This is a genomic window from Streptomyces europaeiscabiei (assembly GCF_001550375.1).
GTDB classification, from domain to species: Bacteria; Actinomycetota; Actinomycetes; order Streptomycetales; family Streptomycetaceae; genus Streptomyces; species Streptomyces europaeiscabiei.
This window is the reverse complement of record NZ_LRTR01000162.1, coordinates 1-56,545: the sequence shown is the minus strand read 5'-3', so window position 1 is coordinate 56,545 and position 56,545 is coordinate 1. Positions and strand designations below refer to the sequence as shown.

General features: G+C 68.5%; 56 protein-coding genes, 1 tRNA gene and 2 pseudogenes (1 of these 59 cut by a window edge). 49 read left to right on the top strand and 10 right to left on the bottom strand.

All coding sequences use genetic code 11. The features are described 5' to 3' along the window. Together AWZ10_RS07420 and AWZ10_RS07415 are read right to left on the bottom strand one after the other, a co-directional pair. Positions 1–688 carry the 5' portion of a class I SAM-dependent methyltransferase gene (locus AWZ10_RS07420; RefSeq protein ID WP_208618460.1) on the bottom strand. It extends 116 nt beyond the left edge of the window, so the window shows 688 of its 804 coding nt (coding positions 1–688); its start codon is at positions 686–688; the stop codon falls past the left edge of the window. A gap of 426 nt (positions 689–1,114) precedes the next feature. Then, positions 1,115–1,879 carry an IS5 family transposase gene (locus AWZ10_RS07415; RefSeq protein ID WP_060890707.1) on the bottom strand — a complete coding sequence of 255 codons (765 nt, stop codon included), beginning with the start codon at positions 1,877–1,879 and terminating at the stop codon, positions 1,115–1,117. Positions 1,880–2,294: 415 nt separating this feature from the next. Between AWZ10_RS07415 and AWZ10_RS07410 the strand changes: the two genes are divergently transcribed. Together AWZ10_RS07410 and AWZ10_RS07405 are read left to right on the top strand one after the other, a co-directional pair. Continuing rightward, positions 2,295–2,693, top strand: a complete 399-nt coding sequence (locus AWZ10_RS07410) for a hypothetical protein (protein WP_341846081.1) — start codon at positions 2,295–2,297, stop codon at positions 2,691–2,693. 406 nt (positions 2,694–3,099) lie between these two features. Further along, a pseudogene (locus AWZ10_RS07405) lies at positions 3,100–3,498 on the top strand (MFS transporter); the annotation flags it as partial. Between the two features lie 47 nt (positions 3,499–3,545). Here the strand turns inward: AWZ10_RS07405 and AWZ10_RS07400 are convergent. After that, a complete protein-coding gene (locus tag AWZ10_RS07400; RefSeq protein WP_159058228.1) occupies positions 3,546–3,848 on the bottom strand; it encodes a hypothetical protein in 303 nt (100 codons plus the stop codon). Positions 3,849–4,228: 380 nt separating this feature from the next. Here AWZ10_RS07400 and AWZ10_RS47340 point away from each other — a divergent pair, with 380 nt between their 5' ends. The 15 genes from AWZ10_RS47340 (at position 4,229) to AWZ10_RS07330 (ending at position 17,145) form a co-directional block, all read left to right on the top strand. After that, complete coding sequence (locus AWZ10_RS47340; protein ID WP_159058227.1) at positions 4,229–6,205, top strand: NACHT domain-containing protein; 1,977 nt, start codon at positions 4,229–4,231, stop codon at positions 6,203–6,205. A gap of 728 nt (positions 6,206–6,933) precedes the next feature. After that, positions 6,934–7,788: a helix-turn-helix domain-containing protein gene (locus AWZ10_RS07390; RefSeq protein WP_107417394.1), complete on the top strand. Its 855-nt coding sequence runs from the start codon at positions 6,934–6,936 to the stop codon at positions 7,786–7,788. Positions 7,789–7,887: 99 nt separating this feature from the next. Beyond that, entirely contained in the window at positions 7,888–8,283 is a 396-nt protein-coding gene (locus AWZ10_RS07385) for an ATP-binding protein (protein WP_060890702.1), read from the top strand. A gap of 175 nt (positions 8,284–8,458) precedes the next feature. Continuing rightward, complete coding sequence (locus AWZ10_RS07380; RefSeq protein ID WP_060890701.1) at positions 8,459–9,310, top strand: sigma factor-like helix-turn-helix DNA-binding protein; 852 nt, start codon at positions 8,459–8,461, stop codon at positions 9,308–9,310. Next, a complete protein-coding gene (locus AWZ10_RS07375; RefSeq protein ID WP_060890700.1) occupies positions 9,307–10,128 on the top strand; it encodes a protein phosphatase 2C domain-containing protein in 822 nt (273 codons plus the stop codon). The genes AWZ10_RS07380 and AWZ10_RS07375 overlap by 4 nt, the downstream gene beginning before the upstream one ends. Before the next feature lie 199 nt (positions 10,129–10,327). Beyond that, positions 10,328–10,675 (top strand): SCO3933 family regulatory protein, encoded by a 348-nt coding sequence (locus AWZ10_RS07370; RefSeq protein ID WP_013000714.1) that lies wholly within the window; start codon positions 10,328–10,330, stop codon positions 10,673–10,675. 89 nt (positions 10,676–10,764) lie between these two features. After that, positions 10,765–12,072 carry an FtsK/SpoIIIE domain-containing protein gene (locus AWZ10_RS07365; protein ID WP_244172424.1) on the top strand — a complete coding sequence of 436 codons (1,308 nt, stop codon included), beginning with the start codon at positions 10,765–10,767 and terminating at the stop codon, positions 12,070–12,072. An 80-nt stretch (positions 12,073–12,152) separates the two neighbouring features. Beyond that, on the top strand, positions 12,153–12,635 hold the full coding sequence (locus tag AWZ10_RS07360; protein ID WP_060890699.1) for a hypothetical protein: 483 nt from the start codon (positions 12,153–12,155) through the stop codon (positions 12,633–12,635). Positions 12,636–12,640: 5 nt separating this feature from the next. Continuing rightward, positions 12,641–13,393 (top strand): DUF2637 domain-containing protein, encoded by a 753-nt coding sequence (locus AWZ10_RS07355; protein WP_060890698.1) that lies wholly within the window; start codon positions 12,641–12,643, stop codon positions 13,391–13,393. A gap of 14 nt (positions 13,394–13,407) precedes the next feature. Continuing rightward, positions 13,408–13,587, top strand: a complete 180-nt coding sequence (locus AWZ10_RS07350; RefSeq protein ID WP_060890697.1) for a mobile element transfer protein — start codon at positions 13,408–13,410, stop codon at positions 13,585–13,587. A 20-nt stretch (positions 13,588–13,607) separates the two neighbouring features. Beyond that, positions 13,608–13,763 carry a hypothetical protein gene (locus tag AWZ10_RS50005; protein ID WP_005476066.1) on the top strand — a complete coding sequence of 52 codons (156 nt, stop codon included), beginning with the start codon at positions 13,608–13,610 and terminating at the stop codon, positions 13,761–13,763. Positions 13,764–13,783: 20 nt separating this feature from the next. Beyond that, the gene (locus AWZ10_RS07345; protein ID WP_060890696.1) at positions 13,784–14,092 is read left to right on the top strand and encodes a hypothetical protein; all 309 of its coding nucleotides are present in this window, start codon (positions 13,784–13,786) and stop codon (positions 14,090–14,092) included. Positions 14,093–14,204: 112 nt separating this feature from the next. Beyond that, a complete protein-coding gene (locus AWZ10_RS07340) occupies positions 14,205–15,572 on the top strand; it encodes a replication initiator (RefSeq protein WP_060890695.1) in 1,368 nt (455 codons plus the stop codon). Next, positions 15,572–15,742, top strand: coding sequence for a helix-turn-helix transcriptional regulator (locus tag AWZ10_RS07335; protein ID WP_005480293.1), 171 nt, complete (start codon positions 15,572–15,574; stop codon positions 15,740–15,742). Before AWZ10_RS07340 ends, AWZ10_RS07335 begins: the two co-directional genes overlap by 1 nt. Next, entirely contained in the window at positions 15,739–17,145 is a 1,407-nt protein-coding gene (locus tag AWZ10_RS07330) for a tyrosine-type recombinase/integrase (protein ID WP_060890694.1), read from the top strand. Before AWZ10_RS07335 ends, AWZ10_RS07330 begins: the two co-directional genes overlap by 4 nt. 233 nt (positions 17,146–17,378) lie before the next feature. Here the strand turns inward: AWZ10_RS07330 and AWZ10_RS07325 are convergent. Beyond that, positions 17,379–17,450 (bottom strand) — tRNA-Arg (locus AWZ10_RS07325). A gap of 80 nt (positions 17,451–17,530) precedes the next feature. Here AWZ10_RS07325 and AWZ10_RS07320 point away from each other — a divergent pair. The 26 genes from AWZ10_RS07320 (at position 17,531) to AWZ10_RS07195 (ending at position 46,735) form a co-directional block, all read left to right on the top strand. Continuing rightward, the gene (locus AWZ10_RS07320) at positions 17,531–18,127 is read left to right on the top strand and encodes a response regulator (RefSeq protein WP_244172422.1); all 597 of its coding nucleotides are present in this window, start codon (positions 17,531–17,533) and stop codon (positions 18,125–18,127) included. 399 nt (positions 18,128–18,526) lie between these two features. Then, positions 18,527–19,840, top strand: a complete 1,314-nt coding sequence (nrtL, locus tag AWZ10_RS07315) for an ArgS-related anticodon-binding protein NrtL (RefSeq protein WP_079104310.1) — start codon at positions 18,527–18,529, stop codon at positions 19,838–19,840. Positions 19,841–20,000: 160 nt separating this feature from the next. Beyond that, positions 20,001–21,392 (top strand): diaminopimelate decarboxylase, encoded by a 1,392-nt coding sequence (gene lysA / locus AWZ10_RS07310; RefSeq protein ID WP_046705592.1) that lies wholly within the window; start codon positions 20,001–20,003, stop codon positions 21,390–21,392. Between the two features lie 275 nt (positions 21,393–21,667). Further along, positions 21,668–22,966: a homoserine dehydrogenase gene (locus AWZ10_RS50000; protein ID WP_046705598.1), complete on the top strand. Its 1,299-nt coding sequence runs from the start codon at positions 21,668–21,670 to the stop codon at positions 22,964–22,966. A gap of 6 nt (positions 22,967–22,972) precedes the next feature. Then, complete coding sequence (gene thrC / locus AWZ10_RS49995; RefSeq protein WP_046705591.1) at positions 22,973–24,031, top strand: threonine synthase; 1,059 nt, start codon at positions 22,973–22,975, stop codon at positions 24,029–24,031. Between the two features lie 322 nt (positions 24,032–24,353). Next, entirely contained in the window at positions 24,354–25,307 is a 954-nt protein-coding gene (gene thrB, locus AWZ10_RS07295) for a homoserine kinase (RefSeq protein ID WP_046705590.1), read from the top strand. Positions 25,308–25,716: 409 nt separating this feature from the next. Then, positions 25,717–27,762 (top strand): transcription termination factor Rho, encoded by a 2,046-nt coding sequence (gene rho, locus AWZ10_RS07290; protein WP_208618459.1) that lies wholly within the window; start codon positions 25,717–25,719, stop codon positions 27,760–27,762. Positions 27,763–27,942: 180 nt separating this feature from the next. Next, on the top strand, positions 27,943–29,640 hold the full coding sequence (locus AWZ10_RS07285; RefSeq protein WP_173531537.1) for a trypsin-like serine protease: 1,698 nt from the start codon (positions 27,943–27,945) through the stop codon (positions 29,638–29,640). Between the two features lie 211 nt (positions 29,641–29,851). After that, a complete protein-coding gene (locus tag AWZ10_RS07280; RefSeq protein WP_046705588.1) occupies positions 29,852–30,997 on the top strand; it encodes an LCP family protein in 1,146 nt (381 codons plus the stop codon). Between the two features lie 313 nt (positions 30,998–31,310). Beyond that, entirely contained in the window at positions 31,311–31,532 is a 222-nt protein-coding gene (rpmE, locus tag AWZ10_RS07275) for a 50S ribosomal protein L31 (protein WP_046705587.1), read from the top strand. 138 nt (positions 31,533–31,670) lie between these two features. Continuing rightward, entirely contained in the window at positions 31,671–32,747 is a 1,077-nt protein-coding gene (gene prfA, locus AWZ10_RS07270) for a peptide chain release factor 1 (protein ID WP_046705586.1), read from the top strand. Between the two features lie 37 nt (positions 32,748–32,784). Continuing rightward, entirely contained in the window at positions 32,785–33,630 is an 846-nt protein-coding gene (prmC, locus tag AWZ10_RS07265) for a peptide chain release factor N(5)-glutamine methyltransferase (protein WP_037695362.1), read from the top strand. 71 nt (positions 33,631–33,701) lie between these two features. Next, on the top strand, positions 33,702–34,349 hold the full coding sequence (locus AWZ10_RS07260; protein WP_033526519.1) for an L-threonylcarbamoyladenylate synthase: 648 nt from the start codon (positions 33,702–33,704) through the stop codon (positions 34,347–34,349). Then, a complete protein-coding gene (locus AWZ10_RS07255) occupies positions 34,346–35,017 on the top strand; it encodes an arsenate reductase/protein-tyrosine-phosphatase family protein (protein ID WP_060890691.1) in 672 nt (223 codons plus the stop codon). Before AWZ10_RS07260 ends, AWZ10_RS07255 begins: the two co-directional genes overlap by 4 nt. A 101-nt stretch (positions 35,018–35,118) precedes the next feature. Next, on the top strand, positions 35,119–36,381 hold the full coding sequence (locus AWZ10_RS07250; RefSeq protein ID WP_046705584.1) for a serine hydroxymethyltransferase: 1,263 nt from the start codon (positions 35,119–35,121) through the stop codon (positions 36,379–36,381). Between the two features lie 129 nt (positions 36,382–36,510). After that, the gene (locus AWZ10_RS07245; protein WP_046705596.1) at positions 36,511–37,797 is read left to right on the top strand and encodes an MraY family glycosyltransferase; all 1,287 of its coding nucleotides are present in this window, start codon (positions 36,511–36,513) and stop codon (positions 37,795–37,797) included. A 434-nt stretch (positions 37,798–38,231) separates the two neighbouring features. After that, positions 38,232–38,669, top strand: a complete 438-nt coding sequence (locus tag AWZ10_RS07240) for a Cg1360 family ATP-synthase-associated protein (RefSeq protein ID WP_046705583.1) — start codon at positions 38,232–38,234, stop codon at positions 38,667–38,669. Positions 38,670–38,894: 225 nt separating this feature from the next. Further along, positions 38,895–39,713, top strand: coding sequence for a F0F1 ATP synthase subunit A (gene atpB, locus AWZ10_RS07235; RefSeq protein WP_482258094.1), 819 nt, complete (start codon positions 38,895–38,897; stop codon positions 39,711–39,713). A gap of 76 nt (positions 39,714–39,789) precedes the next feature. Next, entirely contained in the window at positions 39,790–40,023 is a 234-nt protein-coding gene (atpE, locus tag AWZ10_RS07230; protein ID WP_003997868.1) for an ATP synthase F0 subunit C, read from the top strand. 40 nt (positions 40,024–40,063) lie between these two features. Further along, positions 40,064–40,612: a F0F1 ATP synthase subunit B gene (locus AWZ10_RS07225; protein WP_037695387.1), complete on the top strand. Its 549-nt coding sequence runs from the start codon at positions 40,064–40,066 to the stop codon at positions 40,610–40,612. Next, positions 40,609–41,424, top strand: a complete 816-nt coding sequence (locus AWZ10_RS07220) for a F0F1 ATP synthase subunit delta (RefSeq protein WP_046705582.1) — start codon at positions 40,609–40,611, stop codon at positions 41,422–41,424. Before AWZ10_RS07225 ends, AWZ10_RS07220 begins: the two co-directional genes overlap by 4 nt. A 133-nt stretch (positions 41,425–41,557) precedes the next feature. Further along, positions 41,558–43,156 (top strand): F0F1 ATP synthase subunit alpha, encoded by a 1,599-nt coding sequence (gene atpA / locus AWZ10_RS07215; RefSeq protein WP_046705581.1) that lies wholly within the window; start codon positions 41,558–41,560, stop codon positions 43,154–43,156. Positions 43,157–43,177: 21 nt separating this feature from the next. Next, the gene (locus tag AWZ10_RS07210) at positions 43,178–44,095 is read left to right on the top strand and encodes a F0F1 ATP synthase subunit gamma (RefSeq protein WP_046705580.1); all 918 of its coding nucleotides are present in this window, start codon (positions 43,178–43,180) and stop codon (positions 44,093–44,095) included. Continuing rightward, a complete protein-coding gene (gene atpD / locus AWZ10_RS07205; protein WP_046705579.1) occupies positions 44,096–45,532 on the top strand; it encodes a F0F1 ATP synthase subunit beta in 1,437 nt (478 codons plus the stop codon). A gap of 242 nt (positions 45,533–45,774) precedes the next feature. After that, entirely contained in the window at positions 45,775–46,149 is a 375-nt protein-coding gene (locus AWZ10_RS07200) for a F0F1 ATP synthase subunit epsilon (RefSeq protein ID WP_037695399.1), read from the top strand. A gap of 133 nt (positions 46,150–46,282) precedes the next feature. Next, positions 46,283–46,735, top strand: coding sequence for a DUF2550 domain-containing protein (locus tag AWZ10_RS07195; protein ID WP_046705578.1), 453 nt, complete (start codon positions 46,283–46,285; stop codon positions 46,733–46,735). 42 nt (positions 46,736–46,777) lie between these two features. On the opposite strand, the gene AWZ10_RS07190 is transcribed toward AWZ10_RS07195, so the two are convergent. The 3 genes from AWZ10_RS07190 to AWZ10_RS07180 form a co-directional block, all read right to left on the bottom strand. Further along, complete coding sequence (locus tag AWZ10_RS07190; RefSeq protein ID WP_060890716.1) at positions 46,778–48,598, bottom strand: glycoside hydrolase family 18 chitinase; 1,821 nt, start codon at positions 48,596–48,598, stop codon at positions 46,778–46,780. A gap of 127 nt (positions 48,599–48,725) precedes the next feature. Beyond that, complete coding sequence (locus AWZ10_RS07185; RefSeq protein WP_060890690.1) at positions 48,726–49,367, bottom strand: response regulator; 642 nt, start codon at positions 49,365–49,367, stop codon at positions 48,726–48,728. Next, a complete protein-coding gene (locus AWZ10_RS07180) occupies positions 49,364–50,551 on the bottom strand; it encodes a sensor histidine kinase (RefSeq protein WP_046705576.1) in 1,188 nt (395 codons plus the stop codon). The genes AWZ10_RS07185 and AWZ10_RS07180 overlap by 4 nt, the downstream gene beginning before the upstream one ends. Positions 50,552–50,703: 152 nt before the next feature. Between AWZ10_RS07180 and AWZ10_RS07175 the strand changes: the two genes are divergently transcribed. Together AWZ10_RS07175 and AWZ10_RS07170 are read left to right on the top strand one after the other, a co-directional pair. Continuing rightward, positions 50,704–51,291, top strand: coding sequence for a hypothetical protein (locus tag AWZ10_RS07175; RefSeq protein WP_060890689.1), 588 nt, complete (start codon positions 50,704–50,706; stop codon positions 51,289–51,291). Continuing rightward, complete coding sequence (locus AWZ10_RS07170) at positions 51,288–51,530, top strand: DUF5708 family protein (RefSeq protein WP_046705574.1); 243 nt, start codon at positions 51,288–51,290, stop codon at positions 51,528–51,530. Before AWZ10_RS07175 ends, AWZ10_RS07170 begins: the two co-directional genes overlap by 4 nt. Here AWZ10_RS07170 and AWZ10_RS07165 read toward each other — a convergent pair. From AWZ10_RS07165 to AWZ10_RS07155, 3 genes are read right to left on the bottom strand one after another with little or no spacing between them, the layout of a single operon-like run. Continuing rightward, positions 51,527–52,099 (bottom strand): cob(I)yrinic acid a,c-diamide adenosyltransferase, encoded by a 573-nt coding sequence (locus AWZ10_RS07165; protein WP_060890688.1) that lies wholly within the window; start codon positions 52,097–52,099, stop codon positions 51,527–51,529. The genes AWZ10_RS07170 and AWZ10_RS07165 overlap by 4 nt on opposite strands. Before the next feature lie 13 nt (positions 52,100–52,112). Next, the gene (locus tag AWZ10_RS07160; RefSeq protein ID WP_046705572.1) at positions 52,113–52,862 is read right to left on the bottom strand and encodes an ABC transporter permease; all 750 of its coding nucleotides are present in this window, start codon (positions 52,860–52,862) and stop codon (positions 52,113–52,115) included. Positions 52,863–52,880: 18 nt separating this feature from the next. Continuing rightward, complete coding sequence (locus AWZ10_RS07155) at positions 52,881–53,663, bottom strand: ABC transporter ATP-binding protein (RefSeq protein ID WP_046705571.1); 783 nt, start codon at positions 53,661–53,663, stop codon at positions 52,881–52,883. Positions 53,664–53,764: 101 nt separating this feature from the next. On the opposite strand from AWZ10_RS07155, the gene AWZ10_RS07150 reads away from it, so the two are divergent. The 4 genes and pseudogenes from AWZ10_RS07150 to AWZ10_RS07135 all read left to right on the top strand — a co-directional run. Next, positions 53,765–54,406: a TetR/AcrR family transcriptional regulator gene (locus AWZ10_RS07150; protein WP_060890715.1), complete on the top strand. Its 642-nt coding sequence runs from the start codon at positions 53,765–53,767 to the stop codon at positions 54,404–54,406. Between the two features lie 129 nt (positions 54,407–54,535). Beyond that, positions 54,536–55,384 (top strand): 3-hydroxyacyl-CoA dehydrogenase family protein, encoded by an 849-nt coding sequence (locus AWZ10_RS07145; RefSeq protein ID WP_046705570.1) that lies wholly within the window; start codon positions 54,536–54,538, stop codon positions 55,382–55,384. A 183-nt stretch (positions 55,385–55,567) separates the two neighbouring features. After that, positions 55,568–55,891 (top strand): STAS domain-containing protein, encoded by a 324-nt coding sequence (locus AWZ10_RS07140; RefSeq protein WP_033526497.1) that lies wholly within the window; start codon positions 55,568–55,570, stop codon positions 55,889–55,891. Positions 55,892–56,225: 334 nt separating this feature from the next. Beyond that, positions 56,226–56,545 (top strand): annotated as a pseudogene (locus tag AWZ10_RS07135) (ATP-binding protein); the annotation flags it as partial.

The following is a 56,545-nucleotide window of genomic DNA, read 5'->3' as shown; positions in this document are numbered from 1 at the left end:
GCGCCACGAGGTCCTCGTACCGGTAGGGCCAGATGGACAACCGCTCCGAGCAGGCTCGCACTGCCCCATCCGGCTCGATCTGGGCGACCACGATCTCGAGGAAGTGTTCCTGCTCCCAGCGCTGCTCGATCTGCCAGTAGTAGCTGACGACCGCATCGCGGTCGTTGCGGCGGATGAGTCGATCGCGGACGTCTACCCGTGAGCCGGCGGAGCGCACGAGCTCCCAGTTGCGTGAGTGGAGCACAAGGCGTCCGCCCGGATTCAGCAGCCGCGACATCGCTTCCAGTGCGGTCAGGCGCCCGGCTGCGCCCTCGGCGTGCCCGAGCGAGTTGCCGACGCAGAACACCAGATCGAACGTGGAGTCCTCCAGGTGGTCGGGCAGCTCATCCCAGCTCGCGCGGAGGGCTCGAAGCGAGACACCCTGCTCGTCGGCGGCCTTCTCGGTCCGGCGAACCATCCCATTGCTGGCGTCTGCGGCGACCACGTCAAGGCCAAGACTCGCGAGACCGACGGCGAGCTGGCCGGTTCCACACGCGCAGTCGAGGACGCGCGCGTTGGGCGGCAGAGAGCCCACGACATCGCTGTAGTAAACCGCGGCTGCCTTGGCGGGGGTCAACCTGTCGTCCCCGATCAGCCACTCGTATACGTCGGAAAGCGCCCCATAACCAGCCACCGCGATAACCTCCATCACTCGACGCCACGCGGGCTAGACCACGCCTGCGATTCGGACCTTGCGCCTCGCACTGTGCCGGGCCGTGTCAGCGAAGCATTGAGCAGGACTCAACCACTTCCGGCCGTTGAGACTCCACCGGATTTCGTGGGAAACCGCGGCACGCCGCACCGACGCAGGTCCCCACTCCACCAGCGCCCCATCGGCCACGATGGGGACAGTGGTCGGCAAGCGCGCGTTCACTGCGGAGCGCTTTAGGCACAGCCATCCAAACTGATTGCCGAAACGCCGCGTCCGGATGAAGGACGGCCAGCGACCGCCTCTACTGCCAAGTATCCCGACGAAGTCCACCGGTTTTTCCTACTTGGGCGTCATTTCAGTTGGTGAGCCTGCGGTGGCATATAAGGGTTGCGGCGATGGCGAGGAAGTGAACTGTCTCCAACCTCAGTTTGAGCAGGTGAGGTGCAGGGTGAGGACGGCCTGAACGAGCTTGGTGATGCGGGTGGTGCTGCAACGGAGCTTGCGCAGGAGGCGCCAGGTCTTGAGGGTGGCCATGGCCGGCTCGACGAGTGCGCGGATCCTGGCGTGCGAGCGGTTGACGGTTTGCTTTCCTGCGGACAGCGTCTCCCATCGGCCCCAGTAGGGCAGCCGTATCGTGCCGCCGGCACCCCGGTAGCCCTTGTCAGCGAAGCAGGCGACGCCGGCTTCGGTCAGGGCGTCGATGATGCCGTGGGTCCGCGCGGCCTTGATGTCGTGGACCGCGCCGGGCAGCGCGGGTGAGGCCCACAGCAGCCGCCCCGCGGGATCGGTGATGACCTGCACGTTCATGCCGTGTTTCTTGTGTTTTCCGGAGTAGTAGGGGCGGTCGGCGGCGATCCGGTCGATCGGCAGCAGCGTGCCGTCCAGCATGACGTATGCCTTGGCGGAGGCGGTTTTGATCGCTTCGGCGAGAGTCGGGGCGAGGGCGGCCAGGACATCGATGGCCTCGGCGATGTACCGGTAGGCGGTGGTGGTGCCGACGCCGAACCCGGCGGCGAGCTGGGCGTAGGTATGACCGCAGCGCAGGTGCGCCAGGACGAGCAGGGCCTGGCGGCCCGCGCTCACGCGGCGCCAGCGAGTTCCACGTTCCTGACGGCGGGCCCGCAGGCGAGCGGACAGGTAGCGCAAGGACGAGGTGGACACATCGACGCCGGACGGGTAGACAAGCACGCGGAAGCTCCTGTTGGACAGGCGATCTTGGTCGTGAACCCGTCTACCAGGAGCTTCTTCACGTCCGGACACCGCCCCACCAGCGCACCTACCCACCCACCGAGCCAGGTTGGAAAAGGCTCATGCTGTAGCGCGTACGTGTAGATGGCGGGCAGTCCACGACACGGTCCAGGAGCTCAGATAGTCCTCGGCTGGCTGAGCACCGCTTTAGGAGTTCGATCCAATTCCGCTCTAGCTGTGGCCGTCGACTGGTCCGACGGCCGGACAGAGACGCTGGTGTACGCCACCGTCCGGCGTCGTTGATGTCGGCCGTGGATGTCAGAAGCCTTCTGATCCGTAGCTCTACAGAGATCGGTCGCTGACGGACATACAGGTCGCACGTCGGCCCCAGGGAGACGCTTCGGGGTGGGGCCGGTTGCTGTGGGCGCTGTATCCGGTTGCTGTACAGCAGGATCCGGGTGGGGGTGACGGCATGGAGCGGGAACTACTCGAGCGGCTGCTGGTTAGCGACGACGAGGCGTCCGTGGTCGCTCTGGCCGCACTCCGCGGCGGCGGTTCTCACATCGTCTGGGACGAGCCTACGTCTGCTGAGCCGCTCGCCCATGTCTATGCACGTCGGCTGCGGCATACACGCCGCCGGGGCATCGAGACCACGAACCTGGCCCGCACTGTTGAACTGCTCGGCCGGCATCAGCTTCCGGTTCGTCTGGGGCAGATCAGGGCTGCGGATGGCTCCTGGACATTCATGCTGTTCCTCACCGAGGACGGCAGCAGGCTGATCGCGTGCGCCGGCGTGCGGAGGACCCCCGTGTGAACCTCAGCCAACGACAGTCAGCCACGACGGCGGGTGCGCCAACCGACCACGCTGCTGCACCCCCACCGGGCTCAGCCACGCTGTCACTGCCGTCGACCAGTGCAAGGCACGATGGCCGGTCCGTGCCCACGACGCCTGAGCCCTCAGCTTGGGAAGCTAAGAGTGGTGCGGCTTGTTCTAGGTCTGACCTGCAGCGGAGGCCGTGCGTGGCCGGTTCGTTTTCCAGCTCCGCGGCCAGCCACGCCCGCCACCGGGCGGCCAGGGAACCCCTGGAGGTGTACGTCGTCAAGGCGGACGCCGACTCCTTGGGCCAAGCAGCAAGGCAGCACCTGCTGCACAGGGACGGCCGAGTCCGACACCGGCACGAAGGAACCGGTCGCTGCGGGCAACTGCTGCTAATCCGCCGATGACCGACCTCGACACCAGCGAGGTGACCGGGGCGAGGGACCGGTCACGGCCTCGCCCCGCGTTGCCCGCCCTGTGCGCCACCCAGATCACCGGCTGGGGAATCGTCTACAACGCCTTCCCCGTCCTCAACCCGCAGATCACCGCCGTCACCGGCTGGTCCACGACCGCCACGACCGCTGCCTTCTCTGGTGCGCTGCTGATCTCCGCCCTCGCAGGCATGCCCGTCGGCCGCATCCTCGACAAACGCGGCCCCTGCGCCGTGATGACCACCAGCTCAGTGCTCGGCGTCGCGGCCGTGCTGGCCATTGCGTACGCACCCAACCTGGCTGTGTTCACCGCCGCTTGGCTACTGGCGGGGCTGTCCATGGCGGCCACGCAGGCTGCACCGGGCCAAGCAGATGCCGATCCGGGCGATCGCTTGGACACCTGGAGGTCTCGAAGTCCTTACTCATCTTGAGTCTGAGTGAGGTCTCCCTTGATCTTGGCCCGTTCTACCGTCTGGTCACCGGCACCCTTCATCTTCTGCTTCAGTGACCGGCCTTCAACGTCTTTGAACACCTGACGCCGCTGCCGCGACTCTTCGTTCTGTGTGAGCCACATCTGCAACGCAGCCCCCAGAACGATCAGAACGACCACGCTGGCCAGCCAAGCCCATGACCAGTCCTGCGTCCACTTGCCTACGGCCACGTTGATCGCCGCCGAGACGACGACCGTGGCTCCGGCAGCCAGGACACGTTTGCCTGTCATTCCCATCCCCGCACCCCCAGCGCGCACTTACCATTGCGACTCAGTCTGCACTACGGGGGCCGGCCATGTGGCGCAAAGTCCGACAAAATATCACCAGGACGCACGTAGATGGTGACCTCCTACAGATCCAAGTCCTCAACGGCGGACCTGTCAGCCCCATAGAAGACGCCGCAGCCAGGCTCCGAAATGCGCATAAAGCAAGCCTTGCGCGGGAGATCGGACGGCTTCGGCTGGACCATCCGGAGCCGATCCGGGTGCGGTGGTCGCGCTCAGGGCGTCCCGTTCACACCAAACCGCAGGTCTTGGGCTCCGGCGGTGCTCTACAACACGGTGACGTGCGGGACGTACCCGACTACTTTCGCAGTCTGCTAAGGCGGCAGGTGGTGGTCATCGGCAGGCCAGGGGCCGGGAAAAGTACGCTCGCGCTTCTCCTTACCTGGGAATTACTGAACTCATGGGAACCGGGCGAACCAGTGCCCATTCTTCTGTCACTTTCCTCGTGGCGCTCGAGCGATAGCCTGTCAGATTGGGTCGTCCGTAATCTCAAGAACTTCAGATATAGTCTGCATAAGAACCGGATTCTCGGTGAAGGCGTCGAGCGGAAACTTTTTGACGAGGGACAGGTCATGCCCGTCCTGGACGGACTCGACGAAGTCCCGGAAGCTGTCAGGGGGCAAGTAGTTAACGCGATCGAAGACGCGATCGTGTCGGATAAAGGGCTCCTGATGACGTGCCGTTCAGATGAGTACGAAGCTCTGGCTCGTGAGGGCCAACGCCTCAGCAGAGCGGCAGTCGTAGAGCTTGATCCCGTATCGACCGAGTCAGCTGAACGATTCCTTCAGCAAACGCTTGAGGAATCTGACAATCGATGGGACACCGTATTCCAGTCACTGCAGGAAAACCCGTATTCGCCTTTGGCGCAGGTCCTCTCTTCGCCTCTCATGCTCTACCTGGCGCGCATCGCTTATCAATCTCGGTCAACGAACCCGGACGAACTCCTCGAACTGCCGAGGTTCGGAAAGTCCGAGGACATTGAGGACCACCTTCTCGAGAGCTACCTGGATACGGTTTACAGGGAGTCACGCAGTCGATATCGTTCCGCTCGGGCACGGCGCTATCTTGAGGTGATTGCGCGGCAGATGCAATCGGATAGGACTCATGAATTTGCATGGTGGCAGATTGATTCATGGGTCACCAGTATCTTCGTCGGCCTAGCCTATGGTGTCAGTTGCGGCTGGCTGGGCTACATGATGCTCGGACAGATCGGAATATTTTTCGGAGCATTTATGGGGTCGCTTTCCTCGGTATTGGCACATCTAATTTTCCATGATCCCTTGCGGAACATCTATGTCGCGGAGGGCTTCGCCCGTCGTCCGGAAACCCTCAAGGTGCGGTCCGTTGGTCTTGCGTTGCTGACAGCAAGTGTCAGCTTTTTCGTTATGATGGGGCTGGTCGGTGGATGGCTATGGCTTGCTTTCGATGTTGATGGGCGACGCGCGACTCTCATTGCGGCCATTTCTGGCGGCATTGTAGGTGTCGCCACGCTGGTCGGGTCAGCATGGGCTTCATATCGCATCTCCCACCTATGGTTTCTACTCCGAGGCCAGCTCCCTTTGAGGTTCACTCGATTCATTCGGTATTCTCACGATCTCGGCGTGTTACGTCGCAGCGGAGTTGCCTATCAGTTCCGTCACGAACGATTGCATGTAAAGCTGTCCGGACACCAGTGGGAGGCGAATCGGTCTGTCTATAGGAAGACCAATCATGCAGGGTTTAAAAAGATCGCCCTGCATCTTACCCCGTTCATCGCTCAAGCGGCGGTCCTCTCTTTTACTCTGCTCTACATAACCGTCGTTGCATATGGATCGAACGCTTCGGACTACTTGAAAGTCGAGGCCGGGGCAAAAGCCGAGCTTGAGTCATTCTCTTTCTGTCCGCAGCCGCAGGCCTGTCCGCCCAATAACCCAAATTTGACCTGGAATCTTCCTCCAGGTGCCGATCTGAAGTCCGACCTCACTCCCTCCTCGAATGAGGACGGAGTGGTATACACGAAGATTGGCGGCATAATCAACGTATTTAACTGCAGAGGGGCCGTGGTGGAAGTCTCCATAACTCGACGAGGTAGGATTATGGATCACTTCACGGTGAAGGGCTCGCAGAAGAGTGTCGACCTGGGTGAGAGAACCATCATATCCTCACCCATTCGGCTTGTGGGGGGGATATCCATAGCTCTGCGCAGGTTGGACAACGTTTCATGTGCCGCCCAATTTCAATGGGGGAATGAATTCATCGTCAAGGACTCCCTGGAGCTGCTCAAAACGCAATTCTTGCAGAGGTCTTCACGCCTCGGCCTGTGACCTGCGTTGATTCCCACCGCGTCGCGGGAATAGGCGCGCTCGGACCACGTCCTACCGCGCCAACCGGCGCGGGCAGATCATCGTCATCACAGATCCACTCGGGCACACCACGACCCAGCAATTGGACCGGTACGACCACCTCGTGTCCCACACCGACCTGCTCGGGCGTACCACTCGCTGGAACCGAGACGAGCACGGCAACCCGACCTCCTACGGCCGGCACCTTCTTCGCGGCCCGTCCCAGCCTCAGCCGCCGAAAGCCCGCCACGACGGCGCGCCAGCCGACTGAGCAGGTGCGCGTGTGCCTCGCTGCACCCCCACCGGCCTCAGCCACGTTGCCAGAGCCGTCGACCAGAGCAAGCCCCGACGGCTGACCCGTGAAGGGGGCTCATGACGTGCCACGTGAGCGCTCCTGAGCCTGCTGCACCAGCCGCGTCGTACCTCTCCTCCCTCCCTGGTAGCACACGCCGATTGCTCTGAGCGCGGCACGGGCGCCGGCCGGGCTGGAGCGGGGCGGAGACAGGAGCGCAGGCCCGGCCGGCGCCCGGGCCGCGCGCGGTGAGCGGAGCGAGCCGCCTTGAACCAGTAGAGAAAGTTTGAATCATGCTGGTGCTGGCCTGTGTGTCCGGTCCCGGGAGATGCTTGACACTTCGATCCCATCTGATGGTTGACGGTGGCCATGATCGACTGTTCTGTTCCGTGCTGCCCTGTGGTGTAGAACCCTGAGCATGGGGAGTGAACGGCGGGACCGGATGCGGGCACTTGGCGCGCGTCTTCGTGTACTTCGGGCAGAGGCCGGGCTGACGGGTGCTGTGCTGGCGCAGCGTGCCGGGGTGGGGCAGCCGACCGTGTCCAAGGTCGAGACGGGGCGCATGGTTCCGAGCGTTGATGTGCTCGACCGGCTCACGCGTGCCCTCGACCTCGACGAGCCGACCATTCGCGGGGTGGTTGAGCTGCTGGACGCCGTGATGGCTGCTACTGATGCTGACCCGCCCACAGACGAGGTAACTCCGGTCGCCGGTACATCCGTTGACGACGAGATCCGATCCGCGCGGCTGGTGCGTTCGTTCCAGTGCGTTGTGCTGCCCGCTCTGCTTCAGACTGCGGAGTACGCCCGGCACGTCTTCGTGAGTGCGCCGAACTCGACGCCTGATGCCGTGGGTCGGGCCGTGGCTGCTCGCATCGAGCGGCAGAGTGTGTTGTACGAGCCGGGGCGGGAGTCGGTGTTCGTGCTGACGGAAGCCGTGTTGCGCACCTGGCCGGGGTCTCCGGCGCTCATGCTGGCCCAGCTCGACCGGCTGCTGGCTGTCGAGAGCCTGAGCACGGTACGGCTCGGGGTCATCCCCTGGCGCCGGCCGGTGCCGGTACTGCCTCGCCACGGGTTCACCCTGTGCGACCAGCGGGCCGTCGTCGTCGAGACCTTCGACCGTGAGCGTGTGTCGGCTGACTCCGCCGAACTGGCCGCCTTCGCGGAGACGTTCGTTCGCTTCGAGGGAGCGGCGATCTTCGGCGACGAGGTGCGGGAACTGCTGTTGCGGGTGATGGCGGACTTCCGCAACTTGGGAGACCTCCTCACTCGATAGAGGAATAATTCCTCAAGATGCCTGGCTCATCGACTAGTCGTGGGAATACTCTGCCGTTGCGCTGTCTAGCCCCCTAGACGTAAAGTGAGGGATCTCCCAATGCGAACCAAGTGGTGCCGTGCCTTTCCCGGCTTGGCCGAGGAGGTGGGCCATGCTCGACACTTCGTTGCTGCTCTGCTGGAAGAGCGAGGACCGGTCGACGAAGCGGTCTTGGTCGTCAGTGAGCTGGCGACCAACGCTGTGCGGCACTCGTTGAGCGGCGCGGCTGGCGGCTGGTTCGTCGTGATCGTCGGCCTCGGCGGCGACAGCGACCTCGTGCGCATCGAGGTAGTCGACCTGGGTGGCGAACGCGAACCGCGATTGTGTGACGTGACGGACCAAGCGGAGGGTGGTCGCGGCCTGGCGCTGATCGCCGCGTGCGCCAAGGACTGGGGCGTGAAGACCTGGCCTGACGGGCGGACCGTGTGGGCGGACCTGGTGCGGGAGAGCGCGTGACCGAGTCTGCCTTGACGGTCGTCTCTGGTCGCCTTGTGGGCGGTGGCGGGTGAGCCCTCGGGGTGTGCCCGGTAGGCGGTCAAGCTTCTACGTGATTGGCGTAAGTACGGGACGCCGTCTCCCGCCCATTCCGTCTAGGGCCCTAGACTCCTGGTTAGTGCTAGGAGGTGAGGTCATGTCGGACGAGTTGCAGCGGATCATGGCGATTGATGATCCGTACCGGCTGTTGCGCGAGGTCACGACCAGGTTGGCCGATGCACAGCAAGAGGTGACCGAACTGGCTCGCCTCCGTCGACGGGTGGTTCAGGACCTGCACGCGCAAGGGCTGTCGTATGCGCAGATCGCTGAGAAGGCGGGCCTGAGCCGCGGGCGCATTCACCAGATCCGGCACACCGGCCCGGCGCCGGAAGGGGCCTTCCTCGGCCGGGGCTCCGTCGTCGTCGCCACTCCCCTGCGGCGTGATGACGAGCGCGGGCGGACGGTCGTGGCCATGGACGACGTCAGCTCCGGCAAGCGGCTGGAAGACCTCGCGCGGACGTACGGTCTCGACGTCACCTCGGAGCATGTGTCGGTCGGCGGTGAGATCGACCTCAACCGAGACGGCCTCGTCGTCGTCTGCGGACCACGCATGTCCCAGGAGATGTGGGACACCTACGCGCAAGATCCCGTTCTGAGCTGGGAGCGTGCGGAAGACGGGCCCTGGACGGTGGTGGACCGACGTAGCGGCACCGTGTACCGGTCGGGTCAGGACGGCGACCCGTCTCGGCCGTACGACGTCGGATACCTCGGTCGGCTGCCGCGCCCGGACGGTAACGGGTCGCTCCTCGCCATCGCCGGTATCCATACGCAAGGTTCCCTCGGCGTCGTGCAGCTGCTCGCCAACGACCTCAACACCCTGTGGGGCCAGATCGGTGACCGCCGGTTCTCCACCCTGGTCGGCGTCGAGTACGACCCGGAGACCAGCGAACCGCAGTCCGCCGAACTGCTCTGCCCGCTCTACCGGCACGACGAAGAGGCGACGGGGTGAGGTTCACCCTCGCCACGCTGCCCGCTGAACCCGACCGCGAGAACGAGGACTTCGCCGCTGCCGCTCCCGGCGCGGCTGTTGTCCTCGACGGCGCCGGCGTGGGTGGGGTCGAGACGGGCTGTACGCATGGCGTCGCCTGGTTCTCCGGAACTTTGGGCAGCCTGCTCCTGCGCAGCATCACCGCACATGCCGCTCAGCCGCTCGTTGACTGCCTGGCCGACTCGATCGGCCTCGTCCGGTCCCTGCACGAGGACAGTTGCGACCTCGCGTACCGGGCCAGCCCGACCAGTACGGTCGTTGCGGCGCGGATCGGCGGGGGAGTGCTGGAATACCTGGTCCTAGGTGACTCCTCCCTGCTGCTGGCCGACCAGGACGGCCGTACGACCGTGGTCACCGACAGGCGCCTGGATGAGGTCGGCAAGCGGCTGCGCGGGCCCGTCGACCAACTGCCCACCGGCTCACCGGAACACACCGCCGCCCTCGCCGGGTACCGGGATGCCCTGACCGGGCTCCGTAACCGGCCGGGCGGCTTCTGGATCGCCGGCCCCGATCCGCGGGCGGCCGAACACTCTCTGACGGGGGCGGTACCGCTGGAGGCGCTGGCGTCCGTGACGCTGCTGAGTGACGGCGCGACGCGACTCGTCGACCGGTTCGAACTCACCGACTGGCAAGAGGCGTTGTCCGTCCTCGACTCGTCGGGGCCGGATGAGTTGATCCGCCGTGTACGTGAAGCTGAGGCCGGCGACCCTGAGGGTCGACGTTGGCCGCGCGGGAAGGCTCGCGACGACGCGACCGCCCTTCACTGGGCGCTGGGCTGACGTAATCCGCTCACGCGAGTGGTGAGGTCGCGACTTCTCGTATACCCCCCTAGACAGTTCATGGGTTGGCGGTTACCTTAGCTGTACACCCCCCTAGACAGTTGGGAGGTGACTCCCCTTCATGCTGTCTAGGGGGGTATCCAGTTCAGATCGCGACGCTCAGCGTGAGCGGCGCACACAACCAAGTGAGGTTCAGGCAATGCGTGTTATCCCCGTAGACACCTCGGCCGCGACGCTGCTCGTCACCAAGCTGCCGGAGGTCAAGGTGAGGGACCGGCAGACCGGTGAGGTTGCCGTCGACCCGGTGACCAACCAGCGGCTCATGACGGTGGAGCTGGTGTTCATCGCGTCCGGCGGTTCGGACATGATCAAAGTGACCGTTCCCGAGCAGGGCATCGGTGACGGCCTGATCATGGGCGCCCCGGTCATTCTGTCGGGCCTGATCGCCCGGCCCTGGGAGAGTGAGTTCGGCGGGCGTGCTCGGCACGGCATCGCCTACCGGGCCGACGCCGTCATGGTCAACGCTCCGGCTCCGGTTCAGGGCTGATCGCCGTGACCGACGACTTCCGGGTTCCGTTGTCGATTCTGCTGCCGGTACTGCTCGTCCTGGGCGTGCTGCTGGCCGTGCGCCGTCGTATGCCGGTCCTGTTCTGGTGGAGCGTCGGATATCCGGTCGCCGCCCTTCGGGTGCTGGTCTCCTACCGGGACACGATGGACGCTTGCGGCCTGACGGTCCCGGCCTCGGCCGTCCGTCGGGCCACTGCCCGGATGGTCGGGCGGCAGGCTGCGCCGGTACCGCCTCGGCGGTCGTTCCCGCTGCCGACCGGGTCCGGTCTCGTGATGCGGCTGCGTATGGCGGCCGGGCAGGCTCCCGAGGACTTCATGGCCTCCGCCGACCGGCTACGGCACGCCTGGGGCGTCCATGCCGTGTACGTCCGCACCACAAAGCCGGGGCGGCTCGAACTGCGGCTGGTCGGCTGGGACGTGCTCGCCGAAGTCAGGCCCGCCCGGCGTCGGCCGGCCTCCGATCCGCTCTGCCTGCCGCTGGCACTGCGGGAGGACGGCGAGTGGCACGTACGGGACTTCCGCACCGTGCCGCATGAACTGATCCTCGGCGCCACGCAGTCCGGCAAATCCGTGTACCTGCGCAACCTGCTGTGCGGCCTGGCCCGGCAGTCCGTCGTCCTCGTCGGCATCGACTGCAAATGGGGTGTCGAACTGGCGCCGTTCGCGCCCCGGCTGTCCGCGCTCGCCGACACCTCCGACCGGGCTGACGAACTCCTCGATGTGCTGCTGGACGAGATGGAGGCACGGTTCCGGCTCATCGGACTCCGAAGCGGTGCCGGGAGCGGGGTTGGTCCGGACGCCGTGCTCACTTCGGACGTGTGGGGGTTGCCGGAATCCGTACGGCCGGTACCGATCGTGGTCGTCGTCGACGAGGTGGCGGAACTGTTCCTCGCCGCGAGCCGCGATGACGAGAAGCGGCGGGACGCCATGGTCACCAAGCTCATCCGCCTCGCCCAGCTCGGGCGTGCGGCTGGCATCTATCTGGAGGTGTGCGGGCAGCGCTTCGGCTCCGAACTCGGCAAGGGCGCCACCATGCTGCGCGCCCAGCTGACCGGCCGCGTCTGCCACCGCGTCAACGACGAAGCCTCGGCGAACATGGCACTCGCCGACATCTCCCCGGAGGCGGCGATCGCCGCCACCTCCATCCCGGCCGAGCGGCCCGGCATCGCCGTCGTCGGCGACTCCTCCGGTGGCTGGTCCCGCGTCCGCGCACCGCACCTCACCCTCGACGACGCTGCGGCCGTCTGCCGTGACACCGCCGCCCTGGTCCCGGACCTGCCCCGGTTCGACTCCTTCCGGCCCGCCCTCGCCGTCGAGTCAAGCGGACCGTCCTCCTCGGCCGCTGCCATGCCCACCGCTCGCCCGGTGACCGAGTAGCCCCTTCCTCCCACCCGGTCGGCGTGACCGTCTCGCGCCGCCTCCCTACCCCTCCCATGCCAAAAACCGGAAGGAATCCGATGTTCTGCGAGCACTGCGGTGACGTCGACGGCGATGAAACCGGCGTCGACCACGACGAACGAGACTGTCCCTGGTACGGCGCCGACGACAACCCGGTGATCGTCGATGCCACCGAGCTGGCCGACACCCTGACGACCGCCGCTGACGGCTCCCCTGCCCTGCGGGCCGCGATCGGCCTCCTGGTCGGTCACGGTATGTGGGTCAAGCGGCTGGCCGAGCGGCCCGGTCTGCTCCTCATCGACTACTCGGGTCCGTTTCCGCGGCCGTACGGGATCGACTGGCCGAAGGTCGCCCAAGCTCTGAAGTCCAGGGAACTGCCCGCTTCCGGCGGGGAGTTGCGCATCCTGGCTCTGGCTGCCTCGCTCGCCGACTCCGCTGCCCCCGTCCCGCTCGGTGACGCAGTCACCGGCCTGGACGCGACCAACCTCGACCTCGTCCTTCGGGCCGTCGCCACCGCCAACGGCCGTCCCCCGGCCCGGTGACGGCCATGGTCAAGCGCCTGCGGGTGGACGCCGTGATCATCCAGGCGGTCATTGCGGGTGCCCTGTCCTTCTCCCACCTGCACGACCTCGCGGCTGCGGCCGGACAGGGCGGCTGGAAGGCGTGGGCCTACCCCGTCAGTGTCGACCTGCTGCTGGTCGCTGCCTGGCGCCGGATGCGGCAGGCCCAGGAAGCGGGGGAGGGGGCTGGGGGACCACGTCTGTGGTTCCTGGTGGCCCTGGCCGCCTCCCTCGGCGCCAATGTCGCCACTGCCGGGCTCCTCGACCTCGACCACGTCCCCGCCTGGCTCCGCGTGATGGTCGCGGGCTGGCCGGCCGTCGCCTTCTTCGGCGGAACCCTCCTCGCCCACGCTCCCCACCACCCCCGGCAAAGGCCAGTTGCCCCGGTTCCGTCGACGACTGTTTCGCATGACGAACCGCCCGCCGTCCCGCCGGCCGTCGACGTGCCAGACCGAGACACGCTCCCCGCATCGCCCACAGTCCCTGTCTCCGACCCCACCACTGAGCCCACCACCAGCGAACCGGCCACCACCACTGCCGAACCGGTGGCCGACCACACCCCCGCTCGGGCCCCGGCACCCGTCCCCGCCGTCGCGCTCCCGCCCGCCCTCGTCGACCGCGTCCGCGCCCTGGCCGACGAACACCACTCCACCACTGGCCACCCGGCCGACCCCGACGTCGTACGCGCCCGGCTCGGCCTGCCCCCGTCCATGACCGCGTCCGTCGCCGCTCACCTCTGAAAAGGAGTCCCGCCATGCACCGCCGCTTCCGCAACGTCCGCCGTATCGGCCCCGTGAACGTCGCCTCCTACATCGAACGCGGCAAGCACCGCCACCTGGCCGCCTGTACCGCGCCCCGCTGCGACTTCTCCGCCGAGTACGACTCCTGCGCCGCCGCCGAACTCGCCGCCCGCACCCACCGCTGCTCGGCCTGACCTGACAGGAGATCAACCGCATGGACGTACCGCTCTGGCTTGCCCTGCTCTGCGTCGGGGTCCTGGGCGTCAAGCTCATCCGCCCGCCCTGGTGGCTCATCACCGTGCTCCTCCTCGGCGGCTACCTCATCGCCGACAGCCTGCTGGCCCCCGTCATCAACTCCCTCGTCAAGTAACCGAGAAAGGAGATTCGTCCATGCTCCGGCCGAAGATCCCGACCATGCCTCAGCCGACCGGCCTGGTCACCCCGCCCGTCCTCGTCGAGCCGACCGGCGCCGTCACCTCGGCGGCCCTGACCCCGCAACCGGTCCCCGCCACTCCGGCCCCGTCCCGCCCCGCAGTCCAGCTCACCCCCGGCACCGTGCTCGCCCTCGTCGGCGGCGGCACCGCCGTGGTCCTGGTCGTCGGCACCGTCCTCGTTTCCATGCTCCTCGCCGTCGCGGTCACGGCCGCCTCGGTCGCCGTGTGCGCCGTCGTCATCCGCTCCCTCCTGACCCACCGCTGACCTACCTCTGACGCGACAGCTCCACGGGCCCACCCTTACCCACACTGTCTAGCCCCCTCGACAGAAGGGGCGGGCCCGTCACACCTGAACCCCTGCAAGGAGGAACCCGCACATGCGTCCCCCGGCTCCCCTCGGAGCCATCCGTCACCTGGCCAGCCTCGCCCGACACGGCGACCTGGGTGCATACGCCCGACAGATCCAGCATCTTGGCGGCTGCGAGCGGCCCGTCCGCATGGAGGGCCACCGACTCGACGTCCATGCCTCAACTGGAGAGATCGTCCGGGAGATCGCCGACACCGACCTTCCGGCCGGACAGCTCCTCATCCGCTGCAACAACCGACGTGCCACCCGGTGCGCCGCCTGCGCTGAGGTGTACCGCAAGGACACGTTCCACCTCGTCACGGCCGGACTGAGCGGCGGCAAGGGCATCGGCCCTGCCGTCGCCCAACACCCCCGCGTCTTCGCCACCTTCACCGCCCCTTCCTTCGGCCCCGTTCACAACCGCCCCAACGGCGGCCGGTGCCGCTGCGGCGGGGCCCACCCGGAGGACGACCCCGCCCTCGGTACCCCGCTCGACCCCGACCGGTACGACTACCGCGCCGCCGTCCTGTGGAACGCACACGCCGGCGCCCTGTGGGCCCGCTTCACCACCTACCTGCGCCAGCAACTCGCCTCCCGCGCGGGCCTCACTCGCTCGGAACTCCGCGACAGCCTCAAGGTCTCGTACGCCAAGGTCGCCGAGTACCAGCAACGCGGCGCTGTCCACTTCCATGCCGTCATCCGTCTCGACGGCCCTGAGGGCGCCGAAGACACCCCACCGTCCTGGGCAACGACCGAACTCCTCACCGACACAATCCGCACGTCGGCGCGCCTTGCCGAAGCCCCCGGCCCTGTCCTGGACGCACGCCCCTACACCTTCCGCTTCGGCAAACAGCTCGACGTCCGTCCCATCCGCTCGGCCGACTTCGCGGGCACCTCGGAACTCTCCAGCCGCGCCGTCGCCTCATACATCGCGAAGTACGCGACCAAGGGCGCCGAGACCGCCGGCACCCTCGACCGCCCCATCCGCAACCCGATCACCGACCTCATCGGCTCCGGCGTCACCGACCACGCCCGACAGCTGATCCTCACCTGTTGGCACCTCGGCGCCCGCCCCGAACTCGAAGACCTGCGCCTGCGCAAGTGGGCCCACATGCTCGGCTTCCGCGGCCACTTCTCCACCAAGTCCCGCGCCTACTCCGTCACCCTCGGCGCCCTCCGCCAGGAACGCGCCGACCACAACGAAGCACTCACCCGCGAACGCGCCGCCGAAGCAGGCCATCCGCTGCCCGATCCGGACACCGTCCTCGTCCTCTCGCACTGGCGCTTCGCCGGCACTGGCCTGACCGCTGCTGAGACCTGGTTCGCGACATCGCGTACGCCCGACGCCACCCCCGACACGGAAGGAGACTCGGCGTGGATCGCCGACGAGACGAACTGATGACTGTCCCGCAGGTCCTCACCGAACTGGGTGGAATCTCTCGCCGCACCTTTTACCGCTGGCGTGAGCTGGGACAGGCTCCGGAAGCGATCAAGCTCCCGAACGGTGAACTCCGCTTCTGGCGCAGTGATTTCACCGCGTGGCTTCACGGACTTGGGGAGGCGGCGTGAAGTCGCATGACGTGAAGGTGTGGGGCATCCGCAAGCGGCCGTACAAGACGCCGTCATACGACGTGCGTTGGAAGGTCGGGGACGTCCCACCGTTCTCCGAGACCTTTCGGACCAAGGCGCTCGCTGACAACTTCCGCGCGAAGCTGCTTCGGGCTGCGCAAAAGGGCGAGGCATTCGACACGGACACCGGGCTGCCGGACTCCATGGCACCGGTCAAAGAGTCCCTCTCCTGGTACGACTTCGCGCGGGCTTACGTCGCCATGAAGTGGCCGCATGCTGCCCCGAACTCGCGTGACAGCCTGAACGAGACGATGACACTCGTCACGACTCAGCTCCTGGGCGACCGGCCCGGTCGTCCGGCAGACGAGGTGTTGCGGCGTGCCCTGCGCGGCTGGGCCTTCGTCGTCCAAGCCCCGGACGAGGAAGCGCCGCCAGTTGACATCGCCAATGCCCTCCGCTGGGTCGCCAAAGCCTCGCTGTCGCTGGCCACGCTCAAGAATGCGGCAGATATCCGCAGCGTTCTCGACTCGCTCAAGCTCACGTTGTCCGGGGCCCCGGCTGCCGCTGAGACGGTGCGGCGCAAGCGGGCCGTCCTGTTCAACGCCCTGGCCTATGCGGTCGAGCTGGGGGAGCTCCCGGAGAACCCGGTCACGCTCGTGAAGTGGAAGCTGCCGAAGGTGGCCAAGGAAGTAGACCGCCGAGTCGTGGTGAACCCGCGGCAGGCTGCTGAACTCCTTGGCGCTGTCTCGTACGTCGGTGGCTACCGTCGGGCTCGTGGGCGCCGCATGGTCGCGCTTTTCGCCTGCATGTACTTCGGTGGACTTCGGCCGGCGGAAGCGGTGGCGCTGCGTCGTCCGGACTGCACGCTGCCGGAAACCGGGTGGGGCTCGTTGATCCTGGAGAAGAGCCGTCCCACCGTCGGCAAGCGTTGGACTGGCACGGGGGAGGTGCACGACAACCGCGGGCTCAAGAACCGGCCCGCGAACGAGACCCGCATTGTTCCGATTCCGCCCCGCCTCGTCCGCATCCTGCTCGCGCACATCGAGGAGTTCGGTACGGCCAAGGACGGCCGGCTGTTCGCCAATGAGCGCGGGGGAGTGGTCGCCTCCACCACGTACTGGCGTGTCTGGGACGAGGCGCGGCACCTGGCGCTCACGCCGGAACAGGTGGCCTCGCCGCTGGCTGCCCGCCCGTACGACCTGCGGCACGCCGCTCTGTCGTCCTGGCTCAACGCTGGCGTGGACCCCACCGAGGTTGCGGAGCGTGCGGGCAACAGCGTCGAGGTGCTCTTGAGCCGCTACGCGAAGTGCCTCGACGGTCGGCAAGACGTCGCCAACCGTCGGATCGCCGAACTCCTCGGGGAGGACGACGACCAGGAGGACGGGCCCGGCAAGGGAACCTGATCCCGACACACCTCCGACACGTGCACCTGCGCCATGATGGCCCCTGGACTACGGTCCGGGGGCCTCGTCGTTTCCCTGGCCCCACCTGCGGATTCGTGCCCTGCGGCCAGTCCACACATAGTCCACAGCACCCGACATACGGCCGCTCCGAGCGGCATACGGCTGCACATACGCGAAGACCCCGGCCTCAGCGTTTCCGCTGGTGACGGGGTCTTTGGGCACCTCATGCAAGGTGCCCCCGGCAGGATTCGAACCTGCGCACACGGCTCCGGAGGCCGTTGCTCTATCCCCTGAGCTACGGGGGCGTGTCGGGCGCCTTGTTCGGCGGCGACGGGTAGAACCCTACCAGCTCTCCGAGGGAGATCATGAACGGGTTTTTGCGGGTGTGGAGGGTGAGGTTGAGCTGGGGGGAGACCGCCCGCAGGGGGTGGAAGTGGGGAAAACCCGGACGCGGCGGTGGGCGCGGACCTACTCTCGAGTTGTGCCAGGCGCGTCCGGCCGGGTGCTTGTTGTGGACGACAACAAGGTCATCCGGCAGCTGATCAGGGTCAACCTCGAGCTGGAGGGCTTCGAGGTGGTGACCGCGGCTGATGGTGCCGAGTGCCTGGACGTCGTTCATCAGGTGCGGCCCGACCTCATCACCCTCGACGTGGTCATGCCCCGCCTCGACGGCCTCCGTACCGCCGCCCGGCTCCGTGGCGACCCCCGGACGCGACGCCTTCCGCTCGCCATCATCAGCGCCTGTTCGCAGTACGAGGTCGAGGCCGGGCTCGATGTCGGTGTCGACGCGTTCCTCGCCAAGCCCTTCGATCCGACCGAACTCGTTGCCCTCGTAAGGAAGTTGATGGAACGAGGCAATGCAGGGGGCGGCGAAGTCGTGTCGTACGGGATCGAAGCCGATGGTCCCACCCCCGCAGGCGCCCCGGTTGGCGGGAGCGACCACACCGAGCGCGCGGAACGCGCTGGCCGAACCGGAAACTGACCTCGCGGACCTCGCGGACCTCGCGGACCTCGCGGACCTCGCGGACCTCGCGGACCTCGCGGACCTCGGGCGGCCCCGCCCCCCGACGCCGCTTCGCCATCCGTCCGACCGTCACCATGCAGCGCGCGAATCCCCGGCCGACCGAGCCCTCCACCACCCTCCACCACCGTCTACCTCTCGCCCCTCACCGCGGCGTCTGTCGCACCTCATCCCAGCGGCCTTCGGGCCTTCGCACCGGCGATCTCTCGCCCTCCACCCCCAGGACCCTCCGGCCCTTCCCCCTTCGTGACCTCCCGCCCCTCGCCGCGGCGTCCCGTCGCCTCCCGCCCCGTCCACATCCCGGACCCCGGGGTAAACCGGCTCGCATACCCACCCCCCTCCTCCCCTACGCTTGTCCCCGTGACCCCCGTCGAGCTCTCCCGCACCGTGCTGCGCGCGGTGCGTCGTGCTGTGGAGGAGGGGGAGCTGAGCGTGGCGGTGCCGGCACGGGCCGTGGTGACTCCGCCGGGGCCCGGAGGGAGCGGGGACTACGCGACGAACATCGCGTTGCAGCTGGCCCGGCCCGCCGGACGGCCGCCGCTGCAGGTCGCCGAGATACTGCGGTCCCACCTCAGCCGGAGCGAGGGCGTCGCCGCCGTCGAGATCACCGGCCCCGGGTTCCTCAACATCCATCTCGACCGGGCCGCCGTCACGGCGCTGGTGCGCCGGATCCAAGGAGCCGGGGGCACCCGGGACGGCCAAGGCCCCGGCCCCCTCCCGTACGGCCACAGCGACACCCTCACCGGGCAGGTCGTCCGGCTGCGGATCCCGTACGACATCCGGGCGGAAGTCGTCGCCGACGCGCTCGTACGGATCGTCGCCAGTCAGGGCGGTCGCGTAGAGGTCGATCACATGCGGCCCCAGGCCGCCGACAAGGCCAACGACCTCGACCACCCCGACAACCCCGACAACCTCGACCACGCCGTTCACCCCGGCCCGCCCCGTGAGCCCGGCGACTCCGGTCGGCCCGGCAAGGTCACCGAACCCCATCGGCCCAGCGACCCGGACGCTCGGCCCAGCGACCCGGACGCTCGGCCCAGCGACCCGGACACGGCCACCGCGCCCGACGCACCCATCGACCTCCGCCCCGTCCCCGCGCCGGAAGACCCCACCCCCCTCGGCCCCGACGCGCTCCGCTGGGCGCTCCTGCACCCGGCCGCCCACGACCGCCCCCGGATCACTGCGGACCACCTCGTACAGCGGGCCGGAAACCCCCTCTTCCGGGTCCGCTACGCCCACGCCCGAGCCCGCGCGCTCACCCGCAACGCCGCGGCACTCGGCTTCACCGGTACCCCGGGCGCCTTGGACACTGCTTCCGCCTCGGGCGACCCGGACCCCGCGGACACCCCGAGCGCCCCGGTCGCCGCGAACCGGCCCTCCGTGCGCCCCACTTCCCTCACCACCCCCGACGCCACCACCCCCCTCATCACCGCCCTCACCGCATACCCCTCCACCCTCGCCCGAGCGGCCACGCACCGCGCTCCCGATCGTCTCGCCCGGCACCTGGTCGTCATCGCCGACGCCCTGCTCGCCTTCCAGCACACGGTGCTGCCGCGCGGCGACGAGAAACCCTCGGCCGCCCACCGGGCCCGGCTGGCGCTTGCCGAAGCCGCCGGGACGGTGCTGGCCGGCGGCCTGTCCCTGCTCGGCATCGACGCACCCGAATACCTCTGAGGCGAGCCGCGGAGCTCAAGGACCAGACAGCCGACAGCGGAAGCCGACAGGCAAGCTGACAGTCAAGCCGACAGCCGACAGCCGACGCCGACAGCCAAAGCCCTCAAGCCCGAAGCTCCCACGCGCAGAGCCCAGAGAGTCCACAGAAAGCCGTACAGACATGAGCCGTTCCGCACACCCCGCCGGTCCCCGTCACGCCGACGTGCTTCCCGAGGGGCACTACGCCGCCCCGCCCGCCGACCTGAACACGCTGGACCCGAAGGTGTGGGCGCAGACCGTCACCCGCACGGACGACGGAGTCGTCAGCGTCGGGGGGATCGATGTGAAGACGCTCGCGGAGGAGTTCGGCACGCCGGCGTACTTCGTCGACGAGACCGACTTCCGGGCGCGGGCGCGCGCCTGGCGTACGGCGTTCGGGCAGGACGCCGACGTGTTCTACGCGGGGAAGGCCTTCCTGTCCCGGGCCATCGTGCGCTGGCTGCACGAGGAAGGGCTCAACCTCGACGTCTGCTCCGGCGGCGAGCTCGCGACCGCCCTGTCCGCCGGTATGCCCGCCGACCGCATCGCCTTCCACGGCAACAACAAGTCCACCGACGAGATCCACCGTGCCATCGAGGCCGGCGTCGGCCGTATCGTCCTCGACTCCTACCAGGAGATCGTGCGGGTCGCCCACATCGCGCAGTCGCTCGGCAGGCGGCAGAAGGTGCAGATCCGCGTCACCGTCGGCGTCGAGGCCCACACGCACGAGTTCATCGCCACCGCACACGAAGACCAGAAGTTCGGGATTCCGCTGGCCGGCGGGAAGGCCGCGGAGGCCGTGCGGCGGGCGCTCAAGCTCGACGGCCTCGAAGTCATCGGGATCCACTCGCACATCGGGTCACAGATCTTCGACACGTCCGGGTTCGAGGTCGCGGCCCACCGTGTCGTCGGGCTGCTCAAGGATATCCGTGACGAACACGGTGTCGAGCTGCCCGAGATCGATCTCGGCGGCGGGCTCGGCATCGCCTACACCAGCGACGACGACCCCCGCGAGCCCCACGAGATCGCCAAGGCGCTCACCGAGATCGTCAACCGGGAGTGCGAGGCCGCCAAGCTGCGCACCCCCCGTATCTCCGTCGAGCCGGGCCGCGCCATCGTCGGGCCCACCGCCTTCACGCTGTACGAGGTCGGCACCACCAAGCCGCTGGACGGGCTGCGGACGTACGTCTCCGTCGACGGGGGCATGTCCGACAACATCCGGACCGCGTTGTACGACGCCGAGTACAGCGTCGCGCTGGTGTCCCGGACCTCCGACGCCGAGCCGATGCTCGCGCGTGTGGTCGGCAAGCACTGCGAGAGTGGTGACATCGTGGTGAAGGACGCGTTCCTGCCGGCGGACCTGGCACCGGGTGACCTGATCGCCGTACCGGCCACCGGCGCGTACTGCCGTTCGATGGCGAGCAATTACAACCACGTACTGCGCCCGCCGGTCGTCGCCGTCAATGATGGAGAGGCCCGTGTCATCGTCCGCCGGGAGACGGAGGAGGATCTTCTCCGGCTCGACGTCGGGTGATCTGACCGGTGGTCTGTTGATCCGACCGATGGTCTGCTGAACCGACCGCTGGTCTGTATCCGACCGGTGGTCAGTGGGGTGACTCCACCCGACAGGCGATCGCCGCACAAAAGAAGTCCCGGAGAAACCCGGGCCGAAAGATCTCCGTCTTCCGGCCCGGTGAAAATGAAATAGATGTCTCACGATCCGGACGAGGGATAGAAACTCCCGTCCGGTGAGTGAGACTGGTTCCACCGTATTCGGTATGTCGGTATGTGAGGAAACGAGGTCGGATGATGCGTACGCGTCCGCTGAAGGTGGCGCTGCTGGGCTGTGGGGTTGTCGGCTCAGAGGTGGCGCGCATCATGACGACGCACGCCGACGACCTCGCCGCACGCATCGGCGCCCCGGTCGAGCTCGCGGGTGTGGCGGTCCGGCGGCCCTCCCGGGTGCGTGAGGGCATCGACCCGGCGCTCGTCACCACCGACGCGACCGCCCTGGTCAAACGGGGGGACATCGACGTCGTCGTCGAGGTCATCGGCGGTATCGAGCCCGCCCGCTCCCTCATCACCACCGCGTTCGAGCACGGCGCCTCCGTCGTCTCCGCCAACAAGGCCCTTCTCGCCCAGGACGGCGCAGCGCTGCACGCCGTCGCCGGGGACCACGACGCGGACCTCTACTACGAGGCCGCCGTCGCCGGTGCCATCCCGCTGATCCGGCCGCTGCGCGAGTCCCTCGCCGGCGACAAGATCAACCGGGTGATGGGCATCGTCAACGGCACCACCAATTTCATCCTCGACAAGATGGATTCCACGGGCGCCGGATATCAGGAGGCCCTCGACGAGGCCACCGCCCTGGGATACGCAGAGGCCGACCCGACCGCCGACATCGAGGGCTTCGACGCCGCCGCCAAGGCCGCGATCCTCGCCGGTATCGCCTTCCACTCGCGCGTACGGCTCGACGACGTGTACCGCGAGGGCATGACCGAGGTGACGGCGGCCGACTTCGCCTCCGCCAGGAACATGGGCTGCACCATCAAGCTGCTCGCCATCTGCGAGCGGGCCGCGGACGGCGGCTCCGTCACCGCGCGCGTGCACCCCGCGATGATCCCGCTGACCCACCCGCTCGCCTCCGTACGCGGCGCCTACAACGCCGTGTTCGTGGAGTCGGACGCCGCCGGGCAGCTGATGTTCTACGGGCCGGGCGCGGGCGGTGCCCCCACCGCCTCGGCCGTGCTCGGCGACCTCGTGGCCGTGTGCCGCAACCGGCTCGCGGGCTCCACCGGGCCCGGCGAGTCCGCGTACGCCGCCCTGCCGGTCTCGCCGATGGGCGAGGTCGTCACCCGGTACCACATCAGCCTTGACGTCGCCGACAAACCGGGTGTTCTCGCCCAGGTGGCGACCGTGTTCGCGGAGCACGGCGTATCGATCGATACGGTGCGGCAGCAAGGACGGCAAGACGGCGGCGGCGAGGCCTCTCTCGTCGTCGTCACCCATCGCGCCTCCGACGCCTCCCTCAGCGGGACCGTCGAAGCACTGCGCAACCTCGACACCGTGCGGGGTGTCGCCAGCATCATGCGGGTTGAAGGAGAGTAACCAGCAATGACCCACCAGTGGCGCGGAATCATCGAGGAGTACCGGGACCGGCTGCCCGTCTCCGACAGCACGCCGGTCGTGACGCTCCGCGAGGGCGGCACGCCCCTCGTGCCCGCGCAGGTGCTCTCCGAGCGCACGGGCTGCGAGGTCCACCTCAAGGTGGAGGGTGCCAACCCGACCGGGTCCTTCAAGGACCGCGGTATGACCATGGCCATCACGCGGGCGAAGGAAGAGGGTGCGAAGGCAGTCATCTGTGCCTCCACGGGCAACACCTCTGCCTCCGCGGCCGCCTACGCCGTACGTGCGGGCATGGTCTCGGCCGTGCTCGTCCCGCGCGGGAAGATCGCGCTGGGCAAGATGGGCCAGGCCCTGGTGCACGGCGCGAAGATCCTCCAGGTCGACGGCAACTTCGACGACTGCCTCACCCTCGCGCGGGAACTCAGCGACAACTACCCTGTGGCGCTGGTCAATTCGGTGAACCCGGTGCGGATCGAGGGCCAGAAGACCGCCGCGTTCGAGATCGTGGACATGCTCGGCGATGCGCCCGACATCCACGTCCTGCCGGTGGGTAACGCGGGCAACATCACGGCGTACTGGAAGGGCTACAAGGAGTACGCCGCCGACGGCATCGCCGCGAAGACCCCCCGCATGTGGGGCTTCCAGGCCTCCGGCTCCGCCCCGATCGTGCGCGGTGAGATCGTCAAGGACCCGTCGACGATCGCCACCGCGATCCGTATCGGCAACCCCGCGTCCTGGAGTTACGCCCTGGCCGCGAAGGACGAGTCGGGCGGCTTCATCGACGAGGTGACGGACCGTGAGATCCTGCGCGCCTACCGGCTGTTGGCCGCTCAGGAGGGCGTTTTCGTGGAGCCCGCCTCCGCCGCCTCCGTGGCCGGTCTGCTGAAGGCCGCCGAGCAGGGCAAGGTCGACCCGGGCCAGACCATCGTCTGCACGGTCACCGGCAACGGCCTCAAGGACCCCGACTGGGCCGTCGCGGGCGCCCCGCAGCCGGTCACGGTCCCGGTGGACGCGGCGACGGCGGCCGAGCGCCTCGGTCTCGCGTAGCCTTCGCTCGTCCCGGGCGTATCCTCTCGCCCAGCCGTTCGAAAGGCCTGGGAGTCGCGCGTAGACGCCGATTCCCGGGGGATAACCCTGACAGGACCCGACAGAGGGTGCACGGGGGGCTTACGACACGCATCGTGCGCCTCCTGTGCGCCCTATGTCGCCACAGAACCTTCCTTCGATAGGCTGTAGTGAACCCGCCCGCCGCATATGCCCCGCAGGGGTGCGGCGCAGCGCCGTCCTGAACGGCCGCAGGGTCCTCACGTAGGCATCGAATGTCATTCGACAATCGTCAATCTCGCAGCTCAAGGAGAGTCATCGAGCGATGGCCGGTCCAGCGTTCCGCGCCGCCGCCGTACGGGTGCGCGTTCCCGCCACCAGCGCCAACCTCGGCCCGGGCTTCGACGCCCTGGGCCTGTCGCTGGGGCTCTACGACGACGTGGTCGTCCGGGTGGCCGACTCCGGCCTGCACGTCGACATCGCGGGGGAGGGCAGCGAGACACTCCCGCGCGACGAGCGGCATCTGCTCGTGCGTTCCCTGCGCACCGCCTTCGACCTGCTGGGCGGGCAGCCCCGGGGCCTCGAGATCGTGTGCGCCAACCGCATCCCGCACGGCCGCGGCCTCGGCTCCTCCTCCGCCGCCATCTGCGCCGGCATCGTCGCCGCCCGCGCCGTGACCATAGGCGGCGACAACCGGCTCGACGACGCCGCGCTGCTCGAACTGGCCACGGAGATCGAGGGCCACCCCGACAACGTCGCGGCCTGTCTCCTCGGCGGCTTCACGCTCTCCTGGATGGAGGGCGGCGCCGCGCGGGCGATCAGGATGGAGCCCGCGGATTCCATCGTTCCGGTGGTTTTCGTGCCCGGAAAGCCTGTTCTGACGGAGACGGCGCGCGGACTGCTCCCGCGCACCGTCCCGCACGTCGACGCTGCAACCAACGCGGGCCGGGCGGCCCTCCTCGTGGAAGCCCTGACCAGGCGTCCCGAGCTGCTGCTGCCGGCCACCGAGGACCGGCTGCACCAGGAGTACCGGGCGCCCGCCATGCCGGAGAGCGCGGCTCTGGTCGAGCGTCTGCGGGCCGACGGCGTCCCGGCGGTCATCTCCGGCGCCGGACCCACGGTCCTGGCCCTGGCCGACGAGGCCAGTGCCGACAAGGTGGCCGATCTCGCGGGTTCGGGCTGGGCCGCCAACCGGCTGGACCTCGATGCCCGAGGGGCGTGCGTCATGCCGCTCACCACCACCGTCGTCGAACCCGGCGCCGGCAGCGGCGGCGAATAGTCGTTCGGTTGCCGGATTTCGAGAGGGGGAATGTTTGTTGGATCCGGTAGTGTTAACCTCAAGTCTGCACCTGCCTCAGCCATGGCGAGGTGCTTATCGTCCCAGTTCGGGACAGCCATTCTTCCGGGAGTCTCCCAAGCCGCACTGCGCTTCGTACGTCAAGCTCTACGCCGTACGCAGGCACTGAGCGGTCTGCTGAGCAGGCCCCGGAACCGGCGTGGCCGAGCCGCGTGACACAGACACTCAGTGCCACGGCTCGGACAAGCGCCGAATCATCAGAAATTTTCCTCCGCCGCCTCCTTTGGCGGACCACCGCCCCGGCACGGTCCACCCGAACAGGACCGAAGCCGGACAGCACAAACGGTCGCCGAGCCAGAAGGCCGACGTCCGCTCCAGGGAAGGACCCTTCGTGAGCGACACCACCGATCTGATGGGCGCACGTGTCGAGGACACCGCTGCCGCGCCCGCCACGGACGCCGCGCCTGCCAGCGGTGCCGGCTCCCGGCGGCGCCGTGGCACCGGCCTCGAGGGCATGGTGCTGGCCGAGCTGCAGCAGGTCGCATCCGGCCTCGGCATCAGGGGCACCGCGCGTATGCGCAAGAGCCAGCTGATCGAGGTCATCAAGGACGCGCAGGCGGGAGGGGGTGCCCCGGCGAAGGCCGAGGCAGCCGCCGAGACCAAGCCGAAGCGCCGCGCCACCTCCAAGGCGCGCACGGGCGATGACGCCGCCCCGGCCGAGAAGGCCGCTGCCAAGAAGGCCGAGGCGCCCGCCGAGAAGGCCGAGAAGGCCGTGGCCCAGCAGCAGATCGAGATCCCCGGCCAGCCGGCCGGCGGCGACGAGGCGCCCACCGAGCGCCGTCGGCGCCGTGCCACCGCCGACGCGGGCAGCCCCGAGACGGTCACCGCCGAGGCCAAGAGCGAGCCCAAGGCCGAGACGTCCGCCCAGGCCCAGGCCCAGGGCGACGGTGACCAGGGCGGCGAGGGCCGTCAGGGCCGTCGTGACCGTGGCCGTGACCGCGGTGAGCGCACCGACCGCACCGACCGCACCGAGCGCACCGACCGCACCGAGCGCGGCCGTCGGGGCAAGAGCGACGAGCAGCAGGGCGGCGGTGGCCAGCAGCAGCGTGACCGCGGCCAGCAGCAGAGCCAGCAGCAGGGCGGCCGCCAGGACCGCCAGGACCGTCAGCGTGACAACGGCCCGCAGGACGACGACGACTTCGACGGCGGACGCCGTGGCCGTCGCGGCCGTTACCGGGACCGTCGTGGCCGTCGTGGCCGTGACGAGATCGGCGCTCCGGAGCCGCAGCTCGCCGACGACGACGTCCTGATCCCCGTCGCGGGCATCCTGGACATCCTCGACAACTACGCGTTCATCCGTACGTCGGGCTACCTGCCGGGCCCGAACGACGTGTACGTGTCGCTCGCCCAGGTCCGCAAGAACGGCCTGCGCAAGGGTGACCACGTCACCGGCGCGGTCCGTCAGCCCAAGGACGGCGAGCGCCGCGAGAAGTTCAACGCGCTGGTCCGCCTCGACTCCGCGAACGGCATGGCCGCCGAATCGGGCCGTGGCCGCCCGGAGTTCAACAAGCTGACGCCGCTCTACCCGCAGGACCGGCTCCGTCTGGAGACCGACCCGGGCGTGCTCACCACCCGCATCATCGACCTCGTCGCGCCGATCGGTAAGGGCCAGCGTGGTCTGATCGTGGCCCCGCCGAAGACCGGCAAGACCATGATCCTGCAGGCGATCGCCAACGCGATCACCGTCAACAACCCCGAGTGCCACTTGATGGTCGTCCTTGTCGACGAGCGTCCGGAAGAGGTCACCGACATGCAGCGGTCGGTGAAGGGCGAGGTCATCTCCTCGACCTTCGACCGCCCGGCCGAGGACCACACGACGGTCGCCGAGCTCGCCATCGAGCGTGCCAAGCGACTCGTCGAGCTGGGCCACGACGTGGTCGTGCTGCTCGACTCGATCACGCGTCTGGGCCGTGCCTACAACCTGGCGGCGCCGGCCTCCGGCCGCATCCTGTCCGGTGGTGTCGACTCGACCGCCCTGTACCCGCCGAAGCGCTTCTTCGGTGCGGCCCGCAACATCGAGGACGGCGGCTCGCTGACCATCCTCGCCACCGCGCTGGTGGACACCGGGTCCCGCATGGACGAGGTGATCTTCGAGGAGTTCAAGGGCACGGGCAACGCCGAGCTGAAGCTCGACCGGAAGCTCGCGGACAAGCGGATCTTCCCCGCGGTGGACGTGGACGCGTCCGGTACGCGTAAGGAAGAGATCCTGCTCGCCCCCGACGAACTCGCCGTCGTCTGGAAGCTGCGCCGGGTGCTGCACGCCCTCGACCAGCAGCAGGCCGTCGAGCTGCTTCTCGACAAGATGAAGCAGACGAAGTCGAACGCCGAGTTCCTGATGCAGATCCAGAAGACGACGCCGGGCAACGGCGGCGACTAGTCCGCACGGCAGAGCGCTGGGGTCACCCTCCTTTGTGAGGGTGGCCCCAGTTTTCTATATGGGACACGTGTACGATCACGGTCTTCATGCTCTGATCAAACCATTGCACTCCCAGGGGGGAATTGAGTGGCTAGACCTTTGTCCGGAGCCCTTGCCGCCGCGATAGCCGGGACGCTGCTGATGTCGTCCGCGAGTGGGGCGACCGCCGACAACGGCCCGACGCCCAACGAGGCGGACGTACGGATCGCCAAGGCGATGGCGGCGGATGACACCGCGAAGGTGGCCGAGCGGGAACCGTCGTCGAGCGCGAGTTCGGACGGTGGCCTGGAGCAGTCCGCCCAGATCATCGGCGGCTCGGAGACCACGATCGGCTCGGCGCCCTGGATGGCGCAGCTCTGGTACTACGACCCGAGCCTGGATCTCGGGTTCTTCTGCGGCGGTACGGTCGTCTCGCCGACGAAGATCCTCACCGCCGCGCACTGTGTCGACAAGGACTACTACGACTGGGCCGCGTACGGCGAGATCGTCACCGGCACCGACCGGCTGCCCACGGCCGTCTACAACGACGACGGCAGTCTTGACCACCTCGACTACCACGGCGGTACCGCTACCGCGGTCTCACGTCAGTGGAACCACTCCTCGTGGAACGAGGACGCGATCGACAACGACGTCGCCGTCCTGACGCTGGCGTCGCCGGTCAAGGCCACGCCGATCAAGATGACGACGTCGGACGACACCACCTCGTACAAGGCCGGCACCAAGGCCAAGGTCTACGGGTGGGGCCGTACCAGCTCCAAGACCCAGGACATCTCGGAGACGCTGAAGACGGCCACGCTGCCGATCGTCAGCGACACGACCTGCGGGAACACCTGGGGCGGCTACTTCGTCAAGGGGCACATGGTCTGCGCGGGTCCGCCCGCCGGCGGCACCGACGCCACGACCACCGCCACCTGCAACGGTGACTCCGGTGGCCCGCTCATCGTCAACAACAAGGTCGTCGGCGTCGTCTCGTGGGGCGTCCTGGACTGCGTGGAGAAGGGCGCGTACCCGGTCTTCGCGAAGGTCAGCAAGTACGTCGGCGCGACCTACCCGAGGGTTGACGACGCCGCCATCACCCGGGACGGCAAGGCCGACGTCTTCCTGCGCAACAAGGAGACCGGCACGGGCTACGTCCGCGCCTCCACGGGGTCCAAGCTCGGCGACCGCAAGGCCCTGACCGCCGAGGGCAGCTGGACGGGCTACAACCTCGTCCAGCAGACCGACCTGAACCGGGACGGCTACCAGGACTTCGTCCTGCGCCGCTCCTCCGACGGTGACGTCTTCTGGCGGCGGCGGTCGGCCTCGTCCGACACCTGGACGACCACGCAGCTCTTCGACGACTGGAAGACCCGCACCCGGATCGTCACCCCCGGTGACGTGACCGGTGACGCCCTGCCCGACCTGCTCTCGGTCGACTCGGCGGGCGCCCTGTGGATCTACCCCGGCAAGGGCACCGGTTCCTTCGGTACCCGCGTCAAGGTCGGCACGGGCTGGAACTCGTACAACGCGGTACTCGGTCACGGCGACTTCACCGGCGACGGCAAGGCCGACCTGATCGCGCGCACCAAGACCGGCTCGAACGTCTACCTCTACAAGGGCACCGGCAAGTCCGGCACCGGCGCCTTCGCCGCCCGCGTGAAGGTCCGCTCGGACTGGAGTGCCTACAACACGCTCATCACTCCCGGTGACGTGAGCGGCGACGGCAAGGCGGACCTCCTGGCCCGCACACCGGCCGGCACGCTGTACCTCTACAAGGGCACCGGCAAGGCCACGAGCGAGATCTTCAGCACACGGGTCTCGGTCGGCACCAGCTACGCCCAGTACGACCTGCTCGGCTGAAACACCAGATGAGCCCGGTCCCACCGGGCCCATCCGTCACGCACGGTGCCCATCGCTCTCACGCGATGGGCACCGTTCGTTGTGCAACCCTTTCCCGGAATATCCCGTCTGACCGGACGGAGCGACCATGGAGTGTCATGGCCGTATCCGACCCGACAGGCCTGGGCCTGAGCGCAGGGGGTAACCGACCGGAAAGAGAACCGAGGAGCAGATGTCCGCCGAGAGTACGCCGGACCCCGCCATATCGGGGAAGATCGGCACCACCGCCCCGCGCCACCGCGCGGCCAGGGGCCGCCGCCGCAAGTCACGTGACGGGCACAGCAGGGCGGCACTCGCCGTCGTCTGGACCGCCGCGGGCGTCCTGGTGTTCGGCGGCACCGGAATCGGCTACCTGTACTTCAAGCTCAACGAGAACCTCAAGAGCGTCGACATCAACCAGGCCCTCGGCACCGACCGGCCCCTCGACGTCGACAACGGCTCGCAGGACATCCTCGTCCTCGGTTCCGACACCCGCTCGGGCAGCAACAAGAAGCTCGGCGGCGGCACGGACGACGGCAGTGCCCGCTCCGACACGGCGATGGTCGTGCACGTCTACGAGGGCCACAAGCGGGCCAGCGTGGTCTCCATACCCAGGGACACCCTCGTCGAGCGGCCGGAGTGCACCGACGCGAAGGGCAGGACGTACCCGGCCGCCTCGTACGCGATGTTCAACTCGGCGTACTCCACGGGGGGCGCGGCGTGTGCGGTGAAGACCGTCGAATCCATGACCGGTATCCGCATGGACCACTACCTCGAGGTCGACTTCGCGGGCTTCGAGAAGCTGATCAACGTCCTCGGCGGGGTCGACATCACGACGACCAAGGACATCAAGGATCCCGACAGCCATCTGAACCTGAAGGCCGGGGAGCACACCCTCACGGGCAAGCAGGCGCTGGGCCTCGTCCGTACCCGGCACGGGGTCGGCGACGGGTCCGACCTCGGGCGCATCCAGCTTCAGCAGGCGTTCATCAAGGCCCTCATCGAGCAGGTCAAGGACGTCGGCATCCTCAGCGACCCGAAGAAGGCCTACGACCTCGCCGTCTCCGCGACCGACGCCGTCACCACCGACTCCGACCTCGACTCCGTCAAGGACCTCGCGTCCTTCGCGAGCGGCCTCAAGGGCATCGCCTCCAAGAACATGACCATGGTCACGATGCCCGTCCAGTACGACCCCGCCGACCCGAACCGTGTGCTGGTGGACGAGGCGAAGTCCAAGCAGGTCTGGGCCGCGCTCAAGGCCGACAGGACGATCCCGAAGTCGGCGACGAAGGGCACGGCGACGGGGGCCGCCGAGGGCGTGGTGACCGCCGGCACCTGAGGGGGTGCGGGGAACTGCGCGACCAGCCACGTACGGTCCGGCAGTCGCCCACCACGCTCAAGAGGCACCGCCCGGGGCGTGCTGGGCGGGGGAGGTCACGCGGCCCGGCGCTTACGTGGTGCCGCTGGGCCCACCCGTGCCGCCCCTGCGGAACGACTGCCCGCAGCTCTGTCCACCGCGGTGGGGAATACCTGAGCCCACCCCCTGGTTTGGGCAGATGGCACCAGTGCTGGCAGACTGGTACGTCGGCTCCGGTTCACGCTCTCGCAGCCCGCGACAGCGACCCGGCGCCCTCCCGAAACTAGGAGACACCTTGAAGCGCGACATTCACCCCGAGTACGTCGACACGCAGGTCAGCTGCACCTGTGGCGCGTCGTTCACCACCCGTAGCACGATCCAGAGCGGCACCATCCGTGCCGAGGTCTGCTCCGAGTGCCACCCGTTCTACACGGGCAAGCAGAAGATCCTCGACACCGGTGGCCGCGTGGCCCGCTTCGAGGCCCGCTTCGGCAAGGCCGCCGCTGCCAACAAGTAGCGAGCCCCCAGCGCCGGTCCGCGGTGCCCCTCCGGGGCGTCGGGACCGGCGCTTTGCGGTGCAGCGCACAGGCACGGCCCACACAGGCACAGCCCATGGGTGCGGCCTACTCACAACGTCGTACAGGGAGCCGGAGAGATGTTCGAGGCGGTCGAGGAACTGGTCGGGGAGCACGCCGACCTGGAGAAGAAGCTCGCCGACCCGTCGGTCCACGCCGACCAGGCCAACGCGCGCAAGCTGAACAAGCGCTACGCGGAGCTGACCCCGATCGTCGGCACGTACCGCTCCTGGAAGCAGACCGGCGACGACATCGACACCGCCCGGGAGTTCGCGGCGGACGACCCGGACTTCATCGCCGAGGTCAAGGAGCTGGAGAAGCAGCGCGAGGAACTGACGGAGAAGCTGCGGCTGCTCCTCGTCCCGCGCGACCCCAGCGACGACAAGGACGTCATCCTGGAGATCAAGGCCGGCGCGGGCGGCGACGAGTCCGCCCTCTTCGCCGGTGACCTCCTGCGCATGTACCTCCGGTACGCCGAGCGCGTCGGCTGGAAGACCGAGATCATCGACTCCACCGAGTCCGAGCTGGGCGGCTACAAGGACGTCCAGGTCGCCGTGAAGACCAAGGGCGGCCAGGGCGCCACCGAGCCCGGTCAGGGCGTCTGGGCCCGGCTGAAGTACGAGGGCGGGGTGCACCGCGTGCAGCGCGTGCCGTCGACCGAGTCCCAGGGCCGTATCCACACCTCCGCGGCCGGCGTGCTCGTCACCCCCGAGGCCGAGGAGGTCGACGTCGAGATCCACGCGAACGACCTGCGGATCGACGTCTACCGCTCCTCCGGGCCCGGCGGGCAGTCCGTCAACACCACCGACTCCGCCGTGCGCATCACGCACCTTCCCACCGGAGTCGTCGCCTCCTGCCAGAACGAGAAGAGCCAGCTGCAGAACAAGGAGCAGGCGATGCGTATCCTGCGCTCCAGGCTGCTCGCCGCGGCACAGGAGGAGGCGGAGAAGAATGCCGCCGACGCCCGCCGCAGCCAGGTCCGTACCGTCGACCGCTCCGAGAAGATCCGCACGTACAACTTCCCGGAGAACCGCATCTCGGACCACCGCGTCGGCTTCAAGTCCTACAACCTGGACCAGGTGCTGGACGGTGAACTCGACGCGGTGATCCAGGCCTGCGTCGACGCGGACTCGGCCGCGAAGCTGGCAGCCGCGTAAGGCACGTACGAGTAGACCAGCACGACGGAGGACTTGCGTGAACCTGCTGCTCGCGGAAGTGGCCCAGGCCACCCAGCGCCTGGCCGACGCCGGCGTGCCCTCGCCGCGCAACGACGCGGAGGAGCTCGCCGCGTTCGTGCACGGCGTCAAGCGGGGCGAGCTGCACACCGTCAAGGACTCCGACTTCGACGCCCGGTACTGGGAGGTCATCGCGCGCCGCGAGGCCCGTGAGCCGCTCCAGCACATCACCGGGCGGGCCTACTTCCGCTACCTCGAACTTCAGGTCGGGCCAGGGGTGTTCGTGCCGCGGCCGGAGACCGAGTCGGTGGTCGGCTGGGCCATAGACGCCGTCCGCGCGATGGACGTCGTCGAGCCGCTCATCGTCGATCTGTGCACCGGCTCCGGCGCCATCGCCCTCGCCCTCGCCCAGGAGGTGCCGCGCTCGCGCGTGCACGCCGTGGAGCTGTCCGAGGACGCCCTGAAGTGGACCCGCAAGAACATGGCGGGCTCCAGGGTCGACCTGCGCCAGGGCAACGCCCTCGACGCCTTCCGCGACCTCGACGGTCAGGTCGACCTCGTCGTCTCCAATCCGCCGTACATCCCGCTCACGGAGTGGGAGTACGTGGCGCCGGAGGCCCGCGACTACGATCCCGAACTCGCCCTGTTCTCAGGGGAGGACGGCCTGGATCTCATCCGGGGCATCGAACGCACGGCGCATCGGCTCCTGCGCCCCGGCGGTGTCGTCGTCATCGAGCATGCCGACACCCAGGGCGGCCAGGTGCCCTGGATCTTCACCGAGGAGCGGGGCTGGGCCGACGCGGCCGACCACCCGGACCTCAACAACCGGCCGCGGTTCGCGACCGCCCGCAAGGCGCTGCCCTGATGAGCACGAGCATGAGCACGCGCCCGACGACCACCCCCCAGCAGCAGTACGTGTACGAGGAGGCCCGCTAGATGGCACGGCGATACGACACCAACGACGCGACCGACCGCGCCACCGGTCTGCGCGAGGCCGCGTCCGCCATCCGCCGGGGCGAGCTCGTGGTACTGCCGACGGACACCGTGTACGGCATCGGCGCGGACGCCTTCACCTCCGAGGCCGTGGCCGACCTCCTGGAGGCCAAGGGCCGGGGCCGCAACATGCCCACGCCCGTGCTCATCGGCTCCCCGAACACCCTGCACGGCCTCGTCACGGACTTCTCCGAGATGGCCTGGGAGCTGGTCGACGCCTTCTGGCCGGGCGCGCTGACCCTCGTCGCCAAGCACCAGCCGTCGCTGCAGTGGGACCTCGGCGACACCCGGGGCACGGTCGCCGTGCGCATGCCGCTGCACCCGGTCGCCATCGAGCTGCTGACCGAGGTCGGCCCCATGGCGGTCTCCTCCGCGAACCTGACCGGTCACCCGGCGCCGGAGAACTGCGACGCCGCCGAGGCGATGCTCGGGGACTCCGTCTCCGTGTACCTCGACGGCGGTCCGACCCCCGGCAACGAGCCGTCCTCCATCGTCGACGTCACCGGCAAGGTGCCGGTGCTGCTGCGTGCGGGCGCTCTGTCGGCGGAGGAGCTGCGCAAGGTCGTACCCGACCTCGAGGTGGCGAATTGACGGCCCCTGACGCGGGGCGTGGCATATGGGACGGGGAAGAGACGCGGACCTTCACGGGGCTGCCGCGGGACACCTTCCGCATCCTCCACGTCAGCACAGGCAATGTGTGCCGCTCGCCGATCACCGAGCGGCTGACCCGGCATGCCCTGGCGGACCGGCTCGGGGACCCGCTGTGGGGCGGTCTGGTCGTCGAGAGCGCGGGGACCTGGGGGCACGAGGGGGCGCCCATGGAGGCGAACGCGGAGGCGGTCCTCGCGGACTTCGGCGCGGACGCCTCCGGCTTCACCGGGCGTGAGCTGCTGGACGAGCACGTCGTCCGCGCCGACCTCGTGCTGACGGCCACCCGCGACCACCGGGCCCAGGTCATCTCCATGGGGCACTCCGCAGGGCTGCGCACCTTCACCCTGAAGGAGTTCACCCGCCTGGTCCGCGCCATCGACCCGACCACGCTCCCTCCCCTGGAGGAGGGCATGGTCGTACGGGCGCGTGCGCTGGTCCGCGCCGCGGCGGCTCTACGCGGGTGGCTCCTGGCCCCCACCGCCGAGGCCGACGAGGTCTACGACCCGTACGGGGCGCCGCTGCCGTTCTTCCGGTCGGTGGGCGACGAGATACATCAGGCACTGGATCCCGTGGTGACGGCGCTGACGGGGGTGCCCGCGCGGGCCTGACTCCCTGCGGTTCGCAGCGGTTCGCGGTGACAAAGTCGAGCATCCCGGGCGTCTGCGGCCTACATTGGTCGTACGTCACCGTCGACGCCCCGGAGTCCATCATGTCGGTCACCCCTGTCCTAGAGGCCGATGTCCTGCGGCGGCAGGATCCCGAGCTGGCCGACATCCTGCTCGGTGAGCTAGATCGGCAGGCGACGACGCTTCAGCTCGTCGCCGCGGAGAACTTCACCTCGCCCGCCGTGCTGGCCGCTCTGGGGTCGCCGCTCGCGAACAAGTACGCGGAGGGCTACCCGGGGGCCCGGCACCACGGTGGCTGCGAGATGGTGGACGTCGCAGAGCGGCTGGCCGTGGAGCGGGCGAAGGCGCTGTTCGGGGCCGAGCACGCCAACGTCCAGTCCCACTCGGGCTCTTCGGCCGTGCTCGCCGCCTACGCCGCCCTGCTGCGCCCCGGCGACACCGTGCTGGCGATGGGCCTGCACTTCGGCGGTCACCTCACCCACGGGTCGCCCGCGAACTTCTCCGGCCGCTGGTTCGACTTCGTCGGGTACGGGGTCGAGGCGGAGTCCGGGCTCATCGACCACGAGCAGGTGCGGACCCTGGCCCGTACACGCCGCCCCAAGGCGATCGTGTGCGGGTCGATCTCGTATCCCCGGCACATCGACTACGCGTTCTTCCGCGAGGTCGCCGACGAGGTGGGGGCCTACCTCATCGCCGACGCGGCCCATCCGATCGGGCTGGTCGCCGGGGGAGCGGCACCCAACCCGGTGCCGTACGCCGACATCGTGTGCGCCACCACGCACAAGGTGCTGCGCGGGCCGCGCGGCGGGATGCTGCTGTGCGGGGGCGAACTGGCCGAGCGGGTGGACCGTGCGGTGTTCCCGTTCACGCAGGGCGGCGCGCAGATGCACACCATCGCCGCGAAGGCCGTCGCCTTCGGGGAGGCGGCAACACCGGCGTTCACCGCGTACGCCCATCAGGTGGTCGCGAACGCCCGCGTACTGGCCAGAGGGCTGGCCGAACAGGGTCTCGTGGTGGTCACCGGCGGCACGGACACCCACCTGCTGACCGTCGATCCCGCGCCACTCGGCGTCGACGGCCGAACCGCCCGGGGCCGGCTCGCCGCCGCCGGGTTCGTCCTCGACTGCTGTGCGCTGCCGCATGGCGGAGCCATCAACGTCACGGGCGGAGACGCCCGTGGCCTGCGGCTCGGTACGGCCGCGCTGACCACACAGGGCATGGGCGAGACGGAGATGGCGCGGCTCGCCGTCCTGTTCGCAGGGGTGCTGCGGGACGGCGGGGACGGCAAGCGCACGCGTGAAGAAGTGCGGGACATGGCCGAAAGATTTCCGCCGTATCCGCGCTGAGGTGGGGTAGACGGATCACCAGGCACAGCATCACGTGCAACCATCGTCGCTACCCGGATGTCCCCAACCATATGCGCGCATCGCTAGTGTGTGGGGCTGAGATGGCCAGCGAGACCTGTGGGGAAGCCCGTGCGTGAATACCTCCTGACGCTCTGCATCACGGCCGCGGTGACGTACCTCCTGACAGGACCGGTGCGGAAGTTCGCGATCGTGGCCGGAGCCATGCCGGAGATCCGTGCGCGCGACGTCCACCGAGAACCGACGCCACGCCTCGGTGGAATCGCGATGTTCTTCGGACTGTGCGCCGGTCTGCTGGTCGCCGACCATCTGACCAACCTCAGCGAGGTCTTCGCCAAGTCCGACGAACCGCGCGCGCTGCTCTCCGGGGCCGCGCTGATCTGGCTGATCGGCGTCCTGGACGACAAGTTCGAGATCGACGCCCTGATCAAGCTCGGCGGTCAGATGATCGCGGCCGGCGTGATGGTCATGCAGGGTCTGACGATCCTGTGGCTGCCCGTCCCGGGTGTCGGCATCGTCGCGCTGACCCAGTGGCAGGGCACCCTGCTCACGGTGGCCCTGGTCGTGATCACCATCAACGCGGTCAACTTCGTCGACGGCCTCGACGGCCTCGCGGCCGGCATGGTGTGCATCGCCTCCGCCGCGTTCTTCATGTACGCCTACCGCCTCTGGTACAGCTACGGCATCGAGGCCGCCGCCCCCGCCACGCTGTTCGCGGCCGTCCTCATGGGCATGTGCCTGGGCTTCCTGCCACACAACATGCATCCCGCGCGGATCTTCATGGGCGACTCCGGCTCGATGATGATCGGCCTGGTGCTGGCGGCCGGCGCGATCTCCATCACGGGGCAGGTCGACCCGGACATTCTGGGCCTGTACAACATCTCGGAGCGCAGCACGGTCTACTCGATGGTCCCGGTCTACATCCCGCTGCTGATGCCGCTGACCATCATCGCGATCCCGGCGGCCGACCTGATCCTCGCGATCGTGCGCCGCACCTGGCGCGGCCAGTCGCCGTTCGCCGCCGACCGGGGCCATCTGCACCACCGGCTCCTGGAGGTCGGGCACTCGCACAGCCGGGCCGTGCTGATCATGTACTTCTGGTCGGCGGTCATCGCCTTCGGCACCCTCGCCTACACCGTGAACGAGGCGTCCATGTGGATCGTCCTCGCCATCGCCATGCTCAGCGGAGTCGGCCTCTTCCTCCTGCTGCTGCCCCGCTTCACCCCGCGCGCCCCGCGCTGGGCGGAACGCTTCGTACCGCCCCGCTACCGCCGCCGCGCAGCCGTCCCTGCGACCCCGGAGCCCGTTGCCGACTGGACCCCGTCCCTCAACGGAGCGACGGCGATCGGCGGCCGTACCCACGAACCGGAACGCAGCCCGGCGGGCGCGCGCCGCTGAACCGAGGCGGTGCGGCAGGGTGCTCGTCGCAGTACCTAGGGAACCGGCCCAAGGCCGTGTGCGGCGGACCGCACACGGCCTTGGGCCGTCCGTCGTGCGAGCGCAGGGGTGGGGCGTGGCGCTGACGGCAAGGTAAGAATCTGACTAACACTTTGCCGATGCCATGCAAGAGCGTGACGGTGCAAACCGTCCTTATACCAGACAAGTCGGCGCTCTTTCTGCACAGACGGGCGGGTTCACTCTCATGTGTGACACCTGGCACAGCGTTCAGGTAAAGACCTCATCAAATAGTTTGTGATACGGTTCACGAGAACCCGGGACAGAGTCGAAGGACCGCAATGCGACGGTCCATTGGCGTGAGATTTCCGCTCGCCCCCGGGGTCTACGCTCGTCCATGACGACACCCTGCCCCCTCAGCAAGCGGAGTTGCCGCCATGCCGTCCAATGACGTCCGGACCCTCCTTCAGGCTGCCGTACCCACGGCTGCCGCCGGCGCGATCGCCGCTGTCATCAGCGGTGTGGTCGTCGGAGGCAAGGGGGCTCTCGGTGCCGTCGTCGCGGCGGTGATCACGATCCTCTTCATGGGAATCGGGCTCTACGTTCTGCAGCGCACTGCCAAATCGCTTCCTCATCTGTTCCAGATGATGGGGTTGATGCTCTACGCGGCACAGATCCTGCTGTTGTTCATCTTTCTGTCCGCGTTCAAGAACACCACTCTGTTCCACCCCAGGGCCTTCGCGTTCACGCTCGTCGCCACCACGCTCGTGTGGATCGCCGCACAGACGCGCGCACACATGAAGGCCAAGATCCTCTACGTCGAACCCGATGCGCCGACGGGCAACAAGCCCGAAAAATCGGGGCACTCGTCGTGAGGAGTAGGGCCGGGATAAGGGCGTGTGTGAAGTCCTGCTATCGTCCGGTGCCAACTGCGGCATCGCGGGCGCGGGCATCTGAGCTGACGCCTGCTCAATCGCGAGGCTTGATGCCCCCCAGCCGCCCCCACATCCGTAACACCAGTCCAGTGCCGACCCGCGGCTGCGCGCCGCGCCGACACAACGAGGTTGCCGTACCCATGCGTCACGCCGAAGGAGCCCGTGGTGAGTGCTGACCGGACCCAGCTCGCCTTTGACTGGAGCTGTCGGATCATGTCCGACAACGGCTGTGGCTTCCCGGCTCCGGGCCTGCACTCGTTCCTCTTCAAGCCGATCGCCACGGTCGGCGGGTTCGAGTTCAACAAGGTGATGCTGCTCGCGCTCATCACCACCCTCCTGGTGATCACCTTCTTCACACTCGCCTTCGGCAAGGCGAAGGTGGTACCGGGCAAGCTGCAGATGATCGGCGAGGCGGGCTACGACTTCGTACGCCGCGGAATCGTCTACGAGACGCTGGGCCGGCGCGAGGGCGAGAAGTACGTCCCGCTCATGGTCTCGCTGTTCTTCTTCATCTGGCTCATGAACATCTGGTCGGTGATTCCGCTGGCACAGTTCCCGGTGTCGTCGATCATCGCCTACCCGATGGTTCTGGCCCTGATCGTCTACGTGGTCTGGGTCTCGCTGACCTTCAAGAAGCACGGCTTCGTCGGCTTCTTCAAGAACGTCACCGGTTACGACAAGTCGCTCGGCCCGGTGCTGCCCCTCGTGGTGGTCATCGAGTTCTTCTCGAACCTGCTGGTCCGCCCGTTCACCCACGCGGTGCGACTGTTCGCCAACATGTTCGCCGGCCACCTGATGCTGGTCATGTTCACCGTTGCCTCCTGGTACCTGCTGAACAGCTGGATGATCCCGGCGGCCGGTGTCTCCTTCATCATGACCATCGTCATGATCCTCTTCGAGCTCTTCGTGCAGGCCGTCCAGGCGTACGTCTTCGTGCTCCTCGCCTGCTCGTACATCCAGGGCGCGCTCGCCGAGCACCACTGAGCACCGCGCTCCACCAGCCCCCAGAACGTCCGGTGGCCAACCCCCGCCGGTCCATGAAAGAGAAGGAAGAATCAGCATGGCTGCCCTTGAGACCCTCGCCGCTGTCGACGGCAACATCGGCTCCATCGGCTACGGCCTCGCCGCCATCGGCCCCGGCGTCGGCGTCGGCATCATCTTCGGTAACGGCACCCAGGCCCTGGCCCGCCAGCCCGAGGCCGCCGGCCTGATCCGCGCCAACCAGATCCTCGGCTTCGCCTTCTGTGAGGCGCTCGCCCTCATCGGCATCGTCATGCCGTTCGTCTACAACTGACGAACCCTGACGAGCGAACCTTTCAACGAAAGGCACTGATGTGATCGCCAACCTGGTACAGCTGGCGGCCGAGGAGGAGCAGAACCCGCTCATCCCGCCGGGCCCCGAGCTGCTCGTGGGCGCCATCGCCTTCGCCATCGTCTTCTTCTTCTTCTGGAAGAAGGCGCTCCCGAACATCAACAAGGTTCTGGAAGAGCGCCGCGAGGCGATCGAGGGCGGAATCGAAGAGGCCGACCGCATGAAGGTCGAGGCCCAGAGCGTTCTTGAGCAGTACAAGGCTCAGCTCGCCGAGGCCCGGCACGAGGCCGCGCGTCTGCGCCAGGAGGCGCAGGAGCAGGGCGCCACGCTCATCGCCGAGATGCGTGCAGAGGGCCAGCGGCAGCGCGAGGAGATCATCGCCGCCGGTCACTCGCAGCTCGAGGCCGACCGCAAGGCCGCCTCTTCGGCGCTGCGTCAGGACGTGGGCAAGCTCGCCACGGACCTGGCCGGCAAGCTCGTCGGTGAGTCCCTCGAGGACCACGCCCGGCAGAGCCGTGTGATCGACCGGTTCCTCGACGACCTCGAGGAGAAGGCCGAGGCCACGCGATGAACGGAGCGAGCCGCGAGGCCCTGGCAGCCGCACGGACGCGTCTCGACGCGCTGACGGACTCCACGTCCGTGGACGCGGCGCGGCTCGCCGACGAGCTGGCCGCCGTCACCGCGCTGCTCGACCGCGAGGTGTCGCTGCGTCGGGTCCTGACCGACCCGGCGCAGTCCGGCGAGGCCAAGGCCGAGCTGGTCGGCCGCATCCTCGGCGGCCAGGTCGGCGCGACCACCGCCGACGTGGTGTCCGGTCTGGTGCGCTCCCGCTGGTCGCAGCCCCGCGACCTGGTGGACGCGCTGGAGCAGCTGGCCGCCATCGCCGATCTCACCGCCGCGCAGCAGTCGGGCACGCTCGACGACGTCGAGGACGAGCTGTTCCGGTTCGGCCGGATCGTCGCCTCGAACACCGGGCTGCGGTCCGCGCTGACCGACCGTGCCGCAGGCGCCTCGGCCAAGGGCGAGCTGCTGAGCAGCCTGCTCGGCGGCCGCGCCAAGGCCACCACCGAGCGTCTGGTGACGCGCCTGGTGACCGCGCCGCGTGGACGTAGCCTGGAAGCGGGACTCGAGTCCCTGTCCAAGCTCGCCGCCGAGCGCCGGAGCCGCATGGTCGCCGTCGTCACCTCGGCGGTCCCGCTGAGCGACCCGCAGAAGCGACGCCTCGGCGCCGCCCTCGCGAAGCTCTACGGCCGTGCCATGCACCTCAACCTCGACGTGGACCCCGAGGTCCTTGGCGGGATCCGGGTCCAGGTCGGCGACGAGGTCATCAACGGCTCGATCTCGGACCGACTCGAGGACGCCGGCCGCCGCCTGGCGAGCTAGCACAAACTTCATAGCAGTACGTACGTATGTCTGCGGCCCGGTTGGGCCGTGCAGAGGATTCACCTCGTTCAGGGGGGAGTCCCCATCCCCCCAAGTGAAACTTCGGGCCCAACAAGGAGAGCAGGGAACCCAGATGGCGGAGCTCACGATCCGGCCGGAGGAGATCCGGGACGCGCTGGAGAACTTCGTCCAGTCGTACAAGCCGGACGCGGCCTCGCGCGAGGAGGTCGGTACGGTCACCCTTGCCGGCGACGGCATCGCGAAGGTCGAGGGTCTTCCCTCGGCCATGGCCAACGAACTGCTGAAGTTCGAGGACGGCACCCTCGGCCTCGCGCTCAACCTGGAAGAGCGCGAGATCGGCGCCATCGTCCTCGGTGAGTTCAGCGGCATCGAGGAGGGCCAGCCGGTCACCCGTACCGGCGAGGTGCTGTCGGTCGCCGTGGGCGAGGGCTACCTCGGCCGCGTCGTCGACCCGCTCGGCAACCCGATCGACGGCCTCGGCGAGATCGAGACGTCCGGCCGCCGCGCCCTGGAGCTGCAGGCTCCGGGCGTCATGGCCCGTAAGTCGGTGCACGAGCCGATGGAGACCGGCTACAAGGCCGTCGACGCGATGACCCCGGTCGGCCGCGGCCAGCGTCAGCTGATCATCGGTGACCGCCAGACCGGCAAGACCGCCCTGGCCGTCGACACGATCATCAACCAGCGCGACAACTGGCGTTCCGGTGACGTGAACAAGCAGGTCCGCTGCGTCTACGTCGCCATCGGCCAGAAGGGCTCGACCATCGCCTCCGTGCGTGGCGCCCTCGAAGAGGCCGGCGCGCTGGAGTACACGACCATCGTCGCCGCCCCGGCGTCCGACCCGGCCGGCTTCAAGTACCTGGCGCCGTACACCGGTTCGGCCATCGGTCAGCAGTGGATGTACGAGGGCAAGCACGTCCTCATCATCTTCGACGACCTCTCGAAGCAGGCCGACGCCTACCGCGCCGTGTCGCTGCTGCTGCGCCGCCCGCCGGGCCGCGAGGCCTACCCGGGTGACGTCTTCTACCTGCACTCCCGTCTGCTGGAGCGCTGCGCGAAGCTCTCCGACGAGCTGGGTGCCGGTTCGATGACCGGTCTGCCGATCGTCGAGACGAAGGCCAACGACGTCTCGGCGTTCATCCCGACCAACGTCATCTCCATCACCGACGGCCAGTGCTTCCTGGAGTCGGACCTCTTCAACGCCGGTCAGCGCCCCGCGCTGAACGTCGGTATCTCCGTCTCCCGAGTCGGTGGTTCCGCGCAGCACAAGGCGATGAAGCAGGTTTCCGGCCGCCTGCGCCTCGACCTCGCCCAGTACCGTGAGCTGGAGGCGTTCGCCGCCTTCGGTTCCGACCTGGACGCCGCGTCGAAGTCGCAGCTGGAGCGCGGTCAGCGCCTGGTCGAGCTGCTCAAGCAGGCTCAGTACCAGCCGATGCCGACCGAGGACCAGGTCGTCTCCGTGTGGGCCGGTACCACCGGCAAGATGGACGACGTTCCGGTCTCCGACGTCCGCCGCTTCGAGAAGGAGCTGCTGGAGTACCTGCACCGCAAGGAGCAGGGCCTCATGACCTCCATCAAGGAGGGCGGCAAGATGTCGGACGACACCCTCACCGCTGTTGGCGACGCGATCGCCGAGTTCAAGAAGCAGTTCGAGACCTCGGACGGCAAGCTGCTCGGCGAGGACGCTCCGGCGGCCGTCAACGTCTCCAAGTGACGTAAGGAAGGGACCTGACTCATGGGAGCCCAGCTCCGGGTCTACAAGCGTCGCATCCGATCCGTCACCGCGACCAAGAAGATCACCAAGGCGATGGAGATGATCGCCGCCTCGCGCGTCGTCAAGGCGCAGCGCAAGGTGGCGGCCTCCACGCCGTACGCGACCGAGCTCACCCGCGCGGTCACGGCGGTCGGTACCGGTTCGAACACCAAGCACCCGCTGACCACGGAGGCTGAGACGGCGACCCGTTCCGCGGTGCTGCTCCTCACGAGCGACCGCGGACTGGCCGGCGCCTTCAACTCCAACGCCATCAAGGTCGCCGAGCAGCTCACGGCGCGCCTCGAGGCGGAGGGCAAGGAGGTCGACACGTACATCGTCGGCCGCCGCGGTCTGGCCCACTACAACTTCCGCGAGCGCAAGGTCGTGGAATCGTGGTCGGGCTTCACCGACGAGCCGAGCTACGCGGACGCGAAGAAGGTCGCGGGTCCGCTGATCGAGGCCATCGAGAAGGAGACGGCGGACGGCGGCGTGGACGAGCTCCACATCGTCTTCACCGAGTTCGTCTCGATGATGACGCAGACGGCGCTCGACGACCGTCTGCTGCCGCTCAGCCTCGACGAGGTGGCGAAGGAGTCGGCGCCGAAGGGCGAGATCCTTCCGCTGTACGACTTCGAGCCGTCGGCGGAGGACGTCCTCGACGCCCTGCTGCCGCGCTACGTCGAGAGCCGTATCTACAACGCGCTGCTCCAGTCGGCTGCCTCCAAGCACGCCGCCACGCGCCGCGCGATGAAGTCGGCGACCGACAACGCGGGAGACTTGATCAACACGCTCTCCCGCCTTGCCAACGCGGCCCGCCAGGCCGAAATCACCCAGGAAATCAGCGAGATCGTCGGTGGCTCCGCAGCCCTGGCCGACGCGACCGCGGGGAGTGACAGGTAAATGACGACGACAGTTGAGACGGCCGTTGCCACGGGCCGCGTCGCCCGGGTCATCGGCCCGGTCGTCGACGTGGAATTCCCCGTCGACGCCATGCCGGAGATCTACAACGCCCTTCACGTCGAGATCTCCGACCCGGCCGAGGCCGGCAAGAAGAAGACGCTGACCCTGGAGGTCGCCCAGCACCTGGGTGACGGCCTGGTCCGCACGATCTCGATGCAGCCCACCGACGGTCTGGTCCGCCAGGCCGCCGTCACCGACACCGGCACGGGCATCTCCGTCCCGGTCGGCGACTTCACCAAGGGCAAGGTGTTCAACACCCTCGGTGAGGTGCTGAACACCGACGAGAAGTACGACGGCGAGCGCTGGACCATCCACCGCAAGGCCCCCAACTTCGACGAGCTCGAGTCGAAGACCGAGATGTTCGAGACCGGCGTCAAGGTCATCGACCTTCTCACCCCGTACGTCAAGGGTGGAAAGATCGGTCTGTTCGGCGGTGCCGGCGTCGGCAAGACGGTGCTCATCCAGGAGATGATCTACCGCGTCGCCAACAACCACGACGGTGTCTCCGTGTTCGCCGGTGTCGGTGAGCGCACTCGTGAGGGCAACGACCTCATCGAGGAGATGGCGGAGTCGGGCGTCATCGACAAGACCGCCCTGGTCTTCGGTCAGATGGACGAGCCCCCGGGCACCCGTCTGCGCGTGGCCCTCGCCGGTCTGACCATGGCGGAGTACTTCCGCGATGTGCAGAAGCAGGACGTGCTGTTCTTCATCGACAACATCTTCCGCTTCACCCAGGCCGGTTCCGAGGTCTCGACCCTGCTCGGCCGTATGCCCTCCGCGGTGGGCTACCAGCCGAACCTGGCCGACGAGATGGGTCTCCTCCAGGAGCGCATCACCTCGACCCGTGGTCACTCGATCACCTCGATGCAGGCGATCTACGTCCCCGCGGACGACCTGACCGACCCGGCCCCGGCCACCACCTTCGCCCACCTCGACGCGACGACGGTTCTCTCCCGTCCGATCTCCGAGAAGGGCATCTACCCGGCCGTGGACCCGCTGGACTCCACGTCCCGCATCCTGGACCCCCGCTACATCGCGGCGGACCACTACAACACCGCGATGCGTGTCAAGACGGTCCTGCAGAAGTACAAGGACCTCCAGGACATCATCGCGATCCTCGGTATCGACGAGCTGGGCGAGGAGGACAAGCTCACCGTCCACCGTGCCCGTCGCGTGGAGCGCTTCCTGTCCCAGAACACCCACGTCGCCAAGCAGTTCACCGGCGTCGACGGGTCGGACGTCCCGCTGGAGGAGTCGATCACCGCGTTCAACGCGATCATCGACGGCGAGTACGACCACTTCCCGGAGCAGGCGTTCTTCCTGTGCGGTGGTATCGAGGACCTGAAGAAGAACGCGAAGGAGCTCGGCGTCTCCTGACGCCCGGCGACTCGTGAACAGTGGGGGGCGAGGCCACACCTCATGGGGTGCGCCCCGCCCCCCTCTGTACTCCCACAGCTGCATTGCCCGGGGACTGTATCGATGTGCGGCCACCGCCGCGCGGCCCCCGGACCCCCGGCCGAAAGACCCGGGGTGGGCCCCGGCGATCTGATTCCCGGAGCCCTACTAGACTTGTACCCAACACCCGGCCAAGACGCCGGGTGGTGACCCGAGGAGCCACCTTGGCTGCTGAGCTGCACGTCGCGCTGGTCGCGGCCGACCGAGAGGTCTGGTCGGGCCAGGCCACCCTGGTCGTCGCCCGTACCACGTCCGGCGACATCGGCGTCATGCCCGGTCACCAGCCGCTGCTCGGTGTGCTGGAGTCGGGCCCCGTGACCATCCGTACGAGTGAGGGCGGCACCGTCGTCGTCGCCGTGCACGGCGGTTTCATCTCGTTCGCGGACGACAAGCTGTCCCTGCTGGCCGAGGTCGCCGAGCTGGCCGACGAGATCGACGTCCAGGGCGCGGAGCGTGAGCTGGAGCGCGCGAAGGCGGCGGGCGACGCCGCCGCCGAGCGCCGCGCGGATGTACGACTGCGTACGGCGGCGGCGCGCTGAGCCCGCACGTCGTGTGATGCTGTACCTCAGCCGCGGCCGGGTCAGGATGTCTTCATCCTGACCCGGCCGCGGCTGAGGCGAATGTGGGTGTTTTTTACGTTCCGTTACCTAGGAGACGAGGAGGTCGGTGTCGATGGTCCTCGCTCTGACTGTGTGCGGGTCGGTGATCGCGCTCGTGGTGGTGGGGCTCTTCGTCTTCGGACTGCGCCGGCGCCTCATCCAGCGCTCCGGCGGCACCTTCGACTGCAGCCTCCGCTGGGACGCCCCGGAGAAACCCGGCAGCGACGAGAACGGCAAGGGCTGGGGTTACGGGGTCGCCCGCTACAACGGCGACCGCATCGTCTGGTACCGCGTCTTCTCGTACTCGCCCCGCCCCCGCCGGGTCCTGGAGCGTTCGGCGATCGAGGTGGCCGGGCGCCGCACCCCCGAGGGCGAGGAGGAGCTGGCGCTCCTCTCCGACGCGGTGATCCTCGCGTGTCTGCACCGCGGGACCCGTCTCGAACTGGCGATGAGCGACGACGCGCTGACCGGTTTCCTCGCGTGGCTGGAAGCAGCCCCGCCCGGCCAGCGCGTCAATGTTGCCTAAGCGCTATGTGTAGTCGCTACGTGTAGTTCCTGGGCGTGGTCGCTACGTGAGTCCGTTGCTGATCGCGGTCACCAGCTCTCCGTTGCCCGTGTCTCCGCTGAACTCCCAGAAGAACGCGCCGCCCAGACCCTGGTTCTTGGCCCAGGTCATCTTCGTGCCGATGGTGGCGGGCGTGTCGTAGCTCCACCAGTTGGTGCCGCAGTGCGCGTAGGCCGTGCCCGCGACGGTGCCGGTGGCCGGGCAGGAGTTCTTGAGCACCTTGTAGTCCTCGATGCCCGCCTCGTAGGTGCCGGTGGCCGCGCCGGTCGCCGTGCCGCCGGGAGCGGACTGGGTGACGCCGGTCCAGCCACGGCCGTAGAAGCCGATGCCGAGCAGGAGTTTCGAGGCGGGGACGCCCTTCGCCTTCAGCTTGGCGATCGCGTCGGCGGAGTTGAAGCCCGCGGTCGGAATGCCGGAGTAGGAGGTCAGCGGGGAGTGCGGGGCGGTCGGGCCGGTGGTGGCCCACGCGCCGAAGTAGTCGTACGTCATCACGTTGTACCAGTTGAGCGAGGCCGCGGCGCCGCCGTAGTCGGCCGCGTCGATCTTGCCGCCGGAGGAGCCGTCGGCGGTGATGGCCGCGGTGACCAGGTAGTTCGAGCCGAACTCGGTGCGCAGCGCCGACATCAGGTTCCTGAAGGCCGCCGGGCCCGAGGTGTCGCAGGTCAGACCGCAGGCGTTCGGGTACTCCCAGTCGATGTCGATGCCGTCGAAGACGTCGGCCCAGCGAGGGTCCTCCACGACGGCCTTGCAGGACTTGGCGAAGGCCGCCGGGTTCTGCGCGGCCTGGCCGAAGCCGCCGGAGTAGGTCCAGCCGCCGAAGGAGTACAGCACCTTGATGTGCGGGTACTTGGCCTTGAGCTGGCGGAGCTGGTTGAAGTTGCCGCGCAGCGGCTGGTCCCAGGTGTCGGCGGTTCCGCTGACGGACTGGTCGGCGGTGTACGCCTTGTCGGTGGCCGCGTAGGCGTCGTCCAGCACGCACTGGCCGTTCTTGACGTTGCCGAAGGCGTAGTTGATGTGCGTGATCTTCGCGGCGGAGCCCGAGGTCACCAGGTTCTTGACGTGGTAGTTGCGGCCGTAGACGCCCCACTCGGTGAAGTAGCCGAGGTTGACCTTCGAGGCGGGGTTCGGATTGCTGCCGCCGGTGGTCCGTACGGCGGTCGCGCCGCTCACCGGGCCGGTCTGGTCGGCGGTGTCGCGGGCCTGGACGGTGTACGAGTAGTCGGTGCCGGCGGTCAGGCCGGTGTCCGTGTGGGTGGTGCCGGTGACGGTGGCGACCTTGGTACCGCCGCGCAGGACGTCGTAGTTCTTGATCCCCTTGTCGTCGGTGGCCGCGCTCCAGCTCAGCTTCACCGAGGTGTTCGTGACGTCCGAGGTGGTCGGGGTGCCGGGGGCGGACGGTGCAGCGTCACCGGGGACGCTGGGGCCGCCGTCACAACTTCCGCCGTTGAGCCTGCAGTTGGCCGGGGAGCCTGAGCCGCTCCCGTTGAAACCGAAGGAGACGGAGGCGCCGGGAGCGAGGGTGCCGTTCCAGGACTTGTTCCTGGCGGTCCAGTGCGTGCCGGAGGAGGTGACGTCCGCGTCCCAGGCGGAGGTGACGGACGTGCCGGAGGGGAAGTCCCACTCGACGGTCCAGGAACCGATGGTCGTGGTGCCGGTGTTCTTGACCGTCCACCTGCCTTCGAAGCCGGAGCCCCAGTCCTGGGGCTTGGCGTAGGTGGCGGTCGCCTCGGTGGCGGCCTGCGCGGGCGTGGCGAGACCGACCAGGCCGGCGAGGGGGAGGAGAAGGGTGGCGAGACCCGCTGTGGCTCTGTGCCTGAAGCGCATGTGCGCCTCCTTGTGGGGTGTCGTGAGCATGAGCATGACGTGGCGCAGTGCGGCCGAGAATAGAAAGGTCTGGACCATAGGTCAATGGGTCTGGACCAGTGCGCTCATGCGGGACACCCCGGTGAGGTCAGACCCCCAACTCCTGTGCGAGTACCGCCGCTTGCACCCGGCTGCGCAGGTCGAGCTTGCCCAGCAGGCGGCTGACGTGCGTCTTCACCGTCGCTCCGGCCATGTCCAGGCGCCCGGCGATCTCCGCGTTCGACAGCCCTTCGCCGAGGCAGGAGAGGACTTCCCGTTCTCGCCGGGTGAGGGAGTCGAGGACCGACGGATCGGCCGTGGGTTCGCGTACGGGCTTGGCGGCGAACTCGGCGATCAGGCGCCGGGTGACGGCCGGGGCGATCAGGCCCTCGCCGCGTCCCACCGCCCGTACCGCCTCGATGAGGTCCTTCGCCTCCGTGTTCTTCAGCAGGAACCCGGCGGCGCCGGCCCGCAGCGCCCCGAAGACGTACTCGTCCAGGTCGAAGGTGGTGAGCACCAGTACGTCGGCCAGGCCCTCGGCGACCACCTGGCGGGTCGCCGACACCCCGTCCAGGCGCGGCATCTGCACATCCATCAGCACCAGGTCCGGCCGCAGCTCCCGCGCGAGTGTCACCGCCCGCTCGCCGTCGGCCGCCTCGCCGACCACCTCGATGTCCGGCGCGCTGCGCAGGATGAGCACCAGCCCGGACCGTACGGCGGACTGGTCCTCGGCGACGAGCACACGGATCATGCGGGTTCTCCTTCGGTGACGGGCAGGGCGGCGCGGACGCTCCAGATCTTGCCGTGCCCCGAGCTCTCCGGGCCCGCCTCGAAGGTGCCGCCCAGCAGCGCGACCCGCTCGCGCATCCCGACCAGACCGGCGCCGGAGCCGGGCGCGCTCGGACGGTCGCGATCGCCGTACGGGCTGGTCACGGCGATGCCGAGGGAGCCGTCCGCCTGGCGCAGCGCGACGGTGACCCGGCCGGGGCAGGCGTGTTTGAGGGCGTTGGTCAGCGACTCCTGCACGATGCGGTAGGCCGCCATTTCGACGGGGGCGGGGAGGGCGTCGCCGTGGTCGGCGTCGAGGGTGACGTCGAGTCCGTTGGTGCGGGCTCCGTCGACGAGCGCGCCGAGCCCGTCGAGCGTGGGCGCGGCGGACGGCTCGGTGTCGTCGCCGGCGTCCCGCAGGATGCCGATCAGCCGGCGCATCTCGGTCAGCCCCTCGACGCTGTTCTCCCGGATGACCTTGAGGGCCTGCTGGGAGGTCGCCGGATCGTCGAGGGAGAGCGCGGCCGTGGAGTGGATCGCGATCGCCGAGAGGTGGTTGGCGACCATGTCGTGCAACTCCCGTGCCATGCGCGCCCGTTCGGAGACGACGGCCTGGGCGCGGTCCATCTCCGCCAGCAGGGCCGTCTGTTCGGCGCGCAGCCGGGCGGCCTCGGCGGCGTCGCGGTGGTTGCGGACGATCCAGCCGGTGGCGGCGGGCATGAGGGAGACCAGCCCGACGACCAGACCGATCAGCAGGGCATCCGGCTTCCGGAAGGCCGCGAGGGGCACCACCGTGAAGGCCACCGTGACCAGTCCGGCGATCCAGGGGACCCGGCGGGCCGTGGCGGCCGGACCGTACAGCACGGCCGCGTACACAAGGTCGGTGAACATCAGCACCGTGATCAGGCTGCCCTGGGTCATCGTCTCCAGGGTCAGGGCGGCCCACCCGACCAGCAGGGCCGTGCGCGGCATGGTGCTGCGCAGCGCCTCGCAGCCGGCGGTCACGACGAGGGGCGGCAGCACCCACCAGGGGCCCTCGAACACCACGAGCCCGTCGTGGGGGGTGCGTGTGGTGAGACCCAGGCCCCACAGCAGCAGGCCGCCGAGGAGCCCGGCGACGGCGATGTACACGTCGATGCGGTGCGGGCGGGGCGGTCGTACGGCCATGACTCCATCCAACACGGGACGGGTGCCCGGCGCCTGATGCCCGCGAACGGTCCTGGACTGCATCTTTCGATGTACCGCGACTTCGTCACCGCCGACGACGAATCGAGGGCCGGCGGCCGGGAGTCTGGAAGTGTGACCGAAAGGAGCGAGTCGTGATCGTCGCGTTGATCATCGCCTGTGAGGTCGGCTTCTGGGTGCTGCTGGCCCTGGCCCTGGCCGTCCGTTACCTACTGAAGAAGCGCCGGGCCAGTGTCGTGCTGTTGCTCTGCGAGCCCGTGCTGGAACTGGTGCTGTTCGTCGTGACCGCGATCGACCTGAAGAACGGCGCCGAGCCCAGCTGGGAGCACGGTGTGGCGGCGCTCTACATCGGCTTCACCGTGGGGTACGGCCACTACATGATCACCTGGCTGGACGGCCACGCGGCGCACCGCCTGGGCGGCGGGCCCAAGCCGCCGGGGCCGCCCAGGTACGGCCTGGCCAGGACCCGGTACGAGGGCGGCCTCTGGCTCCGCACGGTGGTGGCGGCAGCCGTCGCGCTGGTGCTGCTCCAGGGTGCCGTCTGGTACGTCGGCGACGACGGGAACGTCGATGCGCTGCGGTCGTTCCAGTGGACGGCGCTCCGGGCCGCGGGTATCCACGGGCTGGTGGCTCTCGCCTATCTGATCTGGCCGAAGAAGGAGCCGGGTGCCCCGGAGGGCGAGCACCGGGGCACGTACTCGAAAGAGGGTGTCGGGCGATGAGCGGCACGAGGGGCAAGCCGATGAAGAACCTGGTGGAAGGGGTCGGCACCTTTGCGATCGGCCTGACCCTGTGGCTCTTCACCGACCGAGTGGAGGTCCCGGTCGTCACCCTGGCCAAGGTCGGCGTGGTGATGATGTGCGTGGGCGGCGTCCTCGTCGCGACGGGCCTTCTCCAGAGGGCCCGCGGAACGGCAGGCGACCCCTGGCCGCTCCGCGCGAACGCCCCGGGAAGCGGCTAGCGTTCCCCGCCCGGCACCCACAGCACATCTCCGACCTCCTTGTTCGCGGTCCTCGCGAGGATGAACAGGAGGTCGGAGAGGCGGTTGAGGTAGGTCGCGGTGAGGGGGTTCATCTCCTCGCCGTGGGCCTCCAGGGCGGCCCACGTCGAGCGCTCGGCCCGCCGGACCACCGTGCAGGCCTGGTGGAGCAGGGCCGCGCCGGGGGTGCCGCCGGGCAGGATGAAGGAGCGGAGCTTCTCCAGCCGCTCGTTGAAGTGGTCGCAGTCCGCCTCCAGCTTGTCGACGTAGAACTGCTCGACCCTCAGGGGCGGGAACTCGGGGTTCTCGACGACGGGGGTGGAGAGGTCGGCCCCGACGTCGAACAGGTCGTTCTGCACCCGGGTGAGGACCTTGACGACCTCCTCCGCCAGCCCGCCCAGCGCGATCGCCGTCCCGAGCGCCGCGTTGGCCTCGTTGGCGTCCGCGTACGCCGAGATCCGCGGATCGGTCTTGGGCACCCGGCTCATGTCCCCGAGGTTGGTGGTGCCCTTGTCGCCGGTCCTGGTGTAGATGCGCGTCAGATTGACCATGTGACCAGCGTAGTTACGCTCCGGCCGTCCGGAAGACCCGTGTGCCCACCGTCACGGCGAGCGCCGTGAGGCCGACGGCGACCAGAACGCCGTACAACATGGACGGGGTGGCGTAAGCGCCGACGTACGCGTCCCGCATCGCGTCCACCAGATAGCGCAACGGCACGAAGTGGGAGAGGACGTCGAGCCAGCCGGGGGCCAGGGACATCGGCAGCATCAGGCCCGACAGGAGCATCGACGGCATGGTGAGGGCGTTCACCGCCGGGCCGAACTCGTGCTGGGAGCGGGCCTTCATGGCGAGCGCGTACGACAACGAGGCGAGCGAGACCGTCAGCAGGGCCACGAAGGCGAAGCCGATCAGGATGCCGGCGAGCGGTGCGCGCAGACCCATGAGCAGGGCCGCGAGGACGAGCAGCACCGCCTGGAGGACGAAGACCGCCGCGTCGCGCAGCACCCGGCCCAGCAGCAGGGCGAGGCGGCTCACGGGGGTGACGCGCATCCGCTCGATCACCCCCGTCTGCTTTTCGAGGATGACCATGAAGCCCGCGAACGAGGCCCCGAACAGGCCCAGTTGAAGCAGCAGGCCCGGCACCAGCACCTGCCAGGAACTGCCCCGCGTGCCGAGCGGGACGCCGGTGAGCAGCGGCCCGAAGAAGAGCAGATACAGCAGCGGCATCAGCACGCCGAACAGCATCGCGAAGCGGGAGCGCAGGGTCTGGCGGGCGTACCGCCCGAAGATCAGCGCGGTGTCGTGAAGAAGCATCAAAGTCCTCGGACGGTTCTAGACGGCTACGGGGGTGGTGTCGGCGGGGGAGGGCCCGCGCCCGGTGATGGCCAGGAAGGTGTCCTGGAGCGTGGCGTCGATCGAGCCGCCGTGCCGCAGCTTGAGCGCGCCCGGGGTGTCGTCCGCCACGACCAGGCCCTGGTCGACGACGACGATCCGGTCGGCGAGGGCGTCCGCCTCGTCGAGGTAGTGCGTCGTGAGGAAGACCGTGGTGCCGTGCTCGTCGCGCAGTCGGCGGACCAGCTCCCAGAGATCGGCACGGCTGCCGGGGTCGAGTCCGGTCGTCGGCTCGTCGAGGAAGAGGACCCGGGGGCGGTGGGTGAGCGCCATGGCGATGTCGAGGCGGCGCCGCTGGCCGCCGGAGAGCGCGGCGCACTTGCGGTCCAGCAGCTCGGTCAGGTCCAGGTCGCGGGCCAACTCCGTCGCGCGCTCGACGGCCTGGCTCTTCGTCAGGCGGTAGAGCCGGCCCTGGGTGACCAGCTCCTCCCGCACGGTGATCTGCGGATCCACCCCGCCCGACTGTGCGACGTAGCCGCAGGCCCGGCGCACCCCGGCAGCGTCGGTCGCCAGGTCGTGGCCCGCGACCGTGGCCGCGCCGCCGGTGGGGGGAAGCAGGGTCGTGAGCATCCGCAGGGTCGTCGTCTTCCCGGCGCCGTTCGGGCCGAGGAAGCCGAGGATCTCGCCGGGGCGGACGGTGAGGTCGATTCCGCGCACGGCTTCCACGGGGCCGCGCTTCGTCCGGAAGGTACGGGCCAGACCGGCTGTACTGATGATGGGCATGGCCTCAGAAAAACAGAGTCACTGAAATTTTGCAATGCCACCAAATTTTCAGAGGGTCCAGTGAATCCCCGGTGACCGGCGGGGCGACCTACGATGTGGCCATGGCAGAGGGGCTCAGGGAGCGCAAGAAGCGTGAGACGCGGCAGCGGATCTCGGACATCGCCACCGGTCTGTTCCTGGAGCACGGCTTCGTGACCGTGACCATCGCGGAGGTGGCCGACGCGGCCGACGTCTCCGTGAACACGGTCTACAACTACTTCCCCGCCAAGGAGGACCTCTTCTTCGACCGCAGCCAGGGCATCGTCGAACGCCTCGCCCGCTGGGTGCGCGCCCGGGACCGGGGCGAGTCGGCCGTCGCCGCCGTCCTGCGCGAACTGCGCGCCGAGGTCGAGGCGGTCTCGCCGCACGTCGGCCTGACGGAGGGCTACGACCGCTTCATGAAGGCCATCCACGAGGCGCCCGCCCTGCGTTCCAGGCTGTGGAGCATCCAGCAGGAGATCCAGGACAACCTGGAGGCGGCCCTGAGGGAGGAGACCGGTGCCGCCGACGACGACTCCCTGCCCACCCTGATCGCGGGTCAGGTCAACTGGGTCCACCAGACGGTGATGGCGGTCATCGGACGGGAGATGCTCGCCGGGCGCAATCCGGACGAAGTGTCCCGAGAGGTGCTTCTTCTCCTGGACGGCATGGAGGGCCTGTTGAGCGACAAGGTGCTCAACTACGCCGTACGACCCTCCGAGTGAGTGCCGCCGGTGTGATGTCCGCCCATTGAGACGTGACTCGCGTTACTAAGCGGTCACACGGCCCTCCGTGAGCGCTAGTGTCCGCCGAAGAGGTAACCCATCAACAGCGCGTACCAGGGGAGTCGCACAGTGGCACGGAAGCTCGCTGTCATCGGAGCCGGACTCATGGGGTCCGGTATCGCCCAGGTGTCCGCGCAGGCGGGCTGGGACGTCGTCCTGCGCGACGTCACCGACGAGGCGCTCAACCGTGGCATCGGCGGCATCACGGCGTCGTACGACAAGTTCGTGAGCAAGGGGAAGTTGGCGGCCGAGGACGCCGAGGCGGCCCTGGGGCGGATCACCGCCACCACGGACCTCGACGCGGCGGCCGACGCGGACATCGTCGTCGAGGCCGTCTTCGAGAAGCTCGAAGTGAAGCACGAGATCTTCCGGGCCCTGGACAAGGTCGTCCGCGAGGACACCGTGCTCGCCTCGAACACCTCCGCCATCCCGATCACCAAGATCGCGGCAGCCACCGAGCGGCCCGAGCGGGTCGTCGGCGTCCACTTCTTCTCGCCGGTGCCCATGATGGGGCTGTGCGAACTGGTGCGTGGCTACAAGACCAGCGACGAGACGCTCGCCACCGCACGGGAGTTCGCCGAGTCGGTCGGCAAGACCTGCATCGTCGTCAACCGCGACGTCGCCGGCTTCGTGACCACCCGTCTCATCTCCGCCCTCGTCGTCGAGGCCGCGAAGCTGTACGAGTCGGGCGTCGCCACCGCCGAGGACATCGACCTCGCCTGCAAGCTGGGCTTCGGCCACGCGATGGGACCGCTGGCCACGGCCGACCTGACGGGCGTCGACATCCTGCTGCACGCCACGAGCAACATCTACACCGAGTCCCAGGACGAGAAGTTCGCACCTCCGGAGCTGATGCGCCGGATGGTTGACGCCGGTGACATCGGACGCAAGAGCGGGCAGGGCTTCTACACCTACTGACACCGACACGGCGTCACGGGTCGCACTTCCCACGCATGTGAACGCATGAGCCTCTCCGGCCTCACCCCTTGAGGTGAATTCGGTATCGGTTCGCTCACAGACGGCAACCTGAGGGTGTGAAACGCCGTCAGAGGTTGCATCACCCACATCACGGAGTACGAGACGCACTCACGGGGAGCGCTTATGTACATCAGGGGCGACCACGCCGAGCTGGTCGTCGGGGGCCGCCTCGACGTACGCAGCGCGGCGGACGCCCGTACGGTCCTGCACTCGGCCGTCGACGACGGAGCCGGCGACCTGGTGCTCGACCTGTCAGAGCTGGACTCCTGGGACGCCACCGGACTCGGGGTGATCATGGGAGCCCACCGGCGGGCGGGACGGTGCGGCCGGCGGCTGGTGCTGCGCGATGTGCCACCGCAGATGCAGCGGCTGCTCGTGGCCACCCGGCTGCACCGCATCCTGGCGATCGAGGGCGGCATCGGTCTGGAGTCGTTGCCCAGAGTCTGAACGCGTGTGCGGATCCCTACGTATGGCTCGGTGTGTGCGGGACACCCGTCGGCATGACCCCTCCGGTCGGCATGCCCCCTCGGTCGTCATGGGGGCCATGAGGAACATGGGGACCATGGGGGCGAAACGCACCACCCGCGCAATCCTCACGAGACTGTGACGTCTCGGACGGCGTGGGGCCCCGGACTGTCGGAGATACTGTGCGAAGGTTTAGGGTTCGGCTGCCCGCTGCCAGCTACCCTCGAGCGGGTTCCGGACCAGAAGCGACAGCGCGGTGTGCGGCCAGGCCGGGAGGGGCTCCAGCACACGAGACGCTTTTGGGGGGCTTGAACCGATGGACCCGAACAACCGGGGACCCGCAGAACACGGCCATGACGACGGACAGGCGCAGCCCAAGCGTCCACCACGTGACGCGCTGACGCAGGACTTCGACCGGCACGCTCCGGCACTCGCCCGCACCGTCCAACTCCTCGCGGGCGACTTCCTGCTCACCGTCAACCCCGTCGACGGCAGCGAGATCGAGAACTGCCCGCCGGGCGAACTGCCTGGTCGGCCCGTGAAACACCCGCCCGCCGAGCGTGCCGCGATCGACGCCGCCGCCCGGCCGCCGGTGCCCCCGGGCCCCTCGCTGCCCCGGCTGCCCCTGCTCCAGCG

Excerpts from the sequence above, each read along its gene's own strand:
- AWZ10_RS07400 (WP_159058228.1), bottom strand. The coding sequence starts at position 3,848 with ATGACAGGCAAACGTGTCCTGGCTGCCGGAGCCACGGTCGTCGTCTCG.
- AWZ10_RS07390 (WP_107417394.1), top strand. The coding sequence starts at position 6,934 with ATGGGGAGTGAACGGCGGGACCGGATGCGGGCACTTGGCGCGCGTCTT.
- AWZ10_RS07385 (WP_060890702.1), top strand. The coding sequence starts at position 7,888 with ATGCGAACCAAGTGGTGCCGTGCCTTTCCCGGCTTGGCCGAGGAGGTG.
- AWZ10_RS07380 (WP_060890701.1), top strand. The coding sequence starts at position 8,459 with ATGTCGGACGAGTTGCAGCGGATCATGGCGATTGATGATCCGTACCGG.
- AWZ10_RS07370 (WP_013000714.1), top strand. The coding sequence starts at position 10,328 with ATGCGTGTTATCCCCGTAGACACCTCGGCCGCGACGCTGCTCGTCACC.
- AWZ10_RS07365 (WP_244172424.1), top strand. The coding sequence starts at position 10,765 with ATGCCGGTCCTGTTCTGGTGGAGCGTCGGATATCCGGTCGCCGCCCTT.
- AWZ10_RS07360 (WP_060890699.1), top strand. The coding sequence starts at position 12,153 with ATGTTCTGCGAGCACTGCGGTGACGTCGACGGCGATGAAACCGGCGTC.
- AWZ10_RS07355 (WP_060890698.1), top strand. The coding sequence starts at position 12,641 with ATGGTCAAGCGCCTGCGGGTGGACGCCGTGATCATCCAGGCGGTCATT.
- AWZ10_RS07350 (WP_060890697.1), top strand. The coding sequence starts at position 13,408 with ATGCACCGCCGCTTCCGCAACGTCCGCCGTATCGGCCCCGTGAACGTC.
- AWZ10_RS50005 (WP_005476066.1), top strand. The coding sequence starts at position 13,608 with ATGGACGTACCGCTCTGGCTTGCCCTGCTCTGCGTCGGGGTCCTGGGC.
- AWZ10_RS07345 (WP_060890696.1), top strand. The coding sequence starts at position 13,784 with ATGCTCCGGCCGAAGATCCCGACCATGCCTCAGCCGACCGGCCTGGTC.
- AWZ10_RS07340 (WP_060890695.1), top strand. The coding sequence starts at position 14,205 with ATGCGTCCCCCGGCTCCCCTCGGAGCCATCCGTCACCTGGCCAGCCTC.
- AWZ10_RS07335 (WP_005480293.1), top strand. The coding sequence starts at position 15,572 with ATGACTGTCCCGCAGGTCCTCACCGAACTGGGTGGAATCTCTCGCCGC.
- lysA (WP_046705592.1), top strand. The coding sequence starts at position 20,001 with ATGAGCCGTTCCGCACACCCCGCCGGTCCCCGTCACGCCGACGTGCTT.
- AWZ10_RS50000 (WP_046705598.1), top strand. The coding sequence starts at position 21,668 with ATGCGTACGCGTCCGCTGAAGGTGGCGCTGCTGGGCTGTGGGGTTGTC.
- thrC (WP_046705591.1), top strand. The coding sequence starts at position 22,973 with ATGACCCACCAGTGGCGCGGAATCATCGAGGAGTACCGGGACCGGCTG.
- thrB (WP_046705590.1), top strand. The coding sequence starts at position 24,354 with ATGGCCGGTCCAGCGTTCCGCGCCGCCGCCGTACGGGTGCGCGTTCCC.
- AWZ10_RS07285 (WP_173531537.1), top strand. The coding sequence starts at position 27,943 with ATGTCGTCCGCGAGTGGGGCGACCGCCGACAACGGCCCGACGCCCAAC.
- AWZ10_RS07280 (WP_046705588.1), top strand. The coding sequence starts at position 29,852 with ATGTCCGCCGAGAGTACGCCGGACCCCGCCATATCGGGGAAGATCGGC.
- prfA (WP_046705586.1), top strand. The coding sequence starts at position 31,671 with ATGTTCGAGGCGGTCGAGGAACTGGTCGGGGAGCACGCCGACCTGGAG.
- AWZ10_RS07260 (WP_033526519.1), top strand. The coding sequence starts at position 33,702 with ATGGCACGGCGATACGACACCAACGACGCGACCGACCGCGCCACCGGT.
- AWZ10_RS07250 (WP_046705584.1), top strand. The coding sequence starts at position 35,119 with ATGTCGGTCACCCCTGTCCTAGAGGCCGATGTCCTGCGGCGGCAGGAT.
- AWZ10_RS07240 (WP_046705583.1), top strand. The coding sequence starts at position 38,232 with ATGCCGTCCAATGACGTCCGGACCCTCCTTCAGGCTGCCGTACCCACG.
- atpE (WP_003997868.1), top strand. The coding sequence starts at position 39,790 with ATGGCTGCCCTTGAGACCCTCGCCGCTGTCGACGGCAACATCGGCTCC.
- AWZ10_RS07220 (WP_046705582.1), top strand. The coding sequence starts at position 40,609 with ATGAACGGAGCGAGCCGCGAGGCCCTGGCAGCCGCACGGACGCGTCTC.
- atpA (WP_046705581.1), top strand. The coding sequence starts at position 41,558 with ATGGCGGAGCTCACGATCCGGCCGGAGGAGATCCGGGACGCGCTGGAG.
- AWZ10_RS07210 (WP_046705580.1), top strand. The coding sequence starts at position 43,178 with ATGGGAGCCCAGCTCCGGGTCTACAAGCGTCGCATCCGATCCGTCACC.
- atpD (WP_046705579.1), top strand. The coding sequence starts at position 44,096 with ATGACGACGACAGTTGAGACGGCCGTTGCCACGGGCCGCGTCGCCCGG.
- AWZ10_RS07195 (WP_046705578.1), top strand. The coding sequence starts at position 46,283 with ATGGTCCTCGCTCTGACTGTGTGCGGGTCGGTGATCGCGCTCGTGGTG.
- AWZ10_RS07190 (WP_060890716.1), bottom strand. The coding sequence starts at position 48,598 with ATGCGCTTCAGGCACAGAGCCACAGCGGGTCTCGCCACCCTTCTCCTC.
- AWZ10_RS07185 (WP_060890690.1), bottom strand. The coding sequence starts at position 49,367 with ATGATCCGTGTGCTCGTCGCCGAGGACCAGTCCGCCGTACGGTCCGGG.
- AWZ10_RS07180 (WP_046705576.1), bottom strand. The coding sequence starts at position 50,551 with ATGGCCGTACGACCGCCCCGCCCGCACCGCATCGACGTGTACATCGCC.
- AWZ10_RS07170 (WP_046705574.1), top strand. The coding sequence starts at position 51,288 with ATGAGCGGCACGAGGGGCAAGCCGATGAAGAACCTGGTGGAAGGGGTC.
- AWZ10_RS07165 (WP_060890688.1), bottom strand. The coding sequence starts at position 52,099 with ATGGTCAATCTGACGCGCATCTACACCAGGACCGGCGACAAGGGCACC.
- AWZ10_RS07160 (WP_046705572.1), bottom strand. The coding sequence starts at position 52,862 with ATGCTTCTTCACGACACCGCGCTGATCTTCGGGCGGTACGCCCGCCAG.
- AWZ10_RS07155 (WP_046705571.1), bottom strand. The coding sequence starts at position 53,663 with ATGCCCATCATCAGTACAGCCGGTCTGGCCCGTACCTTCCGGACGAAG.
- AWZ10_RS07150 (WP_060890715.1), top strand. The coding sequence starts at position 53,765 with ATGGCAGAGGGGCTCAGGGAGCGCAAGAAGCGTGAGACGCGGCAGCGG.
- AWZ10_RS07140 (WP_033526497.1), top strand. The coding sequence starts at position 55,568 with ATGTACATCAGGGGCGACCACGCCGAGCTGGTCGTCGGGGGCCGCCTC.